This window comes from Agromyces sp. G08B096, from assembly GCF_040267705.1.
Classification (GTDB): domain Bacteria; phylum Actinomycetota; class Actinomycetes; order Actinomycetales; family Microbacteriaceae; genus Agromyces.
Map to the genome: position 1 here is coordinate 665,161 of NZ_CP158374.1, position 55,140 is coordinate 720,300.

Below are 55,140 nucleotides of genomic sequence, written 5' to 3' on the forward strand. Positions count from 1 at the left end.
CCTGCTCGGCGTGGGCGCCCTCGCCCTCACCGGCTGCCAGGCCGGCACCGACCAGGCCGCTGCGGCCGATGCGCCCATCACGATCGCCACCATCCCGATGGGCGACGACCCGACGCAGGAGAACCCCGTCGACGCGTTCGCCGAGCTCCTCGCGGAGGAGACCGGCCGCGAGGTCGAGATCACCGACGTGCCCGACTACCTGAGCGTCGTCGAGGCCATCCGTGCCGACCACGTCGACATCGGCATCATGAGCGGCTTCCCGTCCGCGCTCGCCGTGAACACCGGCGAGGTCGACGCCCTGCTGGCGTGGGCCGGCAGCGACGACCCGGTCTCGACGTGCGTCGTGCTCGCCGACTCGCCCGTGCAGACGGTCGAGGACCTCGCGGGCAAGACCGTGGCCTTCGCCGACCAGGCCTCCAGCTCGGGCTACTTCATGCCCGTGTACATGCTGCACGAAGCCGGTCTCGAGCAGGGCGAGGACTACGAGGCGATCTTCGCCGGCGGTCACGAGGGCAGCTTCGTCGCCCTCCAGCAGGGCCAGGTGGATGCCGCGTGCACGGCCGTCATGCTCACGCAGCTGGGCCAGCCGATGTTCCCGTTCGCCGATGGCGAGTGGCGCGCGGTCGGCGAGAGCCCGTCGATGCCGGTCGCCGGCAGTGTGCTCGCCCGGCAGTCGCTCGACGACGAGACGCGCGCCCTGCTGCAGGAGGCGCTGCCGAAGGTCTTCTCGGAGGAGCACGCGGAGGCGCTCGGCGCCCTCGGCGAGGGCTTCATCGGCCTCGAGGAGATCATCGACCCCGACCCCTCGCTCTTCGACGGCTTCGTCGACATCGCCGCCGTCGCCGGGGTGAAGCTCGAGGACCTGCGCTGATGACCTCGCCCGTCCTCGCTGTGCGAGCCGCGGACCGCGACCGGCCGGCCGCGGTGCCGACACCGCCGCCGGCCGGCCGGGGCGAGCCGCTCCTCGCCGCGCGCGGTCTCCGCGTCTCGTACGGCGGCGCCCCCGTGCTCCACGGCGTCGACCTCGACCTCTTCCCCGGCGAGACCGTCGCCCTGCTCGGCGCCTCCGGCTCCGGCAAGTCGACCCTCATGCGGGCCCTCACCGGCTTCGCGCCCATCACGGGCGGCTCGGCTCGCGTGGCCGGCCGCGACGTGGGGTCGCTCCGCGGCCGGCAGCTCCGCGACCTCCGCTCCGACGTCGGCCAGGTCTTCCAGCAGTTCAACCTGATCCCGCGGCTCAGCGTGCTGACGAACGTGCTCACCGGCGGGCTGCACGACGCCGGACCCCTGAACCTCGTCGGCGCGTTCCGCAGCGAGCAGCGCCGGCTGGCGATGCAGTACCTCGACCGCGTGGGCATCGCCCACAAGGCGACCGATCCCGCTCGCTCGCTGAGCGGCGGGCAGCAGCAGCGGGTCGCCATCGCGCGCGCCCTCATGCAGCGGCCGAGGATGCTCCTCGCCGATGAACCCGTGGCCTCACTCGATCCCCGGCTCGCTGACTCGGTGCTGTCACTGCTGCGCGAGATCGCCGCGGAGGAGGGCATCCCGGTGCTGGTGAGCCTGCACGTGCTGCCCCTCGCGCTCGCCCACAGCGACCGCATCGTGGGGCTCCGGCATGGCGAGGTCCTCGTCTCCGCGCCGACGGCCGGGCTCACGGCCGCCGACCTCGGCGTGCTCTACGACGACGCCGACCAGGGCGAAGCCGCCGGCCACGATGCGATCACGGATGGAGACGCAGAGGGGAGCCGCTCATGACCACGACGAGCGACCGGCCGCGCACCGCAGCAACGGGCGGCGCCGCGACGCGGGGCACCGCTCCGGCACCCGCTCCGCACCTCGACGACGCCGAGCGCCGGCGCCTCGAGCGCGCCTTCTCGGTGCCGCGCACACGCTTCCTCATCGGCATCCCCGTCGCGGTCATCGTCCTGATGTGGTCGTTCGCGGGCGCCGGGTTCGACTTCGCGAAGCTCGCGGACGGCGCGGTGAACATGACCGAGTTCCTCGGACGCCTGTTCCCGCCCGACTTCTCCGACCTCGGCACCATCATCGCGCTGCTCATCGAGACGCTGCAGATGGCGATCGTCGGCACCGTGCTCGGCGCCGTCCTGTCGTTGATCGTCGCGTTCGCCGCGGCATCCAACATCGCCCCGAAGTGGCTGTACTACCCGGCCCGGTGGACGATGAACATCATCCGGTCGGTGCCCGACCTCGTGTTCGCCCTGATGTTCGTCTCGGCCGTCGGGCTCGGGCCGTTCGCCGGCATCCTCGCCATGACCCTCGGCTCGCTCGGCTCGATCGGCAAGATCTTCGCCGAGGCCATGGAGTCGGTCGACCGCGGGCCGATCGTCGCGATGGAGGCCGTCGGCGCGTCCAAGCGCCAGGTCATCCAGTACGGCGTGCTGCCGCAGGCCGCGCCGCTGCTCGTGTCGTACACGCTGCTGCTGTTCGAGGGCAATGTGCGAGGCGCCACCATCCTCGGCCTCGTCGGCGCGGGCGGCATCGGACTCGAACTGACCACCGCCATGCGCATGTACGACTACGGCCACCTGAGCGCGATCATCCTCTGCATCATCGTGCTCGTCACCGCCATCGACCAGGGCAGCGCCCTCATCAGAAGGAGAATCACGTGACCATCACCACCCCCGCGCCCGCGGCATCCGCTGCCGAGCCGTTCGCCGTCGAGCTCAGCGCGCCCGTCAACCTGCGCGACCTCGGCGGCATCCCGATCGCAGGCGGCGTGCTCCGCGAGGGCCTCGCGATCCGGGCCGACGATCTGTCGGTGATCACGGAGGAGGATGCCCGTGCTCTCGTCGAGCGCGGACTCACGGCGGTCATCGACCTGCGCACGGGCGACGAGACCGCGATCACCGGCCGCGGGCCGCTCGCCGCCCAGCCGGTGGCGTACCACCACCTGCCGTTGATGGCGAGCATCGGCGCCGGGATGCCGGAGGAGGGGCCTGCGGCGCTCGAGCATCTCGCGATGGGCGAGATGTACGCGCGCATGGTCGAGCAGGCCGCCCCGCAGCTCGCGAGCGCGCTCGCGATCATCGCGCTCTCGCCGGGCGCGACCGCGTTCCACTGCGCCGCGGGCCGGGACCGCACGGGCGTGCTCGCCGCGACGCTGCTGCTGGCGCTCGGCGCGGACGATGACGACATCGTCACCGACTACGCCCGCACCGAGGCGAACATGCCGGCCATCCACGAGAGGATGCGACCGGCCATGGGGGTGCTGCTCGCCCGGCTCGGCTTCGACCTCGAGCAGCTGTCGGCGGCGGCGATCTCGTCGGAGCCGATGGAGGTCTCGATGCGGACGATGCTCGCACGCCTCCGCGAGCGGCACGGCGACGCACTCGCGCCGCTCCGCGCTGCCGGGCTCAGCGAGGACACGGTCGCCCGGCTCCGCCGTCGCGCCCTCGCCGGATGAGCACGACCGGGCTGCTCGAGACGGCCGGGCCCGCGATGCGCCGCGGGCCCGGCCGTCCGCGCGACGACGAGCTCGACGGGCTCATCGTGCGGTCGACTCTCGAGCTCATCGACGCGGACGAGCCGGTGACGGTGGCGCGCATCGTCGCCCGGAGCGGAGTGAGCCGCGCCGCCCTCTACCGCCGCTGGCCTTCGCTCACGACGCTCGTCGCCGCCGCCCTCGACGTCGGCCGCGAGGTGCCGGCTCCCATCCCGGCGGGCACCGATCTGCGGGAGCTGCTCATCCACTCCCTGCTCGGGGCGGTCGACGGCCCTGAGGCGGCGACGTACCCGGAGCAGCGCTTCCGCCAGCGCATCCGGCTGGCGATGGCCGACCGCGAGCTCCAGCACGCGTACTGGCGCTCGCACGTCTCGCGCCGGCGCCGGTCGCTCGAGTCCGCGTTGCGCGACGCCGCGGAGCGCGGCGAGCTGCGCGACGATCTCGACATCGAGGCCTGCTTCGACCTGCTCGCGGGGGTCTTCTACTACCAGCTGGTGGTGCGCGGCGACCGGCTCGACGACCCGGCGACGCGCGCACGCTGCCGCGCCGCGCTGGATGTCGCGTGGCGCGGGATGCTCCCGTAGCGGGATCCCCGGGCCGACGGAAGCCCCCTTCCCGGCGCTCCGCGCGCGTCGTACGCTCGCCTCGGAAGGGAGCAAGCAGATGACCGATTTCGTGGACCCCCTCGAGGAGCCGCTGGTGCAGGAGCACGGGTTCCCCGTGGACACCGAGGACGAGGGCCTCGACCCCGACGTGAACGACGACCTGATCGACTCTGCCGAGGCCGACCGGCGCGCGGCCGACGGCGACGACTGACCGACGGCCGAAGACGACGAAACGGGCGGATGCTTCGAAGCATCCGCCCGTTTCGGTTGTTCCGGCGCCGGTCGTCAGACCTTCGCCGCGTCGGACTCCGCCTCGGATTCGCCCTCGGCGACGCCGTCGGCGTCGGTCACGACCGTGCCCGGCTCGGCCGCGAGCTCCGCGTCGAGGTCGGTCGCCGCCTGCTCGAACTGCGAGTTGTACAGGCGGTAGTACGCGCCCTTCGCCGCGATGAGCTCCTCGTGCGTGCCCTGCTCGACGATGTCGCCGTGCTCCATCACGAGGATGAGGTCGGCGTCGCGGATCGTCGAGAGCCGGTGCGCGATGACGAACGACGTGCGGCCCTCGCGGAGCGCGGCCATCGCGTGCTGCAGCAGCAGCTCGGTGCGGGTGTCGACCGAGCTCGTCGCCTCGTCGAGGATCAGCACGCTCGGCTGCGCCACGAACGCACGGGCGATCGTGATGAGCTGCTTCTCACCGGCCGAGACATTCGACGCCTCCTCGTCGAGCACCGTGTCGTAGCCCTCGGGGAGGGAGTGCACGAAGCGGTCGACGTAGGTGGCCTTCGCGGCGGCGAGGATCTCCTCGTCGGTCGCGTCGGCCCGGCCGTAGCGGATGTTCTCGCGGATGGAGCCCGCGAACAGCCACGGGTCCTGCAGGACCATGCCGGTCTTCGCCCGGATGTCGTGGCGGGTGAGCTCGGCGATGTCCTGCCCGTTCAGCAGGATGCGCCCGCCGTCGAGCTCGTAGAACCGCATGATGAGGTTCACCAGCGTCGTCTTGCCGGCACCCGTCGGCCCGACGATCGCGACCGTCTGGCCGGGCTCGACCCGGAACGAGAGGTCGGTGATCAGCGGGCGCTCGGGGGTGTACGAGAACGCGACGTGGTCGAACTCGATGGTGCCGTCGCCGTCGGCCGGGGCCGGCGCGTCCACCGCGTCGGGCTCCTGCTCGTCCTCGTCGAGCAGCTCGAAGACGCGCTCGGCCGACGCCGTGCCGGACTGCACGACCGCGGCCATGCCGCCGAGCTCGGAGAGCGGCTGGGTGAACTGCTGCGAGTACTGGATGAACGCCTGCACGTCGCCGAGGCGGAGCTGGCCCGTGGCGACCATGAGCCCTCCCAGCACGGCGATGCCGACGTACATCAGGTTTCCGATGAACATCATCGCGGGCATCATGATGTTCGACAGGAACTGCGCCTTGAACGAGGCCTGGTACAGCTCCTCGTTCTCCGCACGGAACGCCTCGCGGCTGGCCTCCTCGCGACCGAAGACCTTCACGAGCGCGTGGCCCGAGAACGACTCCTCGACGCGGGCGTTCAGCCGGCCGACCTTGCGCCACTGGATGCCGAAGGCCTTCTGCGACTTCGGGCCGATGACGCCGAAGATCACGCCCATGAGCGGCAGCGAGATGAGCGCCACGAGCGAGAGCTGCCACGAGATGGAGAACATCATGACGAGCACGCCCACCACGGTCAGCACCGCGGTCAGCGCTCCGGAGAGCGACTGCTGCATGGTCTGGGTGATGTTGTCGATGTCGTTGGTCACGCGCGAGATCAGCTCGCCGCGCTGCACCTTGTCGAAGTAGCGCAGCGGCAGCCGGTTGATCTTCGCCTCGACGTCTTCACGCAGGCGCCACATCGTCCGGACCATGATCACGTTGATCACGTAGCCCTGGAGCCAGGTGAGGATCGACCCGGCGAAGTAGAGCGCGAGCACGATGATCAGCACCTGGCTGAGGCGCACGAAGTCGACGCCCTCGCCGGCCGTGACGCCGGCTGCGGACACGACGTTCGCGAGCTCCTCCTGGCCGGCGGCGCGGAGGCCCTCGACCGCCTGCTCCGTGGTCGTGCCGGGAGGCAGCTGCTTCCCGATGACGCCCGCGAAGATGATGTTCGTCGCCTCGCCCAGCACCTTGGGTGCGAGCACCGTCAGGACGACGCCGACGGCGCCGAGCAGGGAGACCAGCGCGAACGCGAACGCGTGCGGCTTCAGCAGGCCGAGGAGGCGCCCGAAGCTCTGGCGGAAGTTCTTCGCCTTGCCCGGGGCGACGGCGCCGCTCCAGTCGTCGGCGGAGATCCGCGCCTGCTCGGCGAGCTCGAGTTCGAGCCGTTCCTCCTCGGTCAGCTCGGGCGCCGGCCCGGCTGCGGGGGTCTTGGTCTTGCGGTCGCTCATCGCTGCGCCTCCACTCCGAGCTGGGATTCGACGATCTCGCGGTAGGTGTCGCTGGTCGCGAGGAGTTCGTCGTGCGTGCCGATGCCGACCATGCGGCCGTCTTCGAGCACGATGATGCGGTCGGCGTCGGTGATCGTCGACACGCGCTGCGCGACCACGATCTTCGTCACGTCTGGCAGCTCTCGCCAGAGCGCCTGCCTCAGCCTGGCGTCGGTCGTGAGGTCGAGCGCCGAGAAGGAGTCGTCGAAGACCAGGATCTCGGGCCGGTGCACGATCGCGCGGGCGATGGCGAGGCGCTGGCGCTGGCCGCCGGAGACGTTGGTGCCGCCCTGCGCGATGCGGGCCTCGAGCTTGCCGTCCATGGCCTCGACGAAGTCGCGGCCCTGAGCGATCTCGAGCGCGTGCCAGAGCTCCTCATCGGTGGCCTCCTCGCGCCCGAACCGCAGGTTCGAGGCGACGGTGCCGCTGAAGAGGAAGGGGCGCTGCGGCACGAGGCCGATGGTGTTCCAGAGCGCCTCGAGGTCGGCCTGGCGGACGTCGACGCCGTTGACCAGCACCTGCCCGCCGGTGACGTCGAAGAGCCGGGGGATGAGCGAGACGAGGGTCGTCTTGCCGGCGCCGGTCGACCCGACGACGGCGACGGTCTCGCCCTTGGCCGCGTCGAAGGTGATGCCGGCCAGCACCGGGTGCTCGGCGCCCGGGTAGGTGAACTCGGCCTCGCGGAACGAGACCGTGCCGGTCTCGGGGAACGCGGACACGGCGTCCGACGCCTGCTCCAGCGACGTGTCGGCGTCGAGGACTTCGCGGATGCGTCCGGCCGAGACGGCCGCGCGGGGGATCATCATGGTCATGAAGCTCGCCATGAGCACCCCGCTCAGGATCGTCATGACGTACTGCATGAACGCGAACAGCGTGCCGATCTGCACGTCGCCCTGGTCGACCTCGATCGCGCCGAACCAGAGGACCGCGATGACCGTGACGTTCAGCACGAGCATCACGAGCGGGAACAGCAGCACGAACAGCGAACCGACCTTGCGGCCGACGACCATGATGTCGGTGTTCGCCTCGCGGAAGCGCTCCTCCTCGATGGGCTCGCGCACGAACGCGCGCACGACCCGGATGCCCGTGAGCTGCTCGCGCATGATGCGGTTCACGCCGTCGAGCTTGTGCTGGTAGCTGCGGAACAGCGGCACCATGCGGCTGATGATGAGGCCGGCGATGACGAGCAGCGTCGGCACCGAGACGGCGATGATCCAGCTGAGCCCGACATCCTGCTGCAGGGCGAAGATGATGCCGCCGATCGCGAGCAGGGGTGCGGTGACGAGGAACGTCGCCGCCATCATCGCGAGCATCTGCACCTGCTGCACGTCGTTCGTGTTCCGGGTGATGAGCGAGCCGGGGCCGAAACGCGAGACCTCGCGCTCGGAGAAGCTCGACACGCGCTGGAAGACGTCGTCGCGGATGTCGCGGCCCGCCTGCATCGCGGCCTTCGCGGCGAAGTAGGTGGCGATGATCGATGCGGTGATCTGGCCGAGCGAGATCGTGAGCATGAACAGGCCGGTCGACCAGATGTAGCCGGTGTCGCCCTGGGACACGCCGTTGTCGATGATGTCGGCGTTGAGGCTGGGCAGGTAGAGGCTGGCCAGCGCCGAGAGGAACTGGAAGACCAGCACCCCGAGGAGGAGCCATTTGTACGGTTTGAGGTAGCGGACGAGGAGTCGTGCGAGCATCAGTTCTCCGAGTCGGGGGCGCGAACAGGGAAGGCTTCGGATGCCGCTCCGACGCGTTCATGCGTGCAGTTCGACAGCCCATGGGCGCGCGGCGTCGCACCCCCATGCGCCCGCGCAGCGTTTCAACCTCTCATTTCGGAGGGTCCGAATCAAGTTTTGAAGGACCCCTGACTCTGCCGTTCACCGAGGGCGAAATCCGCCTCCTGATCGGGCCGCGTGCGCGCTACAGGTGTCGATCAGCGGGCCCCGGTGATCGTCAATACCAGCCCACCGACTGGATATGCGCCCATGCTCCGCACGGGGTCGCGTACCGTCCCGCGATGTAGTCGATGCCCCACGAGATCTGGGTCGCGGCGTTCGTCTGCCAGTCGGCGCCGTGCGAGGCCATCTTCGACCCGGGCAGCGCCTGCGGGATGCCGTAGGCGCCGTTCGGGTTCGACGCGTTCACGCGCCAGCCCGACTCGTAGCTCCACACCGCGACGAGGCATCCGAACTGGTCCTCGCCCCAGCCGTAGCGAGACGCGATCATGTCGCGCGCGATGGCCTGCGCCTCGCTCGGGTTCGAGGGCGGTGCCGGCGTGCCGCCGCCCGGTGCCGGCGCCTGCGGGGCGGCGGCCGCACGTTCGGCGGCGGCGCGTTCGGCGGCCGCCCGCTCCGCGGCCTGGCGTGCCGCCTCCTCTGCCGCCTTCCGCTCGGCCTCGAGCCGGTCGAACTCGGCGACGGCCGAGGCGACGTCCGCCGACTGGTCGCGCGCGACCTTCACCAGGTCGTAGACGCGCTCCGGGGCGATGAGCTCATAGCCCTCGAGTTGCGCCAGCGTGGCCTGAAGGTCGGCCGCGTCGGCCTTGCCGGCGGCGGAGGCGGCGACGGCCTGGGCCTCCGCGAGCGCGGCGGTGGCCGCGCCGGCGACCCGGGAGCGGAGGATGTCGCCGGTCACGCGCAGCTGGTCGGGCTCCATATCGGCCGCCGCGGTGAGTCCTGCGGTGGCCGCGACGGCCTGCTCGCGCTCGAGCGCGGTGGTCTGTGCGAGAAACCCGGTGCCGCCGGTCGCGGCGAGGCCGACCACGGCGGCTGCAGCCACGAGGGCGCGGATGCTGCCGCGGAGTCCGCGTCTGCCGATCAGCTGCTCGGGTTCGGTGAGATCGGTCGACGACGGTTCGGCGTGGCCCATGCGTTCCCCCAGGGCCGCGCACCCGCCGGCGCCTCGGCCCGTCCTGCTCATCGGCCGCGGGAACCCCTCCCGCGGGACTTCCTCTGACCCGGGTCACCTTAGAGACGTCGGCCGGGGTCCGCAAGAGGCGGCCGCGAGGCATCTGGCGGGATGCGTGGGGCGGCTGTCGCCCCGCGTGGGGTCTGCGATGACGCACCGCGCCACGCTGGAAGCACGACCCACCGAGCGGCCCGGCCGCCGAGAGAAGGAGCACGCACCATGGACGCCAACCCGCACCGCATCGCCCTCGAACCGGCCGCGCAGGCCTTCGTCGAGGCCACCGCCACGCCGCCGTTCCTCTTCGAGCTGCCGCCCGCCGAGGGCCGCGCCGCGGTCGACGAGGTGCAGTCGAGCGAGATCGCCAAGCCCGCCGTCGACGAGGACTGGATCGAGGTCGAGGGCGGACCGACCGGCCGGGTGCCGGCCCGCATCGTGCGCCCTGCCGGCACGACGGGCGCGCTGCCCGTCATCGTCTACACGCATGGCGCCGGGTGGGTGTTCGGCAACGCGCACACCCATGACCGGCTGGTGCGCGACCTCGCCATCGGCGCGAACGCCGCGGTGGTGTTTCCGGAGTACGACCGATCGCCGGAGGCCCGGTTCCCGGTCGCCATCGAGCAGTCCTACGCGGTGGCCCGCTGGGCGGCGCTCGACGGCGCGGCGTACGGCCTCGACGGAGGCCGCCTCGCCGTCGCGGGCGACTCGGTGGGCGGGAACCTCGCCATCGCGCTCACCCGGCTCGCCGCCGAGCGCGGCGAGTTCGCCATCCGCTTCCAGGCCCTGTTCTACCCCGTGACGGATGCCTCGTTCGACACCGAATCGTACCGGCGGTTCGCCGAGGGGTACTTCCTGCGCCGCGACGGCATGCAGTGGTTCTGGGATCAGTACACGACCGACCCGGCCGAGCGCGCCTCGCTGCTCGCCTCGCCGCTTCGGGCCTCGACCGAGCAGCTGGCCGGCCTGCCGCCCGCCCTCGTGATCACGGCGGAAGCCGACGTCCTCCGCGACGAGGGCGAGGCGTATGCGGCGAAGCTCCGCGAGGCGGGCGTGCCCGTGACCGCGGTGCGCTACCTCGGGACGATCCACGACTTCGTCATGCTGAACGCGCTGCACGAGACCGCCGCCGCCGTGGCCGCGGTACGGCAGGCCGCAGAGCTGCTCGGCGACGCGCTGCGCTGAGCCGGCGAGCCGACCACCCGACCCGACCCGCGAGCCAGGTGCCCGCGGGTCGGGTCGCGTGCGCCGGCGAGTGCGCGATGATCGACGCGGAGGTCGAGGATGATCCAGACGCATGACGTGCTGAACCAGGTGCCGCCCCGCGAGGGCATCGACGAGTTCGCGGGGAACGTCCCGCTCGTCGAGGCGGTCGCCCGGTGGGGGACGCCGGGTGCGGCGGAGCGGCTCGGAGCGGTCGGCCGGCACGTCGGGTCCGCCGCGTTCCAGCGCGATGCGGAGCTCGCGAACACCCGGGTGCCGCTCCTCCGCACGCACGACCGCTGGGGTGCCCGCATCGACGAAGTCGACTACGACGACGCCTACCACCGCGTGATCTCGGCGGCGGTCGCGGCCGGCGCGCACACGTCGGCGTGGGCCGAGCCCGGTCCGGGGGCGAATCTCGACCGCGCCGCCGCCTTCCTCCTGTTCGCCCAGATCGAGCCGGGTCACGCGTGCCCGGTCTCGATGACGCACGCCGCGGTGCCCACGCTCGCGCTCGCCGCACCAGCCCTGCAACGCGACTGGATGCCCCGGCTCCTGAGCCGCACGTACGAGCCGGCGCTCGTGCTGCCAGGCGACGAGCCGAAGGCGTCGGCGCTCGTCGGCATGGCGATGACGGAGAAGCAGGGCGGGTCCGACGTCCGGGCGAACACGACGACCGCGCGCTTCACGGGCGACGACGAGGCGTGGGGCCGACGGGTGGTGCTCACCGGGCACAAGTGGTTCTGCAGCGCGCCCATGAGCGATGCCTTCTTCGTGCTCGCGCAGACCCCGTCCGGGCTCGGCTGCGTGTTCGTGCCGCGCGTGCTCCCCGACGGCACCCGCAACCCGTTCCGCATCCAGCGGCTGAAGGACAAGCTGGGCAACCGCTCGAATGCGTCGAGCGAGGTGGAGTTCGACGGCACGGTCGGCTGGCTCGTCGGCGAGGAGGGCCGGGGCGTCGCGGCGATCGTGCAGATGGTGACGCGGACGCGGCTGGACTGCGTGATCGGCACGGCGGCGGGCATGCGTCAGGCGGTCGCCGAGGCGACGTGGCATGTGCGCCACCGGCGCGCGTTCGGCGCGCTGCTCGTGGATCAGCCGGCGATGCGCGCCGTCGTCGCGGATCTCGCGCTCGAGGCCGAGGCCGCGACGTGGACGGCCATGCGCCTCGCCCGCGCGTACGACGACGACGCCGATCAGGCGTTCCGCCGGCTCGCGACGGCCGTCGCAAAGTACTGGGTGTGCAAGCGCGGCGCGGGCCATGCCGCCGAAGCGCTGGAGTGCCTCGGCGGCAACGGCTACACCGAGGCGTTCCCGCTCGCGCGGCGCTATCGCGAGCAGCCCTTGCTCGCGATCTGGGAGGGGTCGGGCAACGTCATCGCCCTCGACGTGCTGCGAGTCCTCGCGCGCGAGCCGGAGGCGTTCGACGCGTTCTTCGGCGAGGTCGGCCGCGCCGCGGGAGCACACGCCGCCTTCGACGCCGCGCTCGAGGAGACGCGCGCGCTCGTGCACGAGCTGCGGAACGAGATCGCCCGCGACCCGGCCGCCGGCGGAGCGGCGCTGCGCGCCCGCGAGCTCACCGAGCGGCTCGCGCTCCTGCTCCAGTCGGCCCTCATGCTGGAGCAGGCGCCGGGCGAGGCATCCGAGGTGTTCGTCGCGGCGCGCCTCGGCGGGCGCGGCGGCCTGCAGTACGGCGTCCTGCCGTCGGGGCCGACGTGGGGGCGATCCTCGAGCGCGCCTGACCGTCGGCGACGCGTCCGAAACGCCACACGCCGCGTTCATCGGACGTTCAGACTGGCGTGTTCGGCTACCGTGGCGCACAGACGCCCGAAGCTGCGCGCAGAGTCGAACGAATGGGAATCCCGTGACGAGTCGAACGGCCGAATATCCCAGGCCGAGCCACTTCCTCCTCCATATCTCTGACACCCACCTCCTCGCCGGAGGCGGGCGCCTCTACGATCGCGTCGCCAGCGAGACGCATCTGCGGCAGCTCTTCGACGAGTTCGAGGCATCCGGCGGCCGCCCCGACGCGCTCGTCTTCACGGGTGACCTGGCCGACAAGGGCGAGCCCGACGCGTACGCGCGGCTGCGCCGCATCGTCGAGCCGGCGGCCGAGCGGCTCGGCGCCGAGGTCATCTGGGTGATGGGCAACCACGACGACCGCGCCGCGTTCCGCCGGGGCCTGCTCGATCAGCCGGCGGGAGGCACCAGACCCGTCGACCGGGTCTACGACGTCAAGGGCCTCCGGGTCGTGACGCTGGACTCCACCGTGCCGGGTCACCACTACGGCGAGGTCGCCGACGACCAGCTCGACTGGCTGGCCGAGGAGCTCGCGACGGATGCCCCGTACGGCACGATCCTCGCGATGCACCACCCGCCCGTACCGAGCGTGCTCGACCTCGCCGCCTCGGTCGAGCTCCGCGACCAGGCCGGCCTCGCCGAGGTCGTCGCCGGCAGCGACATCCGCTCGATCATCGCCGGCCACCTGCACTACTCGACGACGGCGACCTTCGCGGGCGTCCCCGTCTCGGTCGCCTCGGCGACCTGCTACACGCAGGACCTCAACGTGCCGGTGGGCGGAACCAGGGGCCGCGACGGGGCACGCGCGTTCAATCTCGTGCACGTGTACCCGTCGACCGTGCTGCACTCGGTCGTGCCGCTCGGCGCGTTCCCGGCGCTCGACTGGATCGATGCGGAGGAGTCGGCGCGCCGTCTCGGCGCCGACGGGATCCGGTTCGCGCCGGCGACCGAGGGCGGTCTCGCGGGGTTCGAGCTCGACGAGGCCGCCTTCGAACGGGCCCTCGCGGACGGGCCGTTCACCGAGCCGATCAGGCTCCCGTAGGGGCGCTCCCGGCCCCGGCGGCAGTGCCGGCCGCGCCGGCGGCGGCAGCCGTGGCCGCGCTCGCCGACTCGTCGTCGACCGGACGCTCCCACGGCGCGGGGAACGGGAAGTACCGCTCGAGGAAGTCCGTCACCGCGCGCGTGCGCTGCTCCACCGAGATCTCGGGCTTCGACCCGTCGTTCAGGCAGAACATGTCCTGATCGCGGCGCTTCAGCAGCCGATCCATCGCGGGCAGCGCCCGGCGCAGCGTCGTCTCGATGTACTGCACCCGCGCCTGCGTCTGCGTGACCGCCTTGCCGGTGAGCAGCGCGTAGTAGTGGTACAGCGAGTTGGTCACCGAGATGTCGGTGGCGGACCGGAACCGGCTCGCCGCCGTGCGGCGGAACTCCTCGGGGAACGCCTCCTCGAGCTCGTGCATCACCGACTTCCGGAGCGGTGCCGCGCAGTGCTCGAGATGCCGGGTCGTGACCTTGCCGAAGCGGCCGGCGAGGAGGGCGCGGTTCACGCGCGCCGCGTTCTCGAACCCGCTGCGATGCGGCTCGGCCTCGCCGAGGCCGATGCGCGTGCCGGCCTCGACGAACTTCGTGATGCCGCCCGGGGAGAAGAACAGGTCGGGCGAGACGGGCCGGCCGAAGAACATGTCGTCGTTGGAGTAGAGGAAGTGCTCCGCGAGCCCGGGGATGCGGTGCAGCTGGCTCTCGACCGCGTGCGAGTTGTGCGTCGGCAACACCGACGGGTCGGCGAAGAACTCCTCGCTGCGCACGATCCGCACCTTCGGGTGGTCGGCGAGCCACTTCGGGGCGGGCGAGTCGGTCGCGATGAAGATGCGGCGGATCCACGGCGCGAACAGCTCGACGCTGCGGAGGGCGTACTTCAGCTCGTCGATCTGCCGGTAGCGCGCTTCCGAGTCGTCGCCCTCGCCCACCACGTAGCTCTGCATGCGCTTCGCGCGCTCGCGCACGAACTCGTCGCTCGAGCCGTCGACCCAGGAGAAGACGAGGTCGATGTCGAAGTCGACGTCGCTCGCGAGCGGGTCCCACATGTGCTCGACGGTCGCCCACTCCACGCCGTACCGCAGCACGGTCGACTCGACGGCCTCACCGCGGGGGATCGTCGGGCGCATCAGGGCGTTCGGCAGCGGCGCCTCGATGAGCTCGTCGCCGAAGCGCCAGAGCTCGAGCTGCGGGGCGGTGTCCGCGCCGTAGCGGAGGCGGCCGAGCGGCTCGATGCGCGGCCGGTACATGCGGAACGCGCTCGCCTTGCGGTGGGCGGAGAGCGCACCGTCGGCGAGGAGGACCGGCGCGGTGCCCTTCGCCTTCTTCGGCGCGATGGGCACCGAGTAGAACGGCTCGTCGGCGAACGCGTCGGCGAGGGCGCGCGCGAGTGCGCGGCGCTCGGCCCGGTCGACCGCGATGACGGGCCGGTCGCCGTCGCCGCGGACGAGGAGGTGGCGGATGCCGGCGGCGTCGAGCACGCGGCGGAGCTCGAGGAGGTCTTCGACCATCGACTGACGCGGCGTCGTATGCCCGTTGCGGAGCGCGTACTCGCCCTTGCGGACGACGATGTCGTCGCGATCGAACCGGCGTCCGCGCACGAGCACGAGCTCGGGCGCGTCGGCGATCTCGAAGCTCGGCGGCGGGGCGGGCTCGGCCGGGGTGAAGGCGGTGGGGCGGTGGGCGTCGAGATCGCGGTCGGTCACGTCGAAGGGGTCTCCAGTCGGTCGGCGGTGGGGATGACTCGATTGTAGGCGTCGGCGGCGGGTGCGGCCGTCAGCGGCCGATCCAGAGGTACGGGGGATGCCCCTCGCCGAGGCCGTCCGGCGCGGTGGCCAGCCGACGGGCGAGTCCGACGGCGCCGTCGAGCGGGGTGCCTGCCGGCTCGCGGAGCCGGGCGTCCGGCGCCCGGAGGCGGAACTCCCGGCGGAAGGCGGCCGCGAAGCGGGGCGAGGCGAACATGCCTCCCGCGTACGACGCCGTGGGTGGGAGCGCTGGGTCTAGGGCGGCCGCGAGGGTGCCGGCGGCGAGGCGGCCGGCCTCGTCGAGGATGGCGGCGGCTGCCGGGTCGCCGTCGTCGGCGAGCCGGGCGACCTCGGTCGCGAGTCCGGCGAGGACGCCGCCGCGGTCGCCGCGCGGGTAGAGCTGCGCGGGCCAGGACGGCGGCGGGCCGAATCGGGCGACGGCGGCGCCGAGGAGCGCACCGCCGTCGTCGCGGAGCCCGTCGTGCGTCTCGATCGCCGCGCGAAGGGCGGCGATGCCGACCCAGGCGCCGGATCCGCGGTCGTCGTAGAGGTGGCCCCAACCGCCGACGCGGCGCCAGGTCGCCGCGAGATCGGTGCCGAGCGCGATGGTGCCCGTGCCCACCGTGACGACGGTGCCTGCCTCGCCGCCGAGTGCGCCCACGTGCGCGGTCACGGCGTCGGCGGCGAGCGCGACGGGCGCGCCGGCCACGCGCGCGAGCCGCCGGGCGGCCGCGGGCGGGTCCGCGACGAGCGAGGTCACGCCGGCGGCGCCGACGCCGATCGCCGCGATCGGGGTGCCCGGCCAGTGCAGACGGACGGCGCTGATGAGCGCCTCGGCCACCTCGATGACGTTCGACCCGTCGCTCGCGACGGCGACGCGGGCGCCGTCGAGGGTGCGGCGGGCGCCCGGTTCGGCCCCGAGGCGCGCGTCGACGGGCTCGAGCGCGGCTCGGCTGCCCGTGCCGCCGAGGTCGACTCCGACGACGAGCGCTCGAGTTCTGGAAAATCCTTGCAGACTCGCCGTCATTCCCGAATACTACTTCCAATCACCTTGCAGCGTCGCGGTTGAGCGCGGCGCACCACTGAGAGTTCCACACGAGGAGTCCATCCATCATGCGCACACGCTTGCTTCCCCTCGCAGCGCTCGGCGTCACCGCCGCGCTCGCGCTCTCCGCCTGCGCCGGCGGCAGCACCGACGACGGCGGCGGAGCCACCGACGCCGAGGGTCAGACGCTCGACGTCTGGATCATGCAGGGCACCAACCCCGACTCCGAGGCGTTCTTCGCCGAGGTGGGCGACGCGTTCACCGAGGAGACCGGCGCCGAGCTCAACGTCGAGTTCGTGCAGTGGGCCGACGCCCACGACCGCTTCGTGACCTCCATCGCGGGCGGCACCACGCCCGACGTCGCCGAGACGGGCACCACCTGGACGGCCGAGTTCGCCGACGCCGGGGCGCTCGCGCCCATCGGCGAGTACGTCGAGGGCGACGACCTCGGCGGCGACCTCGTCGAGGGGCTCGTCGAATCCGGCACCTACGACGACGAGCTGTACGGCATGCCCTGGTACGCCGGCGTCCGCTCGCTCGTCTACCGCTCCGACCTGTTCGCCGAGCTCGGGCTCGAGGCGCCGAAGACCTGGGACGACATCGTCGCGGCCGGCGAAGCCGTGAAGGCCGCCCACCCGGAGATGATCGCGTTCGCCGTGCCCGGCGACGCCGAATTCGGCGTGTACCCCTGGGTCTGGGGCGCCGGCGGCGAGGTGTCGGTCGAAGAGGACGGCGAGTGGGTCTCGGGACTCGACAGCGCCGAGTCGCAGGAGGGCATCGGCTTCTACACCGGCCTCGCCACGGAGTACGGCTTCTCGTCGGCCGGCGCGACGACGTGGAAGGAGACCGACGTCCTCGACAACTTCGTGCAGGGCAACGTCGCCATGGCACTCATGGGCTCGTGGACCCCGGCCACCATCATCGAGAAGAACGCCGACCTCGAGGGCAAGTTCGCCGCGACGCCGATCCCCGGCAAGGACGGCGGCATCTCGCCGTCGGTGCTCGGCGGCTCGCACCTGTCGATGTTCGAGACGGCCGAGAACAAGGACCTCGCCTGGGCCTTCATCAAGCTCATGACCACCGGCGAGTTCGCTGAGGCGTGGGCCGAGCAGACCGGCTACTTCCCCGGCCAGACGTCGCTGCTCGAGCAGACGCTCGAGTCCGACGACCCGCTGGTGACGCCCTTCGCGACGCAGATGGTCGACGGCGGGGCATCCGTGCCCGTGACGCCGAAGTTCGGCGCTGTGCAGGCGAAGAAGACCACCAACACGGCCATCCAGGCCATCCTCTCCGGGCAGAAGACGGTCGAGCAGGCCACGGCCGACGCCGCCGCGGAGATGAACCAGATCATGAACGGCGACTGACCGACGTGACCAGCACCATCCAGGCGCCGCCGGTCGCGCAGGGGGCACCCTCCCCTCGCGCGGCCGGCGGCGCCGGCCGCCGCCGGAGCCCCATCGCCCGGCTCCGGCCCTGGCTCCTGCTCGCCCCCGCGCTCGCGGTGCTCGCCGTGCTCCTGCTCTGGCCGCTCGTGCGCGTGGTCCTCTTCTCCCTCCAGGACTACGGCCTGCGCGAGATCGTCTCGGGCGAACCGAACTGGATCGGCCTCGCGAACTACGCCGAGGTCTTCACCGACCCCACGCTCTGGAGCGTGGTGCTGCCGAACACGTTCGGCTTCGCGATCCTCGCCGTCGCGGCGACGGTCGCGCTCGGCACCGGCGTCGCGGTGCTCATGGCTTCGCTCGGCCCGTTCTGGCGCACCGTCGTCGGCAGCGCGATCATGGTGGCCTGGGCGATGCCCGCGGTCACCGGCACCTACGTCTGGGTCTGGATCTTCGACGCCGATCGCGGCATCTTCAACCAGACGCTGCAGGCACTCGGCCTGCAGGACGAACCCGTGAACTGGTTCACGAACCGGTGGAGCTTCTACGCCATCGTGCTGCTGAACGTCGTCCACCACGGCTTCCCGTTCGTCGCGGTCACCGTGCTCGCGGGCCTCCTCGGCGTGCCGAAGGAGATGCTCGAGGCCGCTGAGATGGACGGCGCCGGCCCCTGGCGCCGGTTCTTCAAGGTCATCGTGCCGAACCTCCGCCAGGTGTTCTCGGTCGTGATCATCCTGTCCACCATCTGGGACTTCAAGGTGTTCGCGCAGGTGTACCTCATGCCGGGCGGTGCCGGCTCCAACCGCGAGGCGCTGAACCTCGGCGTCTGGAGTTACGTCGAGTCGTTCGGTCAGAACCGCTACGGCTTCGGCTCCGCCATCGCGGTGCTGCTCACGCTGCTCCTGCTCGTGATCACGGTCGTCTACGTCCGCACGATGCTGAAGGAGGAGGAGCTGTGACCGCCGAGCTCACCCGCGAGATCCCGCGCACCCGGCGCACCGGCCGCAAGGCGCGCGCGGCCGCCGGCAAGGCCGTGCTCGTCGTGGTCCTCCTCGCCTTCACGCTGTTCCCGGCGTTCTGGATGCTCTCGAGCGCGTTCGACGCCCAGGCGGGCGCGGGCGGGCAGACCCTGCTGCCCCGCGAGTGGTCCCTGGAGAACTTCGCGTACGTGCTCACCGAGGGCGGGTTCGACGTGTTCCTCCGGAACTCGGCCCTCGTCGCGCTCGTGACGGTCTTCGCGAGCGCCGTCCTGGCGCTCCTCGCCTCGGTCGCCGTGGCCCGGTTCCGGTTCCGGTTCCGCACGGCGATGCTGCTCATGATCCTCATCGTGCAGATGGTGCCGCTCGAGGCGCTCGTCATCCCGCTGTTCGTCCAGGTCCGCGACCTGCAGCTGCTGAACACGCTGCTCGGCCTCATGGTCGTCTACGTCGCCCTGTCGCTGCCGTTCGGCATCTGGATGCTGCGCGGCTTCGTCGCGGCCGTGCCGGTCGAGCTCGAGGAGGCCGCGTACATCGACGGCGCGAGCTGGGGGCGGATGTTCCGTTCCGTGCTGCTGCCGCTCGTGATGCCGGGCCTCGTGGCGACGAGCGTGTTCAGCTTCATCACCGCGTGGAACGAGTTCATCTTCGCCATGACGCTCCTCGGCGGAGCGACGGAGAACTACACGGTCGCCATCGGCCTGAAGCAGTTCTTCGGCGAGCACTCGAACGAGTGGGGCTACATCATGGCCGCGTCGACGATCATCACGGTGCCCGTCATGATCTTCTTCGTCATCGTGCAGCGCCGCCTGTCGAGCGGGCTCGTCGCCGGTGCGGTGAAGGGGTAGGGATGCCGCGCCGCGACGACCCCGCGCTGCGGGAGCTGGTGAACGCCGTCATCTGGCCGGGGTTCCTCGGCCGGCGGGTGCCCGACTGGCTGCGGCGCGAGCTCGACGCCGGGCTCGCGGGCGCCGTGCTGTTCGCCCAGAACCTGGGCGACCGGGCCGAACGACGAGCGCTCGCCGCAGCCCTGCACGCCGGACGCGACGACGTGCTCGTCGGCATCGACGAGGAGGGCGGCAACGTCACGCGGCTCGAGGCGAGGTCGGGCTCGACGCTGCCCGGCGCGTGGCAGCTCGGCTTTATCGACGAGGCGGCCGCGACCGAGGCCGTCGGCCGCGAGCTCGCCCGGCGCTCGCTCGCCGTCGGGGCGAACGTGGTGCTCGGACCCGTGGCCGATGTGAACGTCGACCCGGCGAACCCGGTGATCGGGGTGCGCAGCTTCGGCGACGAGCCCGAGCTGGTCTCGCGGCACGTCGCGGCGACGGTGCGTGGCATCCAGAGCGCCGGCGCGGCGGCCTGCGTCAAGCACTTCCCGGGTCACGGCGACACCCACGTCGACTCCCACCACGCGCTGCCGGAGCTCAGGATGCCCCTCGCCGAGCTCGAGCGGGTGCACCTGCCGCCCTTCGAGGCGGCGATCGCCGCGGGGGTGCGCGCCGTCATGACCGGGCATCTCGTGCTGCCGGAGTGGGGGGAGCTCCCCGCGACGTTGAACCCGGTGGCGCTCGGGCGGCTCCGCGCGCTCGGCTTCGAGGGCGCGATCGTCACCGACGCGCTCGACATGGCGGCCGTCCGGGCGACGGTCGGCGCGGGGCGCGGGGCGGTGCTCGCGGTGCAGGCCGGTGCCGATCTGCTGTGCATCGGGAACCCGGCGAACCCCGGCGCCCACGCGGCGCCCGACCAGGACGCGCTCGACTTCGCCGAGGTGCAGTCCGCGCTGCTCGACGCGATCGCGAGCGGCGAGCTCGAGGTCTCGGTGCTCGAGCGCGCCGCCGCGCGGGTGCGGGCGCTCGCCGCCGGGACGGGGTCCGGCGGGACCGGCGCCGGCACCGACGTCGACGCCCGGAGGACGGCCGCCAGCGGGTCGGGTTCGGCCGCTGCGGCGCCCGACGACGTCGACGCGGCATCCCTCGTGCGCCGGGCGATCTCCGTGCACGGCGATCTGCCCGAGGTGTCCGGCGCGGCCGTCGTCCTCGACGTGCGCCGGCGGCCGACGCTGGCCGTCGACAGCGGCGCCGACTACGTGGCGGCGGCGCTGAGCGGCGGAGGGACGGTCCGACGGATCGAGCCCGAGGAGGGCGAAGCCGGTGAGGTCGCCGCGGCCGTCGCGGCGGGCGGACCCGTCGTCGTCCTCGCCGACGCGTTCGAGACGTCGCCTGGGCAGCGGTCGGTCGTCGACGCGGTCCGCGATGCGGCCGTGCCGGCGGTGCTCGTGCACGTCGGCGTGCCGCTCGCCGAACCGCCGGCACTGCCGCTCGTCGAGACGCGGGCGGCGAGCCGTGTGGCGGCCGAAGCCGCGGGCGCCGTGCTCCGGGGAACCTTCTGATGAGGATCGTCTCGCTGCAGTCCGGCACGTCGGCCGACGGCATCGACGTCGCCGTCGTCGACGTCGGCGCCGTCGATATGCGGCCTGGCGAGCCGGGGGCCGCATCCGCCGACGACGCCGCCGACGCCGCCGTTCGGCTCGACCCGGTGCTGCTGCGCACCGTGCCGTGGGCGGCCGCGCTCCGGCGGGAGCTCCTCGACGCGGCGCTCGGCGCCCGTCTCGACGCGGGCGACTGGTGCCGGCTCGACACCCGGCTCGGGCAGGCGTTCGCCGCAGCCGCCGAGGAGGCGATCGCCGAGTCCGGCGGCCACGCCGACCTGATCGTCTCGCACGGACAGACCGCGCACCACTGGGTCGAGGACGGCCATGCCCGGGGCACGCTGCAGCTCGGCGAACCGGCGTGGATCGCCGAGCGCACCGGCGCGCCCGTGCTCTCGCACCTCCGCGCCGCCGACATCGCCGCCGGCGGCGAAGGCGCCCCGCTCATGGCGGTGTTCGACCGCCTCTGGCTGATCGGCGAAGCGCGTCGCATCGGACGCCCGCTCGCGACCGTCAATCTCGGCGGCATCGCGAACGTGCAGGTCGTCGCGCCAGACGGCGGCGTGCTCGCGTTCGACAGCGGTCCGGGCAACGCCCTGCTCGACGAGGCCGTCGCTCGCGCCACGGAAGGCGCCGAGGCCTACGACCGTGACGGACGCCGGGCCGCGTCGGGCCGTGTGCACGGGACGCTCCTCGCGGAGCTCCGGGCGCACCCGTACTTCGCGGCTGCGACGCCGAAGACGACCGGGCGCGAGACCTTCCATCTCGGCGTGGTCGATGCCGCGGCCGATCGAGCCGGCGCGCGCGACCTGCCGCTCGACGACCTCGCGGCGACGCTCGCTGAGCTGACGGCGCTCGCGGTGGCGGAGGCGCTCGACGGCACCGGCGCGGCCGAGCTCGTCGTCTCGGGCGGCGGGGCGCTGAATCCGGCGCTCCTGGCCCGGCTCGCCGATCACGCCGGGCGGCGGGGCATCCGCGTCGTCTCGAGCGCCGAACGCGGCCTCGATCCCGCGTTCAAGGAGTCGCTCATGTTCGGGCTCCTCGGCTACCTGTCGTGGCACCGGGTGCCGGTGCGCGTCGCGGGGCCCGCGTCCCGGATCGCCGGACGCATCACCCCGGGGCCGGCATCGTTCGCGTTGCCGGAGCCGCTCGGTGGCGTGGCATCCGTCGTCGTCGGCGCTGGTGCCGCGGACGACGGGGCCGCGGGTGGAGGGGGAGCAGCATGACCACGACCGAGCCCGGCGGGGCCGACGGGGCGGGGAGGACCCGGGACGGGTGGGCCGAGGCGGCCGGCGAGACCGGCGCCGCCTCCCGCGAGGCGCTCCGCGACGTGCTCGCAGAGCTCGCGACCGAAGCGGTCGACGACCGTCTCGCCGACTTCGACCTCCGCTCCACCGAGGCGCAGGTCGCGACGATGATCGAGGAGTCCGCGGTCGCCGTCTCCGCGGTGGAGGCTGCGGGACCGCAGATCGCCGCGGCCGTCGACGCCGTCGTCGCGCGGCTCCGGGCGGGCGGTCGCCTGATCTACACCGGTGCCGGGACCGCGGGACGGCTCGGCGTCCTCGACGCCAGCGAGATCCCGCCGACGTTCGGCACCGACCCGGCGCTCGTCGTCGGCGTCATCGCGGGTGGGGAGGCGGCGCTCCGGAACGCCGTCGAGAACGCCGAGGACGATCCAGAGCTCGGCGCCGCCGACCTCGCGGCGATCGGGGTGGGGCCGGGTGACGCGGTCGTCGGCATCTCGGCGTCCGGGCGGACACCCTACGTCGTCGGTGCGCTCCGGCACGCCGCCTCCGCCGGGGCGCTCACGGTGGCGCTGGCCGGCAATCGCGGCTCGGCGATCGGCGCGGTCGCCGACCTCGCGGTCGAGGTCGAAGTGGGCCCGGAGGTCGTCGCCGGCTCGACCCGGCTGAAGGCGGGCACCGCCCAGAAGCTCGTGCTGAACGCGATCTCGACCATCGCGATGGTGCGTCTCGGCAAGGTCCACGGCAACCTCATGGTCGAGGTGCAGGCGACGAACGACAAGCTCAGGGCGCGCGCCGAGCGGATCGTCATGCTGGCGACCGGCGTCGATGCCGAAGCCGCGGCCGCCGCGCTCGCCGCGACGGACGGGAGCGTCAAGGCCGCGATCCTCGTGACCCTGACGGGGGTCGCGCCGCACCTCGCCCGGGCGGCCCTGGAGCGCGAAGATGGGGTGCTGCGCGATGCGATCCGCCGCGTCCAGACCGATCCGGAGGAGCCCGATGTCCCCTGACGTGCTGTCCGGAGTCCGGCAGGCGCTGCCCAGGCTGAGCTCGTCCGAGGCGCGGGTCGCCGAGGCCATCATCGACGACCCGTCGCTCGTGGTCGACCTCACCATCACCGATCTCGCGCGCCGCTGCGGCACGTCGCTGTCGACCGTGGCGCGGTTCTGCCAGACCCTCGGCTACACGGGGTACCGCGAGTTCCGCATGGCCGTCGCGAGCGCGGTGAGCCGCGAGCAGGCCGAGCGCGACCGGTTCGGCCTCGCGGAGTCCGACATCAGCCCCGACGACGCCGCGACGGAGGTGATCGCCAAGATCGCGTTCCAGGAGACGCTCGCGATCGAGCAGACGGCTCAGGGCCTCGACGCGACCGCGCTCGACCGGGTGGCCGACGCGATCGCCTCCGCCCGGCACGTCGACCTCTACGGCTTCGGCGCGTCCGGCCTCACCGCGCAGGACCTCCAGCAGAAGCTCGCGCGCATCGGCGTCTCCGCCGCGTGCTCGGTCGACATCCACCTCGCGCTGGTGTCTGCGGCGCTCCGCGCGCCGGGCGACGTGGCGATCGCGGTCTCCCACACCGGAGAGACGACCGAGACGCTCGATGCGCTGCAGGTCGCGCGGGGTGCGGGCGCGTTCACGGTCGCCGTCACGAACTCGCCCGAGTCGCCGATCGCGGAGGCGGCCGACGTGGTGCTCGCCACGCACGCGCGCGAGTCGAGCTACCGCATGGGTGCCATGTCGAGCCGCATCGCCCAGCTCGCGCTCGTCGACTTCCTGTTCGTGCGGGTCGCCCAGCGCCGGCACGACGAGATGTCGGTGCCGCTCCGCCGTACGCGCGAGGTCACGGCCACCCACCGGGTCGGCGGGCGCCGGCGGCACGCCGGCTGACGGGGGCCGGCGGCACGCCGGGTGATGGGCGCGAGGGGCGCGCCGACGGGCGCTGGGTGGCGCGTCAACCCCGTGCGCGTGCCGGTGGCCGCCCGTAGCATCGGAGGCATCCGGTCGCGAGACCGCCCAGCGGCGGAGCATCCGCCGCCCCGAGGGGAGGCATCCGTGTCGCGCAACGTCCGCGTCTTCGACTGTCCGCCCGACGCCGTCTTCGAGGTGCTCGCCGACGCGTGGCTCTATCCCTCCTGGGTGGTGGGTGCGTCGCGCATGCGCGATGTGGACGCCTCGTGGCCCGCGCCCGAGGCGCGGCTGCATCACTCGATCGGGGTCTGGCCGGTGCTCATCGACGACGAGACGCGTTCGCTGGAGTGGCAGCCGCCGCTCCGCATGCGGATGCGGCCGAGCGGCTGGCCCCTCGGCGAGGCTCGCGTCCTCATGGAGGTGAAGCCCCGCGGGGCCGGGTGCGTCGTGCGCATGCAGGAGGAGGTCGTCGCGGGCCCCGGCTCCTGGGTGCCTGCGCCGCTCATGGACGTGCTCCTGCACCTGCGGAACGCCGAGTCGCTCCGCCGGCTCGCCTTCCTCGCCGAGGGCCGGCATCGCACGGGCCAAGACGACACCCGCCCGGTCCCGGGTCCGGAGTCGCAGGCGGCGGGCGCCGATCCGGCCGGCGCGGAGGCGCGATGAGCCGGATGCCTCGCGCCGAGCTCGACGCGGTCGTCGTCGGTGCCGGCCCGAACGGGCTGGCCGCGGCGGTGACCCTCGCGCGGGCCGGCCTGTCGGTGCGGGTCTACGAGCGCAACCCCACCCCGGGCGGCGGCGCGCGGACGGCCGAGGTCACCTTGCCGGGCTTCCGGCACGACATCTGCTCGGCCGTGCACCCGCTCGCCCTCGCCTCGCGGTTCTTCCGGGAGTTCGGCCTGGCGAGGCGGATCGAGCTGACCGTCCCCGAGCTCTCCTTCGGCCACCCGCTCGACGGCGGTCGCGCCGCGCTCGCCTGGCGCGACCTGGAGCGCACCGTCGACGGCCTCGGCCGCGACGGCGCCGCCTACGGCGGGCTCATGGGCCCGCTCGCCGAGCATGCGGGCGGCGTCGCCGACTTCACCGGCTCGCAGTTGCTCCGCGTCCCCGCAGACCCGCTCACGGCGGCACGGTTCGGCCTGTCCTCGCTGGAGCAGGGCACCGCGCTCTGGAACGCGCGCTTCAGCGAGGATGCCGCGCCCGCGCTCCTCACGGGCGTCTCGGCGCACGCCATCCTGCCGTTGCCGAGCGTCGCGGCCGCAGGCGCCGGCCTGTCGCTCGCCGCGTATGCGCACAGCGTCGGCTGGCCGGTCCCGGTCGGCGGGAGCCAAGCCATCGTCGACGCCCTCGTCGACGACCTCGTCGCGCACGGCGGCGAGGTGGTGACGGGGCATGAGGTGCGCACCCTCGACGAGCTGCCGGCCTCACGGGCGGTCCTGCTGGACGTCACGCCACGCGCCCTCGCACGGATCGCGGAGAGCCGGCTGCCCGAGCGCTACCTCGCGGCGCTCGACACGTTCCGCTACGGCAACGGCGTGGCGAAGGTCGACTTCGCGCTGTCCGAGCCCGTGCCGTGGGCGAACCCCGCGCTGCGGGAGGCTGGCACCGTGCATGTGGGCGGCACCCGGGCCGAGATCGCGGCTGCCGAGAACGCGGTGACCGCTGGGCGGCACCCGGATGCCCCGTACGTCCTCGTGTCGCAGCCGAGCCGGTTCGACCCGTCGCGGGCGCCCGAGGGCAAGCACGTCCTCTGGGCGTACACGCACGTGCCGCGCGGATCGAGCATCGACCGGGCGGAGGCCGTCACGGCGCAGCTCGAACGGTTCGCGCCGGGGTTCCGCGACACGATCCTCGCGACGACCTCGAGCACGGCCGTCGACGTCGAGCGGTACAACCCGAACTACGTCCTCGGCGACATCGCCTCCGGAGAGCCCGACCTGCGCCAGCTGGTACGGCGGCCCGTGCTCTCGACCGACCCGTGGCGCACGCCCGCGCGCGGGGTCTACCTCTGCGGCGCCTCCACCGCGCCGGGCCCTGGGGTGCACGGGCTGAACGGCTGGTACGCCGCCCGCAGCGCGCTCAGACACGAGTTCGGCACCCGTCTACTGCCCGACCTCTCGCCGCGCAGCTGACCGCCGCGCGGCACGTCTCAGATCTCGGCGACCTCGAGCTCGACCTCGACCGGGCCGCCCTCGACGAGGCCCTCGGCATCGCGCACGGCCTTCTTCATCGGCAGCACATAGGCGCCCTCGGTGGAGTCGGGGAACACCGAGGTCGACCAGGTCGATCCGCCGACGCGCACCCGGACGCGGACCGCACCGAACCCCCGGGGCGGCAAGGGCACCTCGCGGATGTCGGCCGACGCCTCCTCGGGCACGGTGACGAAGAACCAGTTGGCCTGGGACCGCCACTCCCAGAGCGGTGCGGTGAACCGGAAGCGCATGCCGCGAGCGTACCGGCGACCCCCGACGGCCGGCCGGCCGGCTGAGGGTCTCGGTGAAGAATCGATGCGGCGTCGTGCGCCGCCGATCAGCGCCCGACCGCGTCCCGCCAGGAGTGCCGCGGCTCGTATCCGAGCTCGCGCCGTGCCTTCTCGATCGAGAGCAGCGTGTCGTGCTCGCCCAGCTTGCCGCGCACCTCGACGCCGGGGAAGACCTCGGACACGAGCTCGGCGTTCGGGCGGCTCATCACGGTGTCCGCCGCGGCGATCACGTACCGCTCGAACCCCGGTCGCGCGGCCGCGAGGGCGCGGCTCACGGCCTGGGCGCCGTCGCGGGCGTCGACGTAGCCCCACAGGTTCCATTTGCGCAGCGACGCGTCGGCGTCGAACGCGGGGAAGGCCGCGTAGTCCTCGGGGTCCATGACGTCCGAGAAGCGCAGCGCGGTGATCGAGAGCTCGGGGTCCCACCGCACGAGCTGGATCGCGAGCTGCTCCTCGAGGTGCTTCACGAGGGAGTACGTCGTCTCGGGGCTCGTGACGTCCTCGTCGACCGGGATGTAGGGCGGCGGGGTGTCGAACGGCAGCCCGAGCACCGTTTCGCTCGAGGCCGTCACCACGCGCTTCACCCCGGCCCGGCGGGCGGCCTGGAGCACGTTGAACGTCGAGAGCAGGTTGTTGTGGAAGGTCGCGACGTCGCTCATCAGCCCCGGCGCGGGCACGGCGGCGAGGTGGACGATCGCGTCGACCCCGGCGTGATGCTCGTCGATGCCGGCCACTGCGTCGAGGACCTGCCCGGCGTCGGTGAGGTCGACGAGCACGACGCTGCCGCGCTCGCCGGAGCGATCGAGGTTCACCACCTCGTGCCCTTCCTCGCGAAGCGTGCGGACGACGGTGCGGCCGAGTTTGCCCGATCCGCCGGTGACGATGATGCGCATGCGCCCAGTCAACCACCGTCAACCCCTGGGAGCCGCGGATGCCTCGTGCCTACGCTGACCGCATGACCGAGGTCGACCGCCCGGGCGCCGAGCGATGGGTGCCGCCCGACGCCGATGTCGCCGCGCTCCGCCGGGCCGTTCCGGACTGCCGCGGCTGCGAGCTGTGGCGGGACGCCACGCAGGCGGTCTTCTCCACGGGCTCGCCGGAGGCGTCGGTGATGCTCGTGGGGGAGCAGCCCGGCGACCGCGAGGACCGCGAGGGCGAGCCCTTCGTCGGCCCGGCGGGGCGGGTGCTGGATGACGCGCTGGCCGCGGCCGGCATCGCTCGTGCCGACGCCTACCTCACGAACGCGGTCAAGCACTTCCGCTTCGAGCTGCGCGGCAAGCGGCGCATTCATGAGAAGCCCGCGGTCGGCCACCTCGTCGCCTGCCGGCCGTGGCTCGCGGCCGAGCTCCGTGCGGTGCATCCGTCGGTCGTCGTCGGCCTCGGCGCCACCGCCGCGCGGTCGCTCCTCGGCAGTCCCGTGCGACTCGGCGACCTGCGCGGGCGCGTGCTGCCGCCACCGGAAGGGGCGCCCGCTCCCGTCGTGCTCACCCAGCACCCGTCGGCTGTGCTGCGGGTCCGGGACGCGGACGAACGCGGGGCGGCTTTCGACGCGCTCGTCGCCGACCTCGCGATCGCGGCCGAGGCCGTGAAGCATCCCCACAGCTTCGCTCCCTAGGCTCGGGATCCCTGGCAGACCCCTGATGAAGGAGCCTTCCCATGCAGTGCCCCAACGACGGAGCCGTGCTCGTGATGAGCGAGCGCAGCGGGATCGAGATCGACTACTGCCCGCAGTGCCGTGGCGTGTGGCTCGACCGCGGCGAGCTCGACAAGATCATCGAGCGCGCCGGGCAGGAGTTCCAGCCGCAGGCGCAGCGGCCCGTCCCGCCGCAGGCGGCACCGCAGGCGCCGCAGGGCTATCCGGCGCAGCCGCAGGGCGCTCCGCAGGGCCAGTCGCAGAACCCCATGGACCTGCTGCGCCAGATGACGGGCGGCGACCGCCGGTACGACGACCGCCGCTACGACGAGCGCCGCTCGGACGATCGCGGGTACGACCAGGGGTACCGCCGGAAGAAGAAGGACAACTGGCTGAGCGACCTGTTCGACTGAGCAAGCCGTTCGACTGGGGTCGGAGGGTCAGACCCGCACGGTCCGCACCGTGCGATGCAGGGCCCTGACCGCCCGCACGAGGCCGCTCAGCACCAGCCCGATCACCGCGCCCGCGGTGTTCGCGAGCAGGTCGCGCGGGTCGGAGATGCGGTCGTCGATCGGGATCTGCGCCAGCTCGATCGCCGTGCTCACCGCCCCGGCGGCACCGAGCGCCCAGATCCACCGCCGAGGCCCCGCGAGCATGGCGAACAGCACGCCGACGGGGACGAACATCGCGATGTTCGCCGCGAACTCGAGCGGGGACCCCGTGGTCCAGGTCGAGCGGTCGAGCCAGATCGACGGCGTGAGCACGCCGCGCGCCGCCTCGTAGCCGATGGCGTGCCAGGACACGGTCCGAGCGTCGCCCACGCCACGAGGGCGAGGTAGCCCGCGGTCACGAGCGCGAGCGTCGGGCGGCGGGACATGCTTCCAGCATCCTCCGCCTGGCTATGAAGCCGCCGCAGACCCGCGGGGGAACTCCTGGGAGCGGTCCGGGATCAGGCGGTGGCGACCGTGACGGATCCCGTCCCGGTCGCGGCGGCAGCCGTCGCGCGGCGACGCGATGCGGCCGCGCCGGCCGCGGCGACCGCCATGACGACGACCGCGAGGGCGGTGATCACCGCGCCCACCCAGATCGGCGACGTGTACCCGAGCCCCGCGGTGATCGCGACCCCGCCCGCCCAGGCGCCGAGCGCGTTGCCGAGGTTGAACGCTGCGATGTTGGCCCCGGAGGCGAGCGTCGGCGCCGTCCGCGCGTACGACATGACCCGGCTCTGGAGCGCAGGCACCGTTCCGAAGCCGAAGCCGCCCATCGCGATGAGGAGCACGATCGTCGCCGCCTGGCTGCCGGCCAGCAGACCGAACAGCACCAGGATCACCACGAGGGCCGAGAGGAAGACGAGCAGGGTGCCGTCGATCGAGCGGTCGGCGAGGCGTCCGCCGATCCAGTTGCCGACGAAGAGACCGCCCCCGAAGAGCACGAGCAGCCACGGCACGGCGGCTTCGGCGAAGCCGCCGACGTCGGTGAGCGTGTACGCGATGTAGGTGAAGGCGCCGAACATGCCGCCGAAGCCGAGCACGGTGACCACGAGGGAGAGCCAGACCTGACCCGAGCGGAATGCGCCCAGCTCGAGCCGGAGGCTCGTCCCGGCCGCGCCGGTCGCATCGGCGGTCCCGGCGCCGGCGGCAGCCACGGCCGCGGCGCGACGGCGGGGCACCAGGAGTGCGATGCCGGCGAGCGCGATGACGCCGATCGCGGTGATCGCCCAGAACGTCGCGCGCCAGCCGAACTGCTGCCCGATGAACGTGCCGAACGGGACGCCGAGGACGTTGGCGGCGGTGAGCCCGGTGAACATGATCGCGATCGCGCGGCCGGCCCGCTCGGGGGCGACGAGGCTGGCGGCGACGACCGAGCCGATGCCGAAGAAGGCGCCGTGGCAGAGGGCGGCGATGACGCGCCCCGTGAGCATGAGCTCGTAGCCCGGGGCGAGGGCGGAGACGGCGTTGCCGGCGATGAAGAGACCGAGCAGTCCCATGAGCACGGGCTTCCGCGGGAGGCGCGTGGTCGCGGCGGTGAGGCCGAGGGCGCCGACGACGACTGCGAGGGCGTAGCCGGAGATCAGCCAGCCGGCCGCGGCCTCGGTGACGCCGAAGGTCGCGGCGACCTCGGGCAGCAGGCCCATGATGACGAACTCGGTCAGCCCGATGCCGAAGCCGCCGAGGGCGAGGGCGATGAGGCCTCCGGGCATGGTGATACCTCCGGTAGAGTGGGGTGGGTAGTTGCACGCGCGCACTATTGCGACGGCGGGTAGAATACTTGCACACGCAAATAGAAAGCGCAAGCAACTCACTCCGTCGCGCAGGTGCGCCGACCGGAGTCGACACGAGGAGGACCGCATGGGCATCGCCGACGACGCCGTCGAAGTGCGCGCGCAGGGCTGGCGCACGCTCGCGGCGCTGCACGGGTTGATCGAGGCCGAGCTCGAGCGCGCGCTCGACGCCTCCGCAGGTCTCTCCGTCGTCGAGTACACCGTGCTCGACGCCCTCAGCCGTCAGGACGGCTGGCACATGCGGATGCAGCAGCTCGCGCGCGCCGCAGCACTCAGCCCGAGTGCCACCACCCGCCTGGTCAACCGGCTCGAAGATCGGGCGCTGCTCACCCGGGTGCTGTGCGCCGACGATCGTCGCGGCATCTACACCGAGCTGACCTCCGCCGGCCGGGCCCTCTACGAGCGCGCGCGGCCGGTGCACGACGAGACGCTCGAGCGCGTGCTCGACGAGGCCGAGGCGCGCCCCGAGCTCGCGCCCGTGGTACGCGCCCTGCACGAAGCGCCCGCGCTGCTCGGCTGAGCGGCCCGGCCGGATTCAATGCCCCCGACGGGGCATCCGCTCAGCTCGGTTCGCCGCCTGCGATGTTCACCATCCAGCTGACGCCGAACCGGTCGACGAGCATGCCGAAGGCGTCGCCCCATGGCGCGACCTCCAGGGGCACCACCTCCGAACCGCCCTCGCGCAGCGCATCCCAGTAGCCGCGGAGCACGGCGTCGTCCTCCGACTCGCCTGAGAGCGAGATCGAGATGCCCGCCGGTGCCGCATACGGCGTGCCCGGTGGCGTGTCCGCGGCCATCAGGGTGAGACCGTTCGGCGTCGTGAGCTGGCCGTGCATGATCTTCTCTCCGTCGGCGGGGTCCTCGGACATGCCGAACTCGGCGAATGTCGAGGTGCTGAGCTCGCCGCCGAACACGGAGCGGTAGAACTCCAGTGCCTCCCGGGCGTTCGCCTCGAAGCTGAGGTACGGGTTGAGCGTGACGGACATGGCGTCCTCCTCCGGTCGCGTGGCGTACGCGCCGATTCTCGTCCTCCGCGGCGCGGAACGCGAGCAAATCTCGGTGCAGCGTTGACAGCACTCGGGGACCGGCGTACGTTGTAATCAACAAGATGGTTGATCAAGGAGTCAGTTGATGATTGTGGATCCGAGCGCCGACGATCGGCTCGACCGGGCCTTCATGGCCCTGGCCGACCCCGTCCGTCGGCGCATCGTGGCCCGGCTGAGCCGCGGCCCGGCCACCGTCAACGAACTGGCCGAACCGTTCGCCATCACCAAGCAGGCGGTGTCCAAGCACATCCAGGTGCTCGAGCAGGCCGAGCTCGTCACGCGTACGCGCGACGCGCAGCGCCGGCCCGTGCATCTGAACGCTGCGACGCTCGAAGCGCTCACCGCCTGGATCGACCGCTACCGGCTGATCCACGAGCAGCGATTCCGTGCACTGGACGCGCTGCTCGGCACCATCGCCGACCCCGGCACCGGCGACGCCGACACGGATGCTGCCGCCGGAGCAACCGACAAGGAGCAGGAGCAATGAGCAATCCCGTCACCATCAACGCCCCCGAGGGGCTGCCGTTCATCGAGATCGTGCGCGAGTTCGACGCCCCCGTCGAGGCCGTCTTCCGCGCGCACCGCGAGCCCGAGCTCGTGAAGCAGTGGCTCGGCCCGAACGGCTACGAGATGACCATCGAGCGCTGGGACTTCACCACCCAGGGTGGCTACCGCTACCTCCACCGCGACCCCGACGGCGGCGAATGGGCCTTCAACGGCACCTTCCACTCCGTCCGCGAGAACGAGTTCGCCGTCCAGACCTTCGAGTTCGAGGGCGTGCCCGACGTCGTGGCGATCGAGACCATGACGTTCGAAGACCTGGGCAACGGCCGCAGCCGGCTCACCGGCCACTCGACCTACCCGAGCGTCGAAGCCCGCGACGGCATGGTCGCCTCCGGCATGGAGCGCGGAGTCACCGAAGGCTTCGAGCGGCTCGACGCCCTCGTCGCGGGCCCGGCGCGGGAGGCCTGAGATGGACTGGACGCTCGAGGTCGTCATTGTCCCCGTGAGCGACGTCGACCGGGCGATCGAGTTCTACCGCGACCGGCTCGGCTTCGTGCTCGACCACGACACGCACGCCGGCGAGCACCGGTTCGCCCAGCTGACCCCGGTGGGGTCGGGGTGCTCCATCGTGATCGGCACGCTGCCCGCGCAGAACGAGATGGCGCCCGGGTCGCTGAAGGGCGTGCAGCTCGTCGTCGCCGACGCCGAGGAGGCCCGCGCCGAGCTCGTGGGGCGCGGCGTCGAGTGCAGCGAGATCCAGGTCATCGACCCGCGCGACGGCGGCACGTTCTTCGGATTCCAGGATCCCGACGGCAACTCCTGGGCGGTGCAGCAGATCCGCGACCGCGCGAGGCATCCGCTCATCCCCGTCGAGGCGCGCCGCCGCTTCGGCGCCGAGCAGGAGAGCGCCGAGCCGTCGGCCTGACGTGCGCTCCAGCGCCGACGGACCCGGCTCCCGCGAGGAGCCGGGTCCGTCCGTGCGAGGATCGACGCATGCCCGCCGAGCCCGAGATACTGCGGTACGCCGCGTTCACCGCCGATCCCGCCGGCGGGAATCCCGCCGGCGTCGTGCTCGACGCGGCGGGCCTCGACGACGACGCCATGCAACGCATCGCCGCCGAGGTCGACTACGCCGAGACGGCGTTCGTGGTCGGCACCGACGCCGACGGCGCACGGCGCATCCGCTACTTCTCGCCCATCGCGGAGGTGCCGTTCTGCGGACACGCGACTATTGCGACGGCCGTCGTGCTCGCCGAGCGAGCGGGCGCAGGCGAACTCCGGTTCCGCACCGCGGTCGGCGACGTCGTGATCGAGACGGATGCCTCGGCGACCGCCGCCTTCACCAGCGTCGAGCCGCGCGTGGCCGACCTCGCCGACGACGTGCTCGACCGGCTGCTCGACCTGCTGGGCCTCGACCGAGCCGATCTCGACCCCCGCTTCCCGCCTCGGGTCGCCTTCGCCGGGAACCCCCACCCGGTGCTCGTCGTCGCCGACGCCGACCGGTTCGACGGGTTCGCGTTCGATCCGGCCGCGGTGCGCGCCCTCATGGACGCCGAGGGGTGGCCGGGCACCGTGAGCGTGCTCCGCGAGCTCGGGGCCGGTGCCTGGGAGGCCCGCAACCTCTTCCCCGTCGGCCGGATCACCGAAGACCCGGCGACGGGCTCGGCGGCGGCCGCCTTCGGCGGCTACCTCCGCGGGCTCGGCCGCGTCGATCCGCCGGCGCGAGTGCGCATCCACCAGGGCAGGCACGTGGGTCGGCCGAGCGTCCTCGACGTCACGATTCCCCCGACGGGCGGCATCACGGTCACCGGCACCGCGGTGCGGATCGCGTGATCGAGTCGCCGTTCGTCGATCAGCCGTTGCGAGCGAGCCCCGATCGGGCGAAGATGACCCGGGGGGAAATGATGGGGGAATCGAAGGCATCCGGCGCCGTGGCCCACGCACTCGCGAACGTCGAACCGCGTCTGTCGGAACGCCTCGGGCTGACCGCCGATCTCGCGGTCGCCGTGCGCGGCGAGGTGCCGGTCCCCGAGCTGGCCGAGGCGCTCGCCGACGTCGACCGGGCCCTCCCGTGGGACGCCGAACTCGTCGTCACCGTCGTCCGCACCCCCGAGCAGCTCGACGGGCTGCCGGCGTGGCTGTTGGAGTGCGGCGTCGTCGCCCCCACCTGGGTGGTGCACGGTGCGGCGCTCGAGGGCGCCGAGGGCGAGGCATCCGTGCGCGATGCGCTCCGTGACGCCGGCTTCACGACGCTCGGCTCGTGCCGGGTGGCGGAGGGCTGGCAGGCGCTGCGCGCCGTTCCGCCGCGCTTCGCCTGAGCGACCCGAGCCCGGCGAGACCGGTGCGCACGACCTCGACGATGATCGTCGCGGCGCTGCCGTCGGGGTCGAGTTCGGGGTCGTAGATCGCCAGATCGGCGCCGATCGCGTGCGGGGCGAGCTCGGCGAGCAGCGCGGCGAGGCCGGCCGGCTCGAGCCCGCCCGGGTCGGGGCTGTCGACGGCGGGCATCCACCGCGGGTCGAGCACGTCGACGTCGACGTGGATCCAGAAGCCGTCGAGCCCGGCCGCGTCGACGACCGAGCGGATGCGTCGTGCTGCCGCGCTCGGCTCGGACGCGGCGAGGTCGTCGGCGGTGAGGACGTCGCCGAGGGTGTCGCGCAGTTCGGCGAGCTCGGCCGCGTCGTCGCGGTAGCCGGCCTGCACCGCGTCGACGGGCCGCACCAGAGGCGCGAGCCCGTCGGGCGAGCTCACCTGCTCGTGATGCAGGCCGACGGCGGCGGCGAGCGCCTCGCCGCCGAGGGTGTCGGCCGCGTCGCTCGTGGCCGGCCGGCGGAAGTCGCCGTGGCCGTCGACGTACACCAGGCCGATGCGTGCGCCGCCGCGCCGCAGGGCGAGCAGCGGGCCGAGCACGAGACTGCAGTCTCCGCCGACGACGAGCGGGGTGCGCCCGCGGTCGAGCACCGCTTCGACGCGGTCGGCGAGCGCCCGGGTGTGCGCGAGGATCGCCCGTTCGTTCCGGATCGCCTCGCCCGCGCCGGGCGCCGGCCGGTAGCGGCCCGCGAGCACCGTGCCGGCGTCGCCCGCGCTCGGGCCGAGGGCCGCCCCGAGCCCGGCCTCGCGCAGCGCCTCGGGGGCCTTCACCGTGCCGGGCACCGCCCCGGGCTCCGGCGGCCGCAGGCCGAGGTTGGTGGGCGCCCACACGATGTCGATCGACATGCCGACATCCTGCCCGGCACCCCCGACAGCGGCACCTCCGGCAGCGGCGCCGGCAGCGGCGCCGGCCGGCCGCGGGTAGCCTCGAGACCATGCAGACCCGCGTTCTCGGCCGCACCGGCCGCACCGTCTCCGTCATCGGCCTCGGCACCTGGCAGCTCGGCGCCGACTGGGGCGAGGTCGACGAGGCCGACGCCCTCGCCGTGCTCGACGCGGCCGCCGGGTCGGGGGTGAGTGTCTTCGACACCGCCGACGTCTACGGCGACGGCCGCAGCGAGTCGCTCATCGGTCGATGGCTGCGCGAGCACCCCGACGCGGGGGTGACGGTGGCCACCAAGATGGGTCGGCGCGTGCCGCAGCTCGTCGAGCACTACACCCTCGAGAACTTCCGCGCCTGGACCGACCGCTCCAGGCGCAACCTCGGCGTCGACACGCTCGACCTCGTGCAGCTGCACTGCCCGCCGACCGCGCTCTACGGCGACGACCGCGTGTTCGACGCGCTCGACACGCTCGTGTCCGAGGGGGCGATCGCCGCCTACGGCGTGAGCGTCGAGCTCGTGGACGAGGCGCTCGCGGCCATCGCTCGGCCGAACGTGGCGAGCGTCCAGATCATCCTGAACGCCTTCCGGCTGAAGCCGCTCGACGAGGTGCTGCCCGCGGCGCAGGCCGCGGGCGTCGGCATCATCGCACGCGTCCCGCTCGCGAGCGGGCTGCTCTCGGGCCGGTACACGCTCGACACCACCTTCGCCGAGAACGACCACCGGACCTTCAACCGGCACGGGGAGTCCTTCGACGTCGGCGAGACCTTCTCGGGCGTCGACTACGAGACCGGCGTGCGCGCCGCGGCGGAGTTCAGTGCGCTCGCGGCCGCTGCGGCGCCCGAGGCCACCCCCGCGCAGGTCGCGCTGGCGTGGGTCGCCGCGCAGCCGGGCGTGAGCACGGTCATCCCGGGTGCCCGGACCCCCGAGCAGGCCCGCGCGAATGCCGCGGCCGGATCGCTCGACCTGCCGTCGTCGTTCTTCGACGCGGTGCGCGAGCTCTACGACCGCGAGCTGCGGGCGTCGATCCACCCGCGCTGGTGAACCGCGGACCCGTGGTCCGACGGGCGGATTCTCGCGAAAACTGACCCCTTCGGGGGTCATTCCCGATAGATTGCATGCGTGCGCATGCCGTTGGGGGGCGTGCACGCAGCAGGTGCGCGAGCACACGCGTTCAGAACGGGCATGTTCAGATTCGGGGGAACGAATGGACGAAGTCAGGGAACCGGCTGAGGTGGCGACCGCCACGAGCACGAGGAGCCGGATGCCCCGGCGCCTGGCTGCACTGGCCTGCGTGGGCGCACTGGCGCTCGCGGTCGGCATCGCGGGGCAGGCGAACGCCTCCGAGGCCGCGTCGGCGCGATCGACGGTGACGGATGCCGCGGCCGGCGCGACCATGGGGCTCGGCGCCGCGGGGGTCGACGTCGCCGCGCTGCGGCTCGGGTCGGCGACCCACCTCGCCGCCGAGACGTCGGCGACGGCGCAGGCGCTCGCGGGCGAGGCATCCGCCGTGCTCGGTGCCGATCAGGTGGCCGCCCTCGTCGAGGCCCGTGCCGCGCTGCTCGGCGCGGCGACCACCGCCGCGACGCCGGCGCCGATCCTCGCCGCGCGCTCCGCGCTGGCCGCAGAGGCCGAACGGGTCGCCGCGGCGCTCGCCGAGTTCCGCGCCGCCGAGGCCGCGCGCCTCGCGGCCGAGGCGGAGGCCGCGCGCCTGGCCGCGGAGCAGGCCGCTGCCGCGGCCGCTGCTGCGGCCGAGGAGGAGGTGTCGGAGTGGACCGGCGGCGACGAGGCTGTCTCAGCCCCGGCACCCGCGGCCCCGGCCGCCGAGGCCTCTGGCTCCGACGCCTCGGCGTACCCCGGGCTGCCCGCCGCTCCGCGCCCCGAGGACTGCGGTCCGTGCGTCGGGCGCGAGATGGTGCCGGTCTTCCACAACGGCACCTGGCGCTGGGGCTGCCGCGCGTAGCACCTGATCGAAGCGACCGAGAGGCCGCCGGCGACCTGTTCGCCGGCGGCCTCCGTCGTTCGTGAGCTCAGCGTGGCGGCGGCCCGTCGAGCGGGCTCAGGGGAGCTGCGGCGGGCCGACCCAGTCGGGGTCCTCCCCGTGCTCGTACGCGTACCGGCGTGCCTCGGCGCGCGCCTGCCGCCAGTCGTCGGCGATCTCGGCGACGCCGGGCCGATCGGCCAGGCCGGGGACGCGGTGCAGCACGTCGAGCGCGAGCCGGTAGCGGTCGAGGTCGTTCAGGTGCACCATGTCGAACGGCGTCGTCGTGGTGCCGCGTTCGATGAAGCCCCGCACGTGCAGCTGCTCATGTCCCGTTCGGCGGTAGGCGAGCTGGTGCACCAGCGACGGGTAGCCGTGGAACGCGAAGATCACGGGCCGGTCGGCGGTGAACAGGGCGTCGAACGCCTCGTGCGGGAGCCCGTGGGGGTGATGCTCGGGATCTTGCAGGCGCATCAGGTCGACGATGTTCACGACCCGTACCGAAAGGTCGGGCAGCCGCTCCCGGAGCAGCTGGGCGGCCGCGATCGCCTCGATCGTGGGCACGTCGCCCGCCGCGGCGAGCACGACGTCGGGCACGGATGCGCCGGGGTCTGCCGGATCGAAGCCCGGTTCGTTACCCGCCCACGGCCAGACCCCGAGCCCGGCCGCCACGTGCGCCCTCGCCTCCTCGAGCGAGAGCCAGGCGGGCTGGGGCTGCTTGCCGGCGACGACGACGTTCACGCGGTTCTGCGTGTCGAACGCGTGGTGCATCACCTCGAGCAGCGTGTTGGCGTCGGGCGGCAGGTAGACCCGCACGATCTCCGCCTGCTTGTTGACCACGACGTTCAGGAAGCCCGGATCCTGGTGCGAGAAGCCGTTGTGGTCCTGGCGCCACACGTGCGACGAGAGCAGGTAGTTCAGGCTCGCGACATCGCCCCGCCAGGGCACCTCCTTCGCCGACTCGAGCCACTTCGCGTGCTGGTTGAACATCGAGTCGACGAGGTGGACGAACGCCTCGTAGCTGGTGATCAGGCCGTGCCGTCCGGTGAGCAGGTACCCCTCGAGCAGGCCCTGCATGAGGTGCTCGCTCAGCGCCTCGATCACGGCGCCCTCTCGCGCGAGATGCTGGTCGAACGGATGCCCCTCCTCCTGCCACGCCCGGTGCGTGACGTCGAACACGGCGTCGAGCCGGTTCGAGAGCACCTCGTCGGGGCCGAAGAGGCGGAACGTGCCGGGGTTTCGTCGCAGCACGTCGGCGAGCCAGCCGCCGAGCACGCGCGTGCCCTCCGCGATGGTGCGGCGCGAGCCATCCGTCTGCACCGCGTGGCCGTCGGTGTCGGGCAGCACGATGCTCCGGGCGATGCCGCCGTTCGCGAACGGGGAGGCGCTCATCCGCAGGTGCCCGTGGGGGCGCAGCGCCTCGAGCTCGGCGACGGGAGCGCCGGCGTCGTCGAAGAGCTCCTCGGGGCGGTAGGAGCGCAGCCAGGCTTCGAGCTGGGCGAGGTGCGCCGGGTTGTCGCGCACGCCCGCGAGCGGCACCTGGTGCGCCCGGAAGCTGCCCTCGACCGGCACCCCGTCGACGACCCTCGGACCTGTCCACCCCTTGGGGGTGCGGAGCACGATGAGGGGCCACCGGGCGCCCGACGCCCGCGGGTCGTCGAACGCCCCGGCCGCGCCCTCCTCGGCGATCCGCTCGAGGCGGTCGTACGCCTCGTCGACGGCCTCGGCCATCGCGCGGTGGACGTGCATCGGGTCCTCGCCGTCGAATCCGCCGGTGACGAGCAGCGGCTCGTAGCCGTTGCCCCGGACGAAGTCGACGAGCTCGGATTCGGGGATGCGGGCGAGCAGCGTCGGGTTCGCGATCTTCCAGCCGTTCAGATGCAGGATCGGCAGCACCGCACCGTCGGTGCGCGGGCTGAGGAACGCGTTCGCGCGCCAGCTCGCGTTCAGCGGCCCCGTCTCCGCCTCGCCGTCGCCGACGACGCACGCCGCCACGAGACCCGGATGATCGAGCGCGGCGCCGTAGGCGTGCATGAGGGAGTAGCCGAGCTCGCCGCCTTCGTTGATGGAGCCGGGCGTCTCCGGGGCCGCGTGCGACGGGATGCCGCCGGGGAAGGAGAACTGGCGGAAGAGCCTGCCCATGCCCTCGGCATCACGGGTGACCTCGGGGAAGAGCTCGGAGTACGTTCCGTCGAGCCACGTGTTCGCGACCATCGCGGGGCCGCCGTGCCCGGGCCCGCAGACGTAGATCGTCGCGGTGCCGCGTTCGACGATCGCGCGGTTCAGGTGCGCGTAGACGAGGTTCAGGCCGGGCGACGTGCCCCAGTGCCCGAGCAGCCGGGGCTTGATGTCCCCGGGTTCCAACGGCCGGGCGAGGCTCTGGTTCCGCATGAGGTAGATCTGGCCGACCGACAGGAAGTTCGCCGCACGCCACCAGGCGTCGACCACCTCGAGCGGCACCGCAGCGCGGCCGGTCGGGCTTGGTTCGGCGCGCGGCTCCCTCATCGCCCGCGGGTCCGAGCCGGTGCCGGACGGTGTCACGGCGCGGGCGCCGACTCGACGGACCCGACGCCGGGCGAGGCGACCACGGACCGTCGGCGGGCGGCGAGCAGGAGGCCCCAGCTCAGCACGATCGCGAGCACCCCGACGCCGATCGCGAAGAGGGCGATGCCGAACGAGACGACCGACGTGAACAGCGACGTGCGCAGGTACGATCCGGTCGCCGCGGTCTCGCGGAGCGGGTCGTCGCGGTCGAGCTCGGCGTACGTCTTGCCGTCGGTCATCGAGAGCACGTGCTGGCGGATCGCCTCGGCCTCGCTGTAGGCCGTGAGCGGCCCGGCGACCTCGGCGCCCGGGAAGAAGGGCGCGTCGTCGCTGACGGTGATCTGCTCGGCCCGCAGTTCGCTCGAGACCGCGACCCAGGCGATCGCGCCGACGAGGATGAACACGATCCCGAGGACGATGCCGATGATGCCGGCGGCGCGGATGCCCCCGGTCCCCTCGGCGCGGCTGGTTTCGACGGTCTGGCTCATGACTGGATTCCCCCCGGTCCCCATCGCGAGGCCCAGGCGCCTCACGCGACGCAATCTACCCGGCGCACTCCGGCGAGGGAAGCATCCGCTCGCCCGGCTAGGCTGGCCGCGATGACGAGACCGCGCAGCACCCGCCGTGCGGAGGGGTGCGCGTGATCGACATCCTCACCGGGTTCGCGGTGATCGGGCTCGCGGTGCTGGTCGGCTGGATCGCCGCCCGCAGCGGCGTCCTGCCGCCGGAGGCGCGCCAGGTGCTCGCCCGGCTGAACTTCTCGGTGCTCGGGCCGTTCCTGCTGTTCTCCGTGCTCTCGGCGGCCGACGTCGCCTCGCTGTTCTCGACGCTGCTGCCGGTCTCCGCGCTCGCGGCTGCGGCGATGATGCTGGTCTTCGCGCTGGTCTCCCTCCGCGTCTGGCGTCGCAGCGTCGGCCATACCGTCATCGGCTCGCTCGCCTCGGGCTACGTCAACGGCAACAACTTCGGCATTCCGATCGCGGTGTACATGCTGGGCGACGCCGCGTACGCGGCGCCGATCGTGCTGCTGCAGCTGCTGCTGTTCGCTCCGGTGGGGCTCGCGATCCTCGGGGCGCGGGTCGAGGGCCGCACCTCGGTGCGCCAGATCGTGCGCGGCACGCTGCTGAACCCGATCATCGTCGGCTCGCTGCTCGGCGTGGCGGTCGCCGTATCCGGGATCGAGCTGCCCGCGTTCGTCCGCGAGCCGGTCGATCTGATCGGCCATGCGGCGGTGCCGCTGATGCTCATCGCGTTCGGCATGTCGCTGCACGGCCGGCGGCTGCTGGAACCCGGCACCGACCGGCGCGACGTGCTCCTCGCGACGGCCCTGCAGCTCGTCGCGATGCCGGCGGCCGCGTGGGCGATCGGGGCGTTCGGGTTCGGGCTCGAGGGCCACGAGCTCTACGCCGTGACGGTGCTCGGCGCCCTGCCGACCGCGCAGAACGTGTTCGTGTTCGCGCAGCGCTACGACACGGCCGAGACGCTGGCTCGCGATACTGTCTTCCTCACCACCGCCGGGTCGTTGCCGGCACTCGTCATCGTCGCCCTGCTCCTCGGCGGGTGACGGCGGTGACGGCGGGCCGCGCGCGCCGGCGGGGGAACCGGCGGAGAGGATGAGGCATGCCGTTCCAGCGTGACGACGGGGGAGTCCTCGACGAGCTCGCCCTCGCGCAGCGCCCGGCGGACGGCGACCGGTTCGAGCTGCGCGAGCCGTTCGTCTACCTCGATCCCCGATCGGGCGTGAGGTACCGGGTCCCGGCCGCGGGGGAGGCGGACGCCCGTGCCACCGATCTCGCATCGGTGCCGCATCCGCTCTGGAGCCTCGTGGCGAGCTACGGCCGACAGTCGGCGCCGGCGCTCCTGCACGACCATCGCTCGCAGATCGCCGAGCAGCTGGCCGAGCGCGACCGGTCCGCGGCGCTCGCCCAGCGACGGGAGGACGACCGGGTGTTCCGCACGGCGCTCCGCGAGCAGGGCGTGCCGCTCGTCCGCGCGTGGCTGATGTGGGCGTGGGTCTCCGCCGATCGCGAGCGGACGTTCCGCGGCGCGCTCGGGTGGGTGTTCCTCGGGCAGGCGGTGCTCGGTGCGCTCGCGGTCATGGCGGGGATCGTGCTGGCGTGGTGGCATCCGGTGTGGCTCGCCCTCGCCGCGGGCGCGCTGCTCGCGGCGCTGCTCTGGGGGCGGCTCGCGCCGCTGCAGCTCCTGCTGACCGGCTCGGGTGCGGTGCTCGCGCCCATCGTCGTCGTCCACCTGGTGCCGCTCGCGGTGTTCCGCGGCATCGAGGCGGTGGTGGAGCTGGTGTCGGGCGGCGACCCGGCGGGGGTCGTCCGCCCGACGGTCGCTCAGCGGCGCCGGCGACGCAGCGCGCCGTAGGCGCCGAGCAGCTTCGGCACGACGACGTACACGGCGAGCGGCACGACGACGAGGGTGAGCACGAAAGCGCGCAGCACCGGATGCCACGACTCGGAGATCGGGGCGAGGGCGAGCATGCCGAGGCTGACGAGCGGGAAGATCGCGAGCCACGTGACGACGGCGCGGACGTGCACCGAGGGCGGCGTGACCCCGGGCGCGATGGGCGCGGTCGCGGGCGCCGGGTCGGGGACGACGGGGGTTGGGGTGGTGCTGGTCATGGGCGGCATCCATTCGGTCTGAAATTCCAACTGAATGGTTGTAAGTGAAGCACGCACGGGAGTATTCCGCAACTGTCTGGTTGGAAATTGATAGGATGCCGGTATGGCCTGGGACACCGAGCGCACGAAGCGGTTGCTGCTCGACGCCGCGACCGAGGAATTCACCAGGCACGGCCCGGCCGGCGCCCGGGTGGATCGCATCGCGGCGGCCGCGGGCGTCAACAAGGAGCGCATCTACCAGTACTTCGGCAACAAAGACGCACTGTTCCGGGCCGTGCTCCAGGCCGAGCTCCGGGCTTCGATGGACGACGTGCCCATGACGGGCACCGGGCCCGAAGCCGTCGGCGACTACGCCGGCCGCCTGTTCGACCACCACCTCGAGAACGGCCGCATCCCGCGGCTGGTGTTCTGGGAAGGACTCGAGCGCGGCGACGACCCGGGCGACGAGGAGCGCCTGCGCTACCACGCCAGGAAGCTCGACGCGTTCCAGGCCATGCTGCCCGGCGTCGCACGGCCGGCCGCCGCCGACCTGCTCCTCACCATCGTGAGCCTCGTGAACGCCTGGCCCGTGCTCGGTCAGCTCGACCGGTTCCTCTGCGGCACCGCCGAAGACGCGGGTGCCCGGGAGCTCTCGGAGCGGCGCGCCGCGCGCCGCCGGGCCGTCGTCGCGACCGTGACCGCGGCCGCCCGCGAGGCCGCCGAGAGCTGACGGCGGCGACCGGGACGAGTTCCGAGTTCAGGGGTATCCCTGATGTCCGGCGATCCGGGCGGGCGTAGCGTCGAACCCGATCGAGGCCGCCGCGCTGCAGGGGGAACTGTCTGCGGTGCCGAGATCACCGAGAGCCGGCCCCGCCAGGACCCCGAACGAATGGCGGAGGCCGGCTCCCCCATTCCGGGCGCCGCCGCCCCACCGACGGCGGGGTTCGCCGGCCGCCACCGCGCCGGGCCCGCTTCTCAGGGTCCGCCCCGGGTGGATCGAGGGGGTGCCACGGATGCCGCCGCGGCGCCGGCCCCGTACCGTCGGCCGAACCGGCAGCCCGCCGGACGGACCCGCACACCCGACCGCCGACCATCTGGAGCCCCCATGAACCCCACCGCCGTCGACGCCGACCGCCCCGTCCGCACCGTGACCTGGGACGACTTCCGTCGCGCCCTCCGGTTCGGCACCACCGGCGGCATCGTGGAGGCCATCCCCGCGATGACCGCGAAACGAGCGGAGCATCCCGAGGTGGGCGAGCCCGTCGGCCCGGCGGCCGAGTTCCCCGGCGGCCGCTACGCGCGCGAGTTCGAACGCGGCACGATCATCTGGACCGCTGACGCCGGAGCCGTGTGTCTGCACGGGATGGTGCGCGACATCTGGGTCCTGCTCGGCGGGCGGTCGGGCCGGCTCGGCCTCCCGCTCGGCGACGTGGCCACCGACGAGGCGTCGGGCGGCGCGGAGGCGGTGTTCGAGGGCGGCCGCGTGGCGTGGTCGGCGCCCGGCGGGCCGGTCGTGACGTTCGCCTGACGCCTGACGCTTGATGCGTGAGGCCTGCCGCCTGAGGCGTGACGCCCGGCGGCGGGGTGGGCGTGCGGACGCTCAGCCGCGATGCGGCAGACTCGACGGATGACCGAGCCGCTGCTCTCCCGCCTTCCCGAGGGCGCCGACGCCGACCCGGACGCGCTGTACGCCGGGTTCGTCGAGTGGGCCGAGGAACGCGGCCTTCCCCTCTACCCGGCGCAGGACGAGGCGGTCATCGAGCTGGTCTCCGGCGCGAACGTCATCCTCTCCACGCCCACCGGCACCGGCAAGTCCCTCGTCGCGGTCGCCGCCCACGCCGTCGCCGTCGCCCGGGGCGGACGCACGTACTACACCGCGCCCATCAAGGCGCTCGTCTCGGAGAAGTTCTTCCAGCTCGCCGACATCTTCGGCGCCGCGAACGTCGGCATGGTCACGGGCGACAGCTCAGTCAACGCCGATGCGCCCATCATCTGCTGCACCGCGGAGATCCTCGCGAACCTCGCCCTCCGCCAAGGATCCGACGCCGACATCGACCAGGTCGTCATGGACGAGTTCCACTACTACGGCGACCCCGACCGCGGCTGGGCGTGGCAGGTGCCGCTGCTCGTGCTGCACCGCGCCCAGTTCCTGCTGATGTCGGCGACCCTCGGCGACGTCTCGCCCATCGCCGAGGACCTCACCCGGCGGACCGGCCGCGAGACGGCGCAGGTCACCGGGGTCGAGCGGCCGGTGCCGCTGTCGTTCTCCTATGCGAAGACGCCCGTGCAGGAGACCGTCGAGGAGCTCCTCGAGACGCGGCAGGCGCCCGTGTACATCGTCCACTTCTCGCAGGCCGCCGCGATGGAACGCGCCCAGGCGCTGTCCTCCATCCGGGTGATCACCCGCGAGCAGCGCGACGAGATCGGCGAGGCGATCGGCGGATTCCGGTTCACGACCGCGTTCGGCAAGACGCTCTCCCGGCTGGTGCGGGCGGGCATCGGCGTGCACCACGCCGGCATGCTGCCCCGGTACCGGCGACTCGTGGAGACCCTCGCCCAGCGAGGGCTCCTGAAGGTGATCTGCGGCACCGATACCCTCGGCGTCGGCATCAACGTCCCGATCCGCTCGGTGCTCATCACCGCGCTCGCCAAGTACGACGGGCAGCGGATGCGTCAGCTGAGCGCTCGCGAGTTCCACCAGATCGCCGGCCGCGCCGGCCGCGCCGGCTACGACACGGCCGGCACCGTCGTGGTCCTCGCCCCCGAGCACGAGATCGAGAACGAGCAGGCGATCCGCAAGGCGGGCGACGACCCGAAGAAGCTGAAGAAGGTCGTGCGGAAGAAGGCGCCGGCCGGCTTCGTCACCTGGGGCGAGGGCTCGTTCGAGCGGCTCATCGGCGCCGACCCCGAGCCGCTCGTTCCCCAGCTGAAGCTCACTGCAGCGATGCTCATCAACGTCATCGCCCGCGGCGGCGACGTCGTGGGAGGCATCCGCTCGCTCGTCTTCGACAACCACGAGCCGCGCGCCCGGCGCTTCGCGCTCGCCCGCCGCGCACTGGAGATCCTGCGCACCCTCCGCGACGCCGGCGTCGTCGTGCTCGAGCGCGACGCCGAGACGGCGCTCGGCGTGCGGGTGCGGCTCACCGTCGACCTGCAGCCGAACTTCGCGCTGAACCAGCCGCTGTCGCCGTTCGCGCTCGCCGCGATCGAGCTGCTCGACCCCGAGACGAGCGAGCAGGGCACCGGGCACTACGCGCTCGACGTCGTGTCGATCATCGAGTCCACGCTCGACGATCCCCGGCCGATCCTCTCGCAGCAGGAGTTCCGCGCGCGCGGCGAGGCCGTCGCGGCCATGAAGCAGGACGGCGTGGAGTACGACGAGCGGATGGCGCTCCTCGAGGACGTGACCTACCCGAAGCCGCTCGCCGACCTGTTGACGCACGCGTTCGAGACGTTCGCGTCGAGCCAGCCGTGGGTGCGCGACTTCGAGCTGCGGCCGAAGTCGGTCGTGCGCGACATGTTCGAACGTGCGATGTCGTTCGGCGAATACGTCGCCCAGTACCAGCTCGCCCGCAGCGAGGGCCTGGTGCTGCGCTACCTCTCCGACGCGTACCGGGCGATCCGGCAGACCGTGCCCGACGAGGCGAAGGACGACGAGCTGCACGACCTCATCGAGTGGCTCGGCGAGCTCGTCCGCCAGGTCGACTCGAGCCTCGTCGACGAGTGGGCGGAGCTCGTCGATCCGACGCTGCACGACGAGGCCGCCGAGGAGGCCGTCGTGCCGCCCCCGCCGCCCTCCGTCGTCACGAACCGCCGCGCCTTCACGGTGCTCGTGCGCAACGAGCTGTTCCGCCGGGTGCAGCTCGCGGCGCTCGAGCGCGACGACGAGCTCGCCGAGCTCGACCCCGAGGTCGACTGGCCGGCCGCCCTCGACGCGTACTACGCGGAGCATGACGCCATCGGCGTCGACGCGGCGGCACGGTCGCCGCGACTGGTCGCGATCGATGAGACGGATGCCCCGGCCGGGCTCTGGCGCGTGGAGCAGACCCTCGACGACCCGGCGGGCGACCACGACTGGCGCATCCGTGCCGAGGTCGACCTGGTCGCGTCCGCGGAGGAGGGGGCCGCGGTGGTGCGTGTGACCGAGGTCGTCAGGCTGTAGCGGCGCGGCCGATCGGCCGTGCGGCGGTGCGCCGGGCCGGGCCTGGCTCGAGTGCCGGGTGACCGGTGCCGGGCGGCTCAGGCGAGGGCGAGCAGGCCCGCGGCGGCGAGGGCCAGCACGAGTCCGACCCACTGCACCGGCGCGATCCGCTCGCGCAGCACGATGGCCGCGAGCAGGATCGTGCCGGCCGGGTACATGGCGCCGAGGACCGCGGCGACCGAGAGGTCGCCCGCGCGGATGCCGCCGAGCAGCAGCGCGTTCGCCGCGACATCCACGAGGCCGCAGGCGATCGCGAGGCGGAGGCCGGTGCGCCGGGCGGCGGCCATCGCGGCCCCCGTCGAGGCCGCCGGCTGCGCGGCCGCGCCCGGCCGAGATCCGGCCGTGCGGCGCCGGCCGGTCGCGGTCGCGAACGCCACGAGTCCCGCGACCGCGAACAGCACCGCAGCGTCCGCGGCCCGGTTCATCACGAGGGGCACGAGCCCCGACTCGTCGGAGGTCTGGTCGATCACGATGTAGTAGGTGCCGATCGCGAGGCCCGAACCCGTCGCGAGCGCGAGCCCCCGCGCCGACGGCCGCACGGCGCCGCGCTCGGGGACGAACCCGACGAGGACGACGGCGACGAGCGCGACCGCGAGGCCCCAGCCGCCGAGCGGTCCGAGCCGCTCACCGGTGGCGAGGCCCCACGCCATCGGCACCACGGCCGAGACCACGGCGGTCAGCGGCGAGAGGATGCTCATCGGCCCGATCGCGAGCGCCGCGTAGAGCAGCCCGATCGCCGCCGCGTTCACGACACCCGAGAGCGCCCCCCACGCGACGTCCGGGCCATCCCAGCGCCCGCCGAGCAGCGGCAGCAGCACGATCAACGCGACGGCCCCGGTGATCGCGGCGATCGCGGCCGCGAGCACGGCGCCGATGCGCTTGGCGGCCAACCCGCCGAGGAAGTCGGCCGCGCCGAAGACGAGGGCGCCCGAGAGGGAGAGCACGGCGGTCAGCATCGGCGCCAGCCAACCCAGCGGGATCGGCGCCGTCCGGCGGCCCGTCGCCCTGCTCACATGAGCAGATTTCGGCGGTCGTTCACCCGCACTCTTCCGGCGCGACGGAGGCTGTGCCTAGGCTGGCCGCACTGCCCCGCCCCGCGACGTCTCCCTCGTCGCAGGGGACGTCGTCGGGGGCCCTCGGAGGAAACCCATGCATCGTCGGACCGCCCGGCGCCTGACCGGGGTGGCGCTGGCCACCACCGGGGCGCTCGCCATCGGAATGCTCGGCGCCGCGCCCGCCCAGGCCGCGCCCGAGACCATCAACCTCGTGACCGTGAACGACTTCCACGGCCGCATCGAGCGCGACGGAGCCGCGGGCGGCGTCGCCGCCCTCGCCACCGCCGTCAACCAGTTCCGCGCGTCGAACCCGAACACCGTGTTCGCGGCGGCCGGCGACCTCATCGGCGCCTCGACCTTCACCTCCTTCATCCAGCAGGACGTGCCCACCATCGAGGCGCTGAACGCGGCCGGGCTCGACGTCAGCGCCGCGGGCAACCACGAGTTCGACCAGGGCTGGGCCGACCTGCAGGGTCGGGTGCAAGACCTCGCCGACTGGGAGTACATCTCCTCGAACGTCTTCCTGAAGGGCACCGACGACACCGCGCTCGCCGAGTCGTGGACGACTACGCTGCCGAACGGCGTGACGATGGGCTTCGTCGGCGCCGTCACCGAGGAGCTGCCCTCGCTCGTGAGCCCCGCCGGCATCGCCGACCTCGAGGTGCGCGACATCGTCACGTCCGTGAACGCGGCCGCCGGGCGCCTGAGCGACGACGACCCCGCCAACGGCGAGGCCGACATCGTCGTGCTCCTCGTCCACGAGGGTGCGGCGACCACGAGCATCGCCTCGGCCACCGATCCGGCGTCGGCCTTCGGCCAGATCGTCCTCGGCGCGAGCGACGACATCGACGCGATCGTCTCCGGCCACACGCACCTCGCCTACAACCACGTCATCGACGGGCGCCCGGTCATCTCGAGCGGTCAGTACGGCGAGAAGTTCAGCAACATGGTGATCCAGTACGACCCGGTCACCGACGAGCTGCTCAGCATGCAGAACACCGTCTACGACGCGGCCATCAAGGACGCCAGGGGCAACGTCATCGGGTACAACTACACCGAAGACCCGGCGCTCGCGGCGCTGGTCGCCGGATACAAGGCCGACGCCGACGTGCTCGGCGCCGTCGAGCTCGGCGATATCACCGCCGACTTCAACCGCGCCCTCCAGCCCGACGTCGATGCGAACGGCAACCCGGTACCCGGCAAGACCGCCGAGTCCCGCGGCGCGGAGTCGACGCTCGGCAACTTCGTCGCCGACGTGCAGCTCTGGTCGGCGAACCAGGACGGCCAGGCAGACATCGCGTTCATGAACCCGGGTGGCCTCCGCACCAACCTCGCGTACGCGCCCGACGGCACGGTGACCTACCGAGAGGCCGCCAACGTGCAGCCCTTCGCCAACACCCTGTTCACCCTGACGCTCACCGGCGCGCAGGTGAAGCAGGTGCTCGAGGAGCAGTGGCAGCCGGCCGGCGCAAGCCGTCCCTTCCTGAAGCTCGGCGTGAGCGCGGGCCTCGAGTACACGTTCGACCCCGCCGCCCCGGCCGGCTCGCACATCACGGGCATCACGTTCAACGGCGCCCCGCTCGACCCGGCGGGCAGCTACCGCATCGTGGCGAACTCGTTCCTCGCCGCCGGCGGCGACAACTTCCCCACGCTCCCCAAGGGCACCGACCGCAGCGACACCGGCAAGGTCGACCTGCAGTCGATGGTCGACTGGTTCGCCGCGAACGGCGTCGCCACGCCCGATCTCGCCCAGCGCTCGGTCGGCGTGCACCTCTCCGGCCCCGACGCCGACGGGTACGACCCGGGCGACCAGCTGACGGTCGACCTCTCCGCGCTCGACTTCTCGACCACCGAGCCGGCCGCCGGCGAGGTCGTGGTCACGCTGGGCGGCGTCGAGCTCGGTCGTTCGACGATCGACCGCACGCTCGTCCGCCTCGTCGACGGCGTCGGCACGGCGAGCATCACCGCGGCGATCCCCGCGGGCCTCTACGGCTCGCAGGAGCTCGTGGTCTCGGTGCCCGCGACGGGCACCGAGGCCCGCCTGACGGTCGAGCTGAACCCCGAGCCGGTCGACACGTTCGTGTTCGGCATCGCCAACAAGCTCATCACCTCGAGCACCCAGCCGGTCACGTACTCGGGCGTGGTCGTCGCCGACGGCGGCGCCGCACCCGTGGGCACGATCACCGTCATGGACCGCGGCACGATGATGGCGACCATGGAGCTGACCGCCGACGCGAACGGCCGGTTCTCCGTCGACCTCGGCACGATGGACCGCGGCGTGCACCTGCTGCGCGTGGAGTTCTCGGGCGGCCCGGGCTTCGAGGACGCGCGGAGCCTGCCGTTCCCGGTGATCGTGAAGCGCTGATCGCCTGACCGCGACGCGGAACGGGCCGGTTCCCCCCACGGGGAGCCGGCCCGTTCCGCGTTCGCCGGCCAGCGGCTACGACGTACGGCCCGAAGCGCTGGGCACGTGCACCGCGCATCAGCGGTCAGCGGATCAGGGTCTCCGCCACCGCCGCGGTCGCCGTCTCGAACTCGCCCCGCCGAGCGATCACCTGGTGCGGGTCCCAGCCCTCGCCCGGAACCGAGGAGATGAGCAGCCGCGTGTACGGGTGCTGCGGCGAGCCGAGGACCTCGCGGGTCAGCCCCTGCTCCACCACCTCACCGCGATAGAGCACGAGCACGCGATCCGCGACCTCCTCGACGACCGCGAGGTCGTGGCTCACGAACAGCGCCGCGATGCCCGACTCCCGGCGGATCTCCGCGATGAGGTCGAGGATCTGCGCCTGCACCGACACGTCGAGCGCGGAGACGGCCTCGTCGAGCACGAGAACGGCGGGCTCCACTGCGAGCGCACGCGCGATGGCGACGCGCTGTCGTTGGCCGCCGCTCAGCTGGTGCGGCTTCAGCCCGCCTTGACGCTCGCTGAGGCGGACGCGGTCGAGCAATTCCGCCGCCCGCGTCTTCGCCCCGGTGCGATCGGCGAGGCCGTGCAGGCGGATCGCGGAGACGAGCGTCTGCTCGACGGTGAGCCGGCGGTCGAGCGATCCGTACGGATCCTGGAAGACCATCTGCGCCTGCCGCGCGCGGCGCAGTCTCGCCGTCCGGCCGCGGGCGGGGGAGAAGCGGTCCTCGCCCGCGATGACGAGGGAGCCCGAGTCGGCGCGTTCGAGGCCGACGAGCATCCGTGCGATCGTCGACTTGCCGGAGCCCGACTCGCCGACGAGGCCGAGCACCTCACCGGCCGCGATCCGGAACGAGACATCCGAGGCCGCGACGACCGGCGGTCGGCCGTGCCCCATGACGAATGCGCGGCGGAGACCGTTCGCCGTCACGACGGGCGGACGGCCCGGCGCCGCGGCGGCGGTGGTGTCGATCTCGATGCTCATGCGCTCGCCCTCCCGAGGCTCGGAACCGCCGCGAGCAGCGCCTTCGTGTACGGCTGCGTCGCCCCGTGGAACAGGGCGGGGCCCGCGAGCTCCTCGACGATGCGTCCCCGGTGCAGCACGATCACGCGGTCGCAGTACGCCGCGGCCAGGTGCAGGTCGTGCGTGATGAAGAGAATCCCGAGGCCGCGCTCACGCTGCTGGTCGCGCAGGATCGCGAGGACCTCGGCCTGGGTCGTGACGTCCAGCGCGCTCGTCGCCTCGTCGGCGAAGAGCAGCTGCGGACGTGTCGTGAGCGCGGCCGCGATGACCACCCGCTGCAGCATCCCGCCGGAGAGCTCATGGGGAAACTGCCGGAGCCGGTGCTGCGGCCGTGTAATGCCGACGGCGTCGAGGAGCTCCACGCCGATGCGGGTCGCCTCGTCCTTCCGGACGCCGTGCACGCGGACGAGCCGCTCCGTGAGCGAATCGCCGATCCGGCGGACCGGGTTCAGCGCACCGCGAGGATCCTGCTGGATCAGGCCAACCTCGCCGGCACGGATCTCCCGGAGCTCGCGTTCGCCGGCACCGAGCACGTCGCGTCCGGCGATGCGCACGCTCCCCGTGACGGTTGCGTTCGGCGGCAGCAGCCGGAGGGCTGCGCGTACGGTGCTCGACTTCCCCGAACCCGACTCGCCCACGAGGCCCACGGTCTCGCCGCGCTCGACGGTGACATCGACGCCGTCGAGGATCGCGGCGTCGCCGTACGCGAGGCGCAGCGCCTCGATCTGCAGCAGCGGGGCGGTCATGCGCGTGCCTCCAGACGCTCGGCCAGCCGGACGCCGACGATGTTCACGGCCACAACGACGGCCGCGATCGCGAGCCCGGGAACGAGGGTCGGCGCGAAGTGCCCGAGCACGATGCCGTCCTGCCCCTCCTGCACCATGAGGCCCCATTCCGAGCTCGGCGGCTGCGCGCCGAACCCGAGGTAGCTGAGCGTCGCGAGACTCATGAGCCCCTCGCCGAAGAGCACGACGAGGTACCCGAGCAGCGGCGGAGTCATGTTGGGCAGGACGCGGCGCACCGCGATGGCGAGCGGGGACACGCCCTGCACGCGGTACGCGTCGACATAGGGTCGCGCCAGCTCCGACAGGGCGATGCTCCGGGTGAACTTCGCGATGACCGGCGCGTACGCGAGGGCGAGGGCGAGGATCGCGGTCCACGGTCCCTTCCCGAACACGGCGACCACCAGCACGACGAAGAGCAGGCCCGGGAAGGCGAACATGACGTCCGTGATCCGTGCGAGCAGCACATCCACCCAGCCGCCGTTCCACGCGGCGACCAGGCCGATGGCGACGCCGAGCACGGTCGCCCCGGTGAGGAGCAGGAACGGGCCCATGAGACTCTCCCGGGTGCCGAGGAGCAACCGCGACAGCAGGTCCCGGCCGAGCTGGTCGGTGCCGAGCGGATGGGCGGCGCTCGGTCCGGCCCAGATCGCGGCGAAGTCGATGCGGTCGGGCGGGTACGGCGCGATGAGCGGCGCCAATGCGGCGACGAGGACGACGAGGGCGAGGAAGCCGAGCGAGATCCAGTACAGCGGGTCGCGTCGTCTCGCGAGCCCGTCGCGACGCGTCAGCGCCGTGGTGGCGGTCGTGGTCATGAGGTCTTCACCCGGTTTCCGATCCGCGGGTCGAGGAGGGGCAGGAGGAGGTCGACGACCGTTGTCACGATCATGTACGCGACGACCATGTAGAGCAGGACCGCCTGCACGACGGGGAAGTCGTGCGTGTTGATCGCGTCGACGAGGAGCGAGCCGATGCCGCTGATGCCGAACACCGACTCGACGACGACGGTGCCGGCGAGCAGGCTCGCGATGACGAGGGCCACCATCGTCACGATCGGTCCCCAGGCGTTGCGGAGCACGTGACGCACGACGACGGCCGCGCCGCCCATGCCGGTGCTTCGAGCCGCCTCGACATGCTCCGAGTCGAACTGCTCGACCATCGACTGCCGCGTGACTCGGCTCACGATCGCGAGCGCCCCGACCGACAGGGCGATCGCCGGCAGCGTCAGGTGGTGCAGGCCGTCGAGGAACCCGTCGCCGGCGCCTGTCACGGGGAACCAGCCGAGTTGCACCGAGAAGAACGAGACGAGCAGGATGCCGACGACGAACGACGGGAAGGATGCCGCGAGCGTCGTCGCGCCGACGATCGCCGAGTCGGTCGCCCGCCCGCGTCGGACGGCCGCCCAGACGCCGAGGCCGATGCCGACGACGGTGAACAGCACCGCCGCGTAGGCGACGAGCGCGAGGGTCGCCGGCATCCGGCTGGCCATGATGTCGGCGACGGGCTGGTGGTACTGGAAGGAGGTGCCGAGGTCGCCGCCGAGCGCGCCCGACAGCCACAACCAGTACTGCACGAGCAGCGGCTGGTCGAGGTGGTACTCGGCGCGCACCGCGGCGATGCGCTCGGGCGTGAGGTTCTCCGGGTTGCCGATGAGGAAGGTCACCGGGTCGCCGGGGGCCGCGTACATGGCCGCGAAGATGATGAAGGATGCCACCACCAGCGTCACGGCCATGCCCGCGACCCGCCTGAGCGCTGCGAGCATGCTCAGCCCTGCGCCGTTCCGAGGTCGGCGGCCCACGGGTAGTAGAGGTATGCCGCCGAGGACGGCACGCCCGTGAGGTCGGAGCGCAGCGCGAGCGTCGACGGGCTCTGCGCGACAGGGATCCAGGGCGTCGCCTCGACCCAGCGGCGCTGCAGCTCGATCGCGAGGTCGGCCCGTTCGGCGTCGTCGGTGGCGGCGAACGCCTCCTTCACGAGCGCGTCGTACTCGGGGTCGCTGAAGCCGACGAAGTTCACCGTGGCCGTCGACGCACCGTTCTTGTAGAAGCCGACCGGGTCGTTCTTGGAGATGTAGTACTCGTCGGAGAACAGATCGGCCTGACCGCGGACCGCGTCGTCGGAGTAGAAGTCGCCGTACTGCGCCGACGGGATGGTGACGATCTCCGCCTCCAGCCCGATGCTCTGCGCCGCGGCGACGAGCGCGTTCGAGACGACGTTGCGCACGGAACCGCCGTCGCTCGCGACGACGATCGGCTCGTCGGGGGCGCCGGCCTCCTCGATGAGCGCCTTCGCGGCGGCCAGGTCGTCAGCGCTCGGCGATGCGGGGGCACCTTCCAGTTCCTCGTAGGCGGCCTGGAAGGCCTCGGCCTCGTACCCCCAGGCGCCGGAGCCGATGGGCGTCTTCCACGGCTGAGCCAGACCGCCGAACGCGGCGGTGGCGATGCCCGTGCGGTCGAGGGCGAGCGAGAGCGCCTGACGGATGCGCTCGTCCGCCAGCGGTCCCCGCTCAGTCGCGAGCAGCACCCAGGCGTTCGTGGACGGGCCCTGCGCGAGCGAGACGGAGTCGACCGACTGGAGCGGGATCGCCGACGCGGGCGAATCCAGGTACGACCCGTCGGCCTCGCCCGCGGTGAGCGCGTTCACGACGGCGGACTGGTCGGCCCACCGGAACACGATCTCGTCGGCCAGCACCTCGCGCGAGGCATCCCAGTAGTGCTCGGCCTTCTCGATGGTGAGGCTCGTGCCGGGCTTCCATTCGCCGAGCGTGTACGGGCCGGAGCACGCGTCGGGCGTTCCCGGGGATCCGTACGCGTCGCCCTGCGCCTCGACGACGCGGGGGTTCAGCACCATGCCGCCGTTGCCGGCCATCGCCTGGATGAAGATCGCGTCGCGCTGGGCCATCGTGACCGTGATCTCGCGGTCGCCGGTCTGCTCCATCGCGACGACGTTCGCGTACTCGTCGGATTCGTCCGCGCCGTCGGCGGCGTGCCGCTGCATGCTCCAGAGCACGTCGGCGGCCGTCATGGGACTGCCGTCGTGGAAGGTGACGCCGTCGCGGATGGTGAACACCACGTGGGTGGCGTCGACCCATTCGGCCGACTCCGCGAGGTGCGGCACGGTGGTGAGGTCGGGCTGTACGGCCATCAGCCGCTCGCAGACGTTCGCGAACACCGTGTTCTCCGCGGC

At 72.8% G+C, this 55,140-nt stretch carries 54 protein-coding genes (2 of these 54 cut by a window edge); 34 read left to right on the plus strand and 20 right to left on the minus strand.

Annotated elements, in window-relative coordinates:
* The 6 genes from phnD to ABIQ69_RS03260 all read left to right on the plus strand — a co-directional run.
* Window positions 1-871, plus strand: partial view of a phosphate/phosphite/phosphonate ABC transporter substrate-binding protein gene (gene phnD, locus ABIQ69_RS03235; protein ID WP_350348970.1) — the 3' portion only. Its footprint begins 29 nt before the window's first position; the window shows 871 of its 900 coding nt (coding positions 30-900); its start codon lies off the left edge, out of view; its stop codon occupies window positions 869-871.
* Window positions 871-1,755: an ATP-binding cassette domain-containing protein gene (locus ABIQ69_RS03240; RefSeq protein WP_350348971.1), complete on the plus strand. Its 885-nt coding sequence runs from the start codon at window positions 871-873 to the stop codon at window positions 1,753-1,755. The genes phnD and ABIQ69_RS03240 overlap by 1 nt, the downstream gene beginning before the upstream one ends.
* On the plus strand, window positions 1,752-2,630 hold the full coding sequence (gene phnE / locus ABIQ69_RS03245; protein ID WP_350348972.1) for a phosphonate ABC transporter, permease protein PhnE: 879 nt from the start codon (window positions 1,752-1,754) through the stop codon (window positions 2,628-2,630). The genes ABIQ69_RS03240 and phnE overlap by 4 nt, the downstream gene beginning before the upstream one ends.
* Entirely contained in the window at window positions 2,627-3,424 is a 798-nt protein-coding gene (locus ABIQ69_RS03250) for a tyrosine-protein phosphatase (protein ID WP_350348973.1), read from the plus strand. Before phnE ends, ABIQ69_RS03250 begins: the two co-directional genes overlap by 4 nt.
* The gene (locus tag ABIQ69_RS03255) at window positions 3,421-4,047 is read left to right on the plus strand and encodes a TetR/AcrR family transcriptional regulator (protein WP_350348974.1); all 627 of its coding nucleotides are present in this window, start codon (window positions 3,421-3,423) and stop codon (window positions 4,045-4,047) included. Before ABIQ69_RS03250 ends, ABIQ69_RS03255 begins: the two co-directional genes overlap by 4 nt.
* A gap of 79 nt (window positions 4,048-4,126) precedes the next feature.
* On the plus strand, window positions 4,127-4,279 hold the full coding sequence (locus tag ABIQ69_RS03260) for a hypothetical protein (RefSeq protein ID WP_350348975.1): 153 nt from the start codon (window positions 4,127-4,129) through the stop codon (window positions 4,277-4,279).
* Between the two features lie 74 nt (window positions 4,280-4,353).
* On the opposite strand, the gene ABIQ69_RS03265 is transcribed toward ABIQ69_RS03260, so the two are convergent.
* The 3 genes from ABIQ69_RS03265 to ABIQ69_RS03275 all read right to left on the minus strand — a co-directional run bounded on the left by ABIQ69_RS03265 (window position 4,354) and on the right by ABIQ69_RS03275 (window position 9,360).
* A complete protein-coding gene (locus tag ABIQ69_RS03265) occupies window positions 4,354-6,459 on the minus strand; it encodes an ABC transporter ATP-binding protein (RefSeq protein WP_350348976.1) in 2,106 nt (701 codons plus the stop codon).
* On the minus strand, window positions 6,456-8,189 hold the full coding sequence (locus tag ABIQ69_RS03270) for an ABC transporter ATP-binding protein (RefSeq protein ID WP_350348977.1): 1,734 nt from the start codon (window positions 8,187-8,189) through the stop codon (window positions 6,456-6,458). The genes ABIQ69_RS03265 and ABIQ69_RS03270 overlap by 4 nt, the downstream gene beginning before the upstream one ends.
* Window positions 8,190-8,445: 256 nt before the next feature.
* Window positions 8,446-9,360, minus strand: coding sequence for a lytic transglycosylase domain-containing protein (locus ABIQ69_RS03275; RefSeq protein WP_350348978.1), 915 nt, complete (start codon window positions 9,358-9,360; stop codon window positions 8,446-8,448).
* Window positions 9,361-9,618: 258 nt separating this feature from the next.
* On the opposite strand from ABIQ69_RS03275, the gene ABIQ69_RS03280 reads away from it, so the two are divergent.
* From ABIQ69_RS03280 to ABIQ69_RS03290, 3 genes are all read left to right on the plus strand, one after another.
* A complete protein-coding gene (locus ABIQ69_RS03280; RefSeq protein WP_350348979.1) occupies window positions 9,619-10,578 on the plus strand; it encodes an alpha/beta hydrolase in 960 nt (319 codons plus the stop codon).
* A 99-nt stretch (window positions 10,579-10,677) separates the two neighbouring features.
* Window positions 10,678-12,519: an acyl-CoA dehydrogenase family protein gene (locus ABIQ69_RS03285; RefSeq protein WP_350348980.1), complete on the plus strand. Its 1,842-nt coding sequence runs from the start codon at window positions 10,678-10,680 to the stop codon at window positions 12,517-12,519.
* On the plus strand, window positions 12,461-13,438 hold the full coding sequence (locus ABIQ69_RS03290) for a phosphodiesterase (protein ID WP_350348981.1): 978 nt from the start codon (window positions 12,461-12,463) through the stop codon (window positions 13,436-13,438). The genes ABIQ69_RS03285 and ABIQ69_RS03290 overlap by 59 nt, the downstream gene beginning before the upstream one ends.
* Here the strand turns inward: ABIQ69_RS03290 and ABIQ69_RS03295 are convergent.
* Window positions 13,425-15,038, minus strand: coding sequence for a stealth family protein (locus ABIQ69_RS03295; protein ID WP_350350064.1), 1,614 nt, complete (start codon window positions 15,036-15,038; stop codon window positions 13,425-13,427). The two genes, ABIQ69_RS03290 and ABIQ69_RS03295, sit on opposite strands and share 14 nt — an antisense overlap.
* A 169-nt stretch (window positions 15,039-15,207) precedes the next feature.
* On the minus strand, window positions 15,208-16,203 hold the full coding sequence (locus ABIQ69_RS03300) for a BadF/BadG/BcrA/BcrD ATPase family protein (RefSeq protein WP_350348982.1): 996 nt from the start codon (window positions 16,201-16,203) through the stop codon (window positions 15,208-15,210).
* 86 nt (window positions 16,204-16,289) lie between these two features.
* On the opposite strand from ABIQ69_RS03300, the gene ABIQ69_RS03305 reads away from it, so the two are divergent.
* The 9 genes from ABIQ69_RS03305 (at window position 16,290) to ABIQ69_RS03345 (ending at window position 26,289) form a co-directional block, all read left to right on the plus strand.
* Window positions 16,290-17,585, plus strand: a complete 1,296-nt coding sequence (locus ABIQ69_RS03305) for a sugar ABC transporter substrate-binding protein (protein ID WP_350348983.1) — start codon at window positions 16,290-16,292, stop codon at window positions 17,583-17,585.
* A gap of 5 nt (window positions 17,586-17,590) precedes the next feature.
* Window positions 17,591-18,562, plus strand: coding sequence for a sugar ABC transporter permease (locus tag ABIQ69_RS03310; RefSeq protein ID WP_350348984.1), 972 nt, complete (start codon window positions 17,591-17,593; stop codon window positions 18,560-18,562).
* Window positions 18,563-18,636: 74 nt separating this feature from the next.
* Window positions 18,637-19,428, plus strand: coding sequence for a carbohydrate ABC transporter permease (locus ABIQ69_RS03315; protein ID WP_350350065.1), 792 nt, complete (start codon window positions 18,637-18,639; stop codon window positions 19,426-19,428).
* Between the two features lie 2 nt (window positions 19,429-19,430).
* Window positions 19,431-20,969, plus strand: coding sequence for a glycoside hydrolase family 3 N-terminal domain-containing protein (locus tag ABIQ69_RS03320; protein ID WP_350348985.1), 1,539 nt, complete (start codon window positions 19,431-19,433; stop codon window positions 20,967-20,969).
* Window positions 20,969-22,234: an anhydro-N-acetylmuramic acid kinase gene (locus tag ABIQ69_RS03325; protein ID WP_350348986.1), complete on the plus strand. Its 1,266-nt coding sequence runs from the start codon at window positions 20,969-20,971 to the stop codon at window positions 22,232-22,234. Before ABIQ69_RS03320 ends, ABIQ69_RS03325 begins: the two co-directional genes overlap by 1 nt.
* On the plus strand, window positions 22,231-23,262 hold the full coding sequence (murQ, locus tag ABIQ69_RS03330) for an N-acetylmuramic acid 6-phosphate etherase (RefSeq protein ID WP_350348987.1): 1,032 nt from the start codon (window positions 22,231-22,233) through the stop codon (window positions 23,260-23,262). The genes ABIQ69_RS03325 and murQ overlap by 4 nt, the downstream gene beginning before the upstream one ends.
* Window positions 23,252-24,139, plus strand: coding sequence for a MurR/RpiR family transcriptional regulator (locus ABIQ69_RS03335; RefSeq protein WP_350348988.1), 888 nt, complete (start codon window positions 23,252-23,254; stop codon window positions 24,137-24,139). Before murQ ends, ABIQ69_RS03335 begins: the two co-directional genes overlap by 11 nt.
* A gap of 165 nt (window positions 24,140-24,304) precedes the next feature.
* On the plus strand, window positions 24,305-24,823 hold the full coding sequence (locus tag ABIQ69_RS03340; RefSeq protein WP_350348989.1) for an SRPBCC family protein: 519 nt from the start codon (window positions 24,305-24,307) through the stop codon (window positions 24,821-24,823).
* On the plus strand, window positions 24,820-26,289 hold the full coding sequence (locus ABIQ69_RS03345) for an NAD(P)/FAD-dependent oxidoreductase (RefSeq protein WP_350348990.1): 1,470 nt from the start codon (window positions 24,820-24,822) through the stop codon (window positions 26,287-26,289). The genes ABIQ69_RS03340 and ABIQ69_RS03345 overlap by 4 nt, the downstream gene beginning before the upstream one ends.
* Before the next feature lie 17 nt (window positions 26,290-26,306).
* Here the strand turns inward: ABIQ69_RS03345 and ABIQ69_RS03350 are convergent, their stop codons facing one another.
* Window positions 26,307-26,600 carry a DUF1905 domain-containing protein gene (locus tag ABIQ69_RS03350; RefSeq protein ID WP_350348991.1) on the minus strand — a complete coding sequence of 98 codons (294 nt, stop codon included), beginning with the start codon at window positions 26,598-26,600 and terminating at the stop codon, window positions 26,307-26,309.
* A gap of 86 nt (window positions 26,601-26,686) precedes the next feature.
* On the minus strand, window positions 26,687-27,532 hold the full coding sequence (locus ABIQ69_RS03355; protein WP_350348992.1) for an NAD(P)-dependent oxidoreductase: 846 nt from the start codon (window positions 27,530-27,532) through the stop codon (window positions 26,687-26,689).
* A 62-nt stretch (window positions 27,533-27,594) separates the two neighbouring features.
* Here ABIQ69_RS03355 and ABIQ69_RS03360 point away from each other — a divergent pair, with 62 nt between their 5' ends.
* Together ABIQ69_RS03360 and ABIQ69_RS03365 are read left to right on the plus strand one after the other, a co-directional pair.
* Entirely contained in the window at window positions 27,595-28,254 is a 660-nt protein-coding gene (locus ABIQ69_RS03360) for a UdgX family uracil-DNA binding protein (RefSeq protein WP_350348993.1), read from the plus strand.
* Between the two features lie 41 nt (window positions 28,255-28,295).
* Window positions 28,296-28,685, plus strand: a complete 390-nt coding sequence (locus tag ABIQ69_RS03365; RefSeq protein WP_350348994.1) for a zf-TFIIB domain-containing protein — start codon at window positions 28,296-28,298, stop codon at window positions 28,683-28,685.
* Between the two features lie 27 nt (window positions 28,686-28,712).
* On the opposite strand, the gene ABIQ69_RS03370 is transcribed toward ABIQ69_RS03365, so the two are convergent.
* Window positions 28,713-29,075: a VanZ family protein gene (locus tag ABIQ69_RS03370; RefSeq protein ID WP_350348995.1), complete on the minus strand. Its 363-nt coding sequence runs from the start codon at window positions 29,073-29,075 to the stop codon at window positions 28,713-28,715.
* 146 nt (window positions 29,076-29,221) lie between these two features.
* Window positions 29,222-30,472, minus strand: coding sequence for an MFS transporter (locus tag ABIQ69_RS03375; RefSeq protein WP_350348996.1), 1,251 nt, complete (start codon window positions 30,470-30,472; stop codon window positions 29,222-29,224).
* A gap of 148 nt (window positions 30,473-30,620) precedes the next feature.
* Between ABIQ69_RS03375 and ABIQ69_RS03380 the strand changes: the two genes are divergently transcribed.
* Window positions 30,621-31,073, plus strand: coding sequence for a MarR family transcriptional regulator (locus tag ABIQ69_RS03380; protein ID WP_350348997.1), 453 nt, complete (start codon window positions 30,621-30,623; stop codon window positions 31,071-31,073).
* A 40-nt stretch (window positions 31,074-31,113) separates the two neighbouring features.
* Here ABIQ69_RS03380 and ABIQ69_RS03385 read toward each other — a convergent pair whose 3' ends face one another.
* The gene (locus ABIQ69_RS03385; RefSeq protein WP_350348998.1) at window positions 31,114-31,539 is read right to left on the minus strand and encodes a VOC family protein; all 426 of its coding nucleotides are present in this window, start codon (window positions 31,537-31,539) and stop codon (window positions 31,114-31,116) included.
* A gap of 145 nt (window positions 31,540-31,684) precedes the next feature.
* Between ABIQ69_RS03385 and ABIQ69_RS03390 the strand changes: the two genes are divergently transcribed.
* The 5 genes from ABIQ69_RS03390 (at window position 31,685) to ABIQ69_RS03410 (ending at window position 34,421) form a co-directional block, all read left to right on the plus strand.
* The gene (locus ABIQ69_RS03390; RefSeq protein WP_350348999.1) at window positions 31,685-32,086 is read left to right on the plus strand and encodes a metalloregulator ArsR/SmtB family transcription factor; all 402 of its coding nucleotides are present in this window, start codon (window positions 31,685-31,687) and stop codon (window positions 32,084-32,086) included.
* A complete protein-coding gene (locus tag ABIQ69_RS03395; protein WP_350349000.1) occupies window positions 32,083-32,571 on the plus strand; it encodes an SRPBCC family protein in 489 nt (162 codons plus the stop codon). Before ABIQ69_RS03390 ends, ABIQ69_RS03395 begins: the two co-directional genes overlap by 4 nt.
* Before the next feature lies 1 nt (window position 32,572).
* Window positions 32,573-33,028, plus strand: a complete 456-nt coding sequence (locus ABIQ69_RS03400) for a VOC family protein (RefSeq protein WP_350349001.1) — start codon at window positions 32,573-32,575, stop codon at window positions 33,026-33,028.
* Between the two features lie 68 nt (window positions 33,029-33,096).
* Window positions 33,097-33,936 carry a PhzF family phenazine biosynthesis protein gene (locus ABIQ69_RS03405; RefSeq protein ID WP_350349002.1) on the plus strand — a complete coding sequence of 280 codons (840 nt, stop codon included), beginning with the start codon at window positions 33,097-33,099 and terminating at the stop codon, window positions 33,934-33,936.
* A gap of 98 nt (window positions 33,937-34,034) precedes the next feature.
* Window positions 34,035-34,421, plus strand: a complete 387-nt coding sequence (locus ABIQ69_RS03410) for a hypothetical protein (RefSeq protein WP_350349003.1) — start codon at window positions 34,035-34,037, stop codon at window positions 34,419-34,421.
* On the opposite strand, the gene ABIQ69_RS03415 is transcribed toward ABIQ69_RS03410, so the two are convergent.
* A complete protein-coding gene (locus tag ABIQ69_RS03415; protein WP_350349004.1) occupies window positions 34,348-35,319 on the minus strand; it encodes an arginase family protein in 972 nt (323 codons plus the stop codon). The genes ABIQ69_RS03410 and ABIQ69_RS03415 overlap by 74 nt on opposite strands.
* An 89-nt stretch (window positions 35,320-35,408) precedes the next feature.
* Between ABIQ69_RS03415 and ABIQ69_RS03420 the strand changes: the two genes are divergently transcribed.
* Both ABIQ69_RS03420 and ABIQ69_RS03425 read left to right on the plus strand, forming a co-directional pair.
* Window positions 35,409-36,398: an aldo/keto reductase gene (locus ABIQ69_RS03420; RefSeq protein WP_350349005.1), complete on the plus strand. Its 990-nt coding sequence runs from the start codon at window positions 35,409-35,411 to the stop codon at window positions 36,396-36,398.
* Between the two features lie 220 nt (window positions 36,399-36,618).
* Complete coding sequence (locus ABIQ69_RS03425; RefSeq protein ID WP_350349006.1) at window positions 36,619-37,317, plus strand: hypothetical protein; 699 nt, start codon at window positions 36,619-36,621, stop codon at window positions 37,315-37,317.
* A gap of 96 nt (window positions 37,318-37,413) precedes the next feature.
* Here the strand turns inward: ABIQ69_RS03425 and ABIQ69_RS03430 are convergent, their stop codons facing one another.
* A complete protein-coding gene (locus tag ABIQ69_RS03430) occupies window positions 37,414-39,840 on the minus strand; it encodes a phosphoketolase family protein (protein WP_350349007.1) in 2,427 nt (808 codons plus the stop codon).
* A gap of 32 nt (window positions 39,841-39,872) precedes the next feature.
* Window positions 39,873-40,367, minus strand: a complete 495-nt coding sequence (locus ABIQ69_RS03435) for an aromatic ring-opening dioxygenase LigA (protein WP_350349008.1) — start codon at window positions 40,365-40,367, stop codon at window positions 39,873-39,875.
* Between the two features lie 152 nt (window positions 40,368-40,519).
* Between ABIQ69_RS03435 and ABIQ69_RS03440 the strand changes: the two genes are divergently transcribed.
* Together ABIQ69_RS03440 and ABIQ69_RS03445 are read left to right on the plus strand one after the other, a co-directional pair.
* A complete protein-coding gene (locus ABIQ69_RS03440; RefSeq protein ID WP_350349009.1) occupies window positions 40,520-41,443 on the plus strand; it encodes an AEC family transporter in 924 nt (307 codons plus the stop codon).
* Window positions 41,444-41,499: 56 nt separating this feature from the next.
* Window positions 41,500-42,252 (plus strand): DUF1353 domain-containing protein, encoded by a 753-nt coding sequence (locus ABIQ69_RS03445; RefSeq protein ID WP_350349010.1) that lies wholly within the window; start codon window positions 41,500-41,502, stop codon window positions 42,250-42,252.
* Here the strand turns inward: ABIQ69_RS03445 and ABIQ69_RS03450 are convergent.
* Window positions 42,222-42,518 (minus strand): hypothetical protein, encoded by a 297-nt coding sequence (locus ABIQ69_RS03450; protein ID WP_350350066.1) that lies wholly within the window; start codon window positions 42,516-42,518, stop codon window positions 42,222-42,224. The genes ABIQ69_RS03445 and ABIQ69_RS03450 overlap by 31 nt on opposite strands.
* A 94-nt stretch (window positions 42,519-42,612) precedes the next feature.
* On the opposite strand from ABIQ69_RS03450, the gene ABIQ69_RS03455 reads away from it, so the two are divergent.
* The 3 genes from ABIQ69_RS03455 to ABIQ69_RS03465 all read left to right on the plus strand — a co-directional run bounded on the left by ABIQ69_RS03455 (window position 42,613) and on the right by ABIQ69_RS03465 (window position 46,650).
* Window positions 42,613-43,218: a TetR family transcriptional regulator gene (locus ABIQ69_RS03455; RefSeq protein WP_350349011.1), complete on the plus strand. Its 606-nt coding sequence runs from the start codon at window positions 42,613-42,615 to the stop codon at window positions 43,216-43,218.
* 375 nt (window positions 43,219-43,593) lie between these two features.
* The gene (locus tag ABIQ69_RS03460; protein ID WP_350349012.1) at window positions 43,594-44,016 is read left to right on the plus strand and encodes a hypothetical protein; all 423 of its coding nucleotides are present in this window, start codon (window positions 43,594-43,596) and stop codon (window positions 44,014-44,016) included.
* A 99-nt stretch (window positions 44,017-44,115) separates the two neighbouring features.
* Window positions 44,116-46,650 carry a DUF3516 domain-containing protein gene (locus tag ABIQ69_RS03465; protein WP_350349013.1) on the plus strand — a complete coding sequence of 845 codons (2,535 nt, stop codon included), beginning with the start codon at window positions 44,116-44,118 and terminating at the stop codon, window positions 46,648-46,650.
* A 77-nt stretch (window positions 46,651-46,727) separates the two neighbouring features.
* Here the strand turns inward: ABIQ69_RS03465 and ABIQ69_RS03470 are convergent, their stop codons facing one another.
* Window positions 46,728-47,645, minus strand: a complete 918-nt coding sequence (locus ABIQ69_RS03470; protein ID WP_350349014.1) for an EamA family transporter — start codon at window positions 47,643-47,645, stop codon at window positions 46,728-46,730.
* Window positions 47,646-47,838: 193 nt separating this feature from the next.
* Between ABIQ69_RS03470 and ABIQ69_RS03475 the strand changes: the two genes are divergently transcribed.
* Window positions 47,839-50,109, plus strand: a complete 2,271-nt coding sequence (locus ABIQ69_RS03475; RefSeq protein ID WP_350349015.1) for a bifunctional UDP-sugar hydrolase/5'-nucleotidase — start codon at window positions 47,839-47,841, stop codon at window positions 50,107-50,109.
* A 124-nt stretch (window positions 50,110-50,233) separates the two neighbouring features.
* On the opposite strand, the gene ABIQ69_RS03480 is transcribed toward ABIQ69_RS03475, so the two are convergent.
* The 5 genes in view from ABIQ69_RS03480 to ABIQ69_RS03500 are tightly spaced (at most 2 nt apart) and all read right to left on the minus strand, a layout consistent with a single transcriptional unit that may run on beyond the window.
* Window positions 50,234-51,133, minus strand: coding sequence for an ATP-binding cassette domain-containing protein (locus ABIQ69_RS03480; RefSeq protein ID WP_350349016.1), 900 nt, complete (start codon window positions 51,131-51,133; stop codon window positions 50,234-50,236).
* The gene (locus ABIQ69_RS03485) at window positions 51,130-51,918 is read right to left on the minus strand and encodes an ABC transporter ATP-binding protein (RefSeq protein ID WP_350349017.1); all 789 of its coding nucleotides are present in this window, start codon (window positions 51,916-51,918) and stop codon (window positions 51,130-51,132) included. The genes ABIQ69_RS03480 and ABIQ69_RS03485 overlap by 4 nt, the downstream gene beginning before the upstream one ends.
* On the minus strand, window positions 51,915-52,769 hold the full coding sequence (locus tag ABIQ69_RS03490; RefSeq protein ID WP_350349018.1) for an ABC transporter permease: 855 nt from the start codon (window positions 52,767-52,769) through the stop codon (window positions 51,915-51,917). Before ABIQ69_RS03490 ends, ABIQ69_RS03485 begins: the two co-directional genes overlap by 4 nt.
* The gene (locus tag ABIQ69_RS03495) at window positions 52,766-53,716 is read right to left on the minus strand and encodes an ABC transporter permease (RefSeq protein ID WP_350349019.1); all 951 of its coding nucleotides are present in this window, start codon (window positions 53,714-53,716) and stop codon (window positions 52,766-52,768) included. The genes ABIQ69_RS03490 and ABIQ69_RS03495 overlap by 4 nt, the downstream gene beginning before the upstream one ends.
* A gap of 2 nt (window positions 53,717-53,718) precedes the next feature.
* Window positions 53,719-55,140, minus strand: partial view of an ABC transporter substrate-binding protein gene (locus tag ABIQ69_RS03500; RefSeq protein ID WP_350349020.1) — the 3' portion only. The gene runs 222 nt beyond the window's last position; 1,422 of the gene's 1,644 nt are visible here — the last part of the coding sequence; its start codon lies beyond the right edge, outside the window; its stop codon occupies window positions 53,719-53,721.

Coding starts and splice junctions, on each gene's coding strand:
- ABIQ69_RS03475 (WP_350349015.1), top strand. CDS start 47,839: ATGCATCGTCGGACCGCCCGGCGCCTGACCGGGGTGGCGCTGGCCACC.
- ABIQ69_RS03405 (WP_350349002.1), top strand. CDS start 33,097: ATGCCCGCCGAGCCCGAGATACTGCGGTACGCCGCGTTCACCGCCGAT.
- ABIQ69_RS03345 (WP_350348990.1), top strand. CDS start 24,820: ATGAGCCGGATGCCTCGCGCCGAGCTCGACGCGGTCGTCGTCGGTGCC.
- ABIQ69_RS03300 (WP_350348982.1), bottom strand. CDS start 16,203: ATGACGGCGAGTCTGCAAGGATTTTCCAGAACTCGAGCGCTCGTCGTC.
- ABIQ69_RS03350 (WP_350348991.1), bottom strand. CDS start 26,600: ATGCGCTTCCGGTTCACCGCACCGCTCTGGGAGTGGCGGTCCCAGGCC.
- ABIQ69_RS03415 (WP_350349004.1), bottom strand. CDS start 35,319: ATGTCGATCGACATCGTGTGGGCGCCCACCAACCTCGGCCTGCGGCCG.
- ABIQ69_RS03425 (WP_350349006.1), top strand. CDS start 36,619: ATGCCCCGGCGCCTGGCTGCACTGGCCTGCGTGGGCGCACTGGCGCTC.
- ABIQ69_RS03385 (WP_350348998.1), bottom strand. CDS start 31,539: ATGTCCGTCACGCTCAACCCGTACCTCAGCTTCGAGGCGAACGCCCGG.
- ABIQ69_RS03240 (WP_350348971.1), top strand. CDS start 871: ATGACCTCGCCCGTCCTCGCTGTGCGAGCCGCGGACCGCGACCGGCCG.
- ABIQ69_RS03395 (WP_350349000.1), top strand. CDS start 32,083: ATGAGCAATCCCGTCACCATCAACGCCCCCGAGGGGCTGCCGTTCATC.
- ABIQ69_RS03325 (WP_350348986.1), top strand. CDS start 20,969: ATGAGGATCGTCTCGCTGCAGTCCGGCACGTCGGCCGACGGCATCGAC.
- ABIQ69_RS03435 (WP_350349008.1), bottom strand. CDS start 40,367: ATGAGCCAGACCGTCGAAACCAGCCGCGCCGAGGGGACCGGGGGCATC.
- ABIQ69_RS03390 (WP_350348999.1), top strand. CDS start 31,685: ATGATTGTGGATCCGAGCGCCGACGATCGGCTCGACCGGGCCTTCATG.
- ABIQ69_RS03465 (WP_350349013.1), top strand. CDS start 44,116: ATGACCGAGCCGCTGCTCTCCCGCCTTCCCGAGGGCGCCGACGCCGAC.
- ABIQ69_RS03470 (WP_350349014.1), bottom strand. CDS start 47,645: ATGCTGACCGCCGTGCTCTCCCTCTCGGGCGCCCTCGTCTTCGGCGCG.
- ABIQ69_RS03495 (WP_350349019.1), bottom strand. CDS start 53,716: ATGCTCGCAGCGCTCAGGCGGGTCGCGGGCATGGCCGTGACGCTGGTG.
- ABIQ69_RS03280 (WP_350348979.1), top strand. CDS start 9,619: ATGGACGCCAACCCGCACCGCATCGCCCTCGAACCGGCCGCGCAGGCC.
- phnE (WP_350348972.1), top strand. CDS start 1,752: ATGACCACGACGAGCGACCGGCCGCGCACCGCAGCAACGGGCGGCGCC.
- ABIQ69_RS03420 (WP_350349005.1), top strand. CDS start 35,409: ATGCAGACCCGCGTTCTCGGCCGCACCGGCCGCACCGTCTCCGTCATC.
- ABIQ69_RS03365 (WP_350348994.1), top strand. CDS start 28,296: ATGCAGTGCCCCAACGACGGAGCCGTGCTCGTGATGAGCGAGCGCAGC.
- ABIQ69_RS03480 (WP_350349016.1), bottom strand. CDS start 51,133: ATGAGCATCGAGATCGACACCACCGCCGCCGCGGCGCCGGGCCGTCCG.
- ABIQ69_RS03355 (WP_350348992.1), bottom strand. CDS start 27,532: ATGCGCATCATCGTCACCGGCGGATCGGGCAAACTCGGCCGCACCGTC.
- ABIQ69_RS03445 (WP_350349010.1), top strand. CDS start 41,500: ATGCCGTTCCAGCGTGACGACGGGGGAGTCCTCGACGAGCTCGCCCTC.
- ABIQ69_RS03265 (WP_350348976.1), bottom strand. CDS start 6,459: ATGAGCGACCGCAAGACCAAGACCCCCGCAGCCGGGCCGGCGCCCGAG.
- ABIQ69_RS03270 (WP_350348977.1), bottom strand. CDS start 8,189: ATGCTCGCACGACTCCTCGTCCGCTACCTCAAACCGTACAAATGGCTC.
- ABIQ69_RS03255 (WP_350348974.1), top strand. CDS start 3,421: ATGAGCACGACCGGGCTGCTCGAGACGGCCGGGCCCGCGATGCGCCGC.
- ABIQ69_RS03260 (WP_350348975.1), top strand. CDS start 4,127: ATGACCGATTTCGTGGACCCCCTCGAGGAGCCGCTGGTGCAGGAGCAC.
- ABIQ69_RS03455 (WP_350349011.1), top strand. CDS start 42,613: ATGGCCTGGGACACCGAGCGCACGAAGCGGTTGCTGCTCGACGCCGCG.
- ABIQ69_RS03430 (WP_350349007.1), bottom strand. CDS start 39,840: ATGAGGGAGCCGCGCGCCGAACCAAGCCCGACCGGCCGCGCTGCGGTG.
- ABIQ69_RS03460 (WP_350349012.1), top strand. CDS start 43,594: ATGAACCCCACCGCCGTCGACGCCGACCGCCCCGTCCGCACCGTGACC.
- murQ (WP_350348987.1), top strand. CDS start 22,231: ATGACCACGACCGAGCCCGGCGGGGCCGACGGGGCGGGGAGGACCCGG.
- ABIQ69_RS03450 (WP_350350066.1), bottom strand. CDS start 42,518: ATGCCGCCCATGACCAGCACCACCCCAACCCCCGTCGTCCCCGACCCG.
- ABIQ69_RS03305 (WP_350348983.1), top strand. CDS start 16,290: ATGCGCACACGCTTGCTTCCCCTCGCAGCGCTCGGCGTCACCGCCGCG.
- ABIQ69_RS03335 (WP_350348988.1), top strand. CDS start 23,252: ATGTCCCCTGACGTGCTGTCCGGAGTCCGGCAGGCGCTGCCCAGGCTG.
- ABIQ69_RS03320 (WP_350348985.1), top strand. CDS start 19,431: ATGCCGCGCCGCGACGACCCCGCGCTGCGGGAGCTGGTGAACGCCGTC.
- ABIQ69_RS03400 (WP_350349001.1), top strand. CDS start 32,573: ATGGACTGGACGCTCGAGGTCGTCATTGTCCCCGTGAGCGACGTCGAC.
- ABIQ69_RS03285 (WP_350348980.1), top strand. CDS start 10,678: ATGATCCAGACGCATGACGTGCTGAACCAGGTGCCGCCCCGCGAGGGC.
- ABIQ69_RS03275 (WP_350348978.1), bottom strand. CDS start 9,360: ATGGGCCACGCCGAACCGTCGTCGACCGATCTCACCGAACCCGAGCAG.
- ABIQ69_RS03360 (WP_350348993.1), top strand. CDS start 27,595: ATGACCGAGGTCGACCGCCCGGGCGCCGAGCGATGGGTGCCGCCCGAC.
- ABIQ69_RS03380 (WP_350348997.1), top strand. CDS start 30,621: ATGGGCATCGCCGACGACGCCGTCGAAGTGCGCGCGCAGGGCTGGCGC.
- ABIQ69_RS03490 (WP_350349018.1), bottom strand. CDS start 52,769: ATGACCACGACCGCCACCACGGCGCTGACGCGTCGCGACGGGCTCGCG.
- ABIQ69_RS03485 (WP_350349017.1), bottom strand. CDS start 51,918: ATGACCGCCCCGCTGCTGCAGATCGAGGCGCTGCGCCTCGCGTACGGC.
- ABIQ69_RS03375 (WP_350348996.1), bottom strand. CDS start 30,472: ATGCCCGGAGGCCTCATCGCCCTCGCCCTCGGCGGCTTCGGCATCGGG.